The following is a 46300-nucleotide window of genomic DNA, read 5'->3' on the forward strand; positions in this document are numbered from 1 at the left end:
GCGTGTCGGCTCTGGAGTTGGCCTGACGGCCAACTCCGGGCCTGACGGCCCGTTAGGTACTGTCGTCGTGCCTGGCGGCACGACTGTGTATTAGGTACCGGGGTTGGCCCTGGCGGGCCAACTTGGTTGGTTTCTGTGGGAGTTGGCGGGCCTGACGGCCCGCTCAGCAAGAGGGATGCCGTCCTGCCTGACGGCAGGGCGATGGAAAATGCGCCCCTCCCCTGTCGGGGAGGGTGAGATGTCGGCCACCGGCGCCTGGCGGCGCCGGGTGATGTCATAACGGGGTGGTTGCACAGATATTTGAGTTGTCTGCGCTCCCCTGCCGGGGAGCTTGAATGGGTGGTGTCCGGCTGTCGCCGGACTGGTTGGGTGTCAGTCTCCTTGAAAACTATGGGTGTTGTGGTTTCCGGGTGCGGCTGTCTTCCGGTGGAGGATGCGCCTGGCGGCGCGCCAGCACTTGGGGTTGTGGTGCCTGGGGGCTTAAGGCCCTGACTAGTCGGCACGCAGGGACTTTGCTTTGGTGTCCGAGGGGGCACGTGGCTCATGGCCGGGGCTGGCCATGAGCCCACGTGCGGAGACGGGCCTTGCTCAGATCCGGGGGCGTGGTGGACGGCCGAGCAGCACGACCAGTGCCTTGAGCGCCGCCTGCCGGCGGCAGGCCGTCGGAGCGCATACAGCGGTGAGGGCGAGTCCGGCGATGGTGAGGTAGTGCGTGGCCAACAACGTCGTGATGAAGGGGCTGTTGAGCAGGGCGATCAGGTGGTGGAACAAGGGTGGGCCTCCTTGGGTGTGGGATCCGCCGCGCGGCGGAGTCCTTGGTGGCCCTATTGGCGCTCGTCCGGGAGGTTTCCGGCGATGTTCTGGATGGAGGCTGTCAGGCGTCTACGCTGGCCAGGGCCCGTCTGACGGGTTTTCCGGTGCAGGGGTGGGCGGATGGTGCAGGGGGGTGTGGTGGAAGAGGGCGCGGCTGTACGGGTTTTCGCGGCCATGGTGAAGGCTCTGTATGAGAGGGCGGGTTCGCCGACGCTGGCGGCGCTGGTGCGTCAGGGCGGGTTGCGGCAGCCGTCCGTGGTGCTGAGTACGTCTTCGTTGAGTGATTGGCTGGCGGGCCGGTCTGTGCCGTCGCAGCAGTCAGTGGTGCAGTTCCTGATCGTCTGTCTCTCCCAACAGGCTCGTCAGGTGGGTGGTGCGGGTGCTCCTGCAGGGTGGGTGAGGTTGTGGGAGGCGGCGGTTGAGGAGCGGCGGCAGCGGCGCGGCGGACGTCCTGGCCGTTCTGTGGCGGACATGCCTGAGAGCCAGGTGCCTGTCCGTGGCCGGTTCGTCGCCGAGTTGCGGGATGAGGAGGCGTTCGATGAGTGGGAGGTGCACCGGCCCGTCGATGTGACGGCGGCGGTACCGGGGGTGTTGCCGTTGTACGTGCGGCGTGCCCACGATGAGGTTCTGCGTTCGGTGGTGGGCCAGGCCGCTGGTGGCGCGAACCGGATGGTGGTGCTGGTCGGTGAGTCGTCCTCGGGCAAGACGAGGGCGTGCTGGGAGGCGGTGGCAGAGCTGCCGGCCGGGTGGAGGCTGTGGCATCCGCTCGATCCGGCGCCCGCCCAGGCACTGGCGAACGCGTTGCAGGAGGGGATCGCTGCGCGCACCGCGATCTGGCTCAACGAGCTGCAGCAGTACGTCGGCGATCAGGCCGGCGCATTGGCCGGGCAGGTGGCGGCCGGTCTGCGGGCGTTGCTGCAGGACAGCACGACGGGACCGGTGCTCGTCCTGGGGACCGTCTGGCCGGAGTTCTGGAGCAGGCTGACCGCGCCCGCGGTCCCAGGCCGGAGTTCTGGGCACGCGCAGGCGCGGACGTTGCTCGAGGGCAAGGGTGTGTACGTGCCGGCTGCGTTCGAGGCGCAGGAGCTGGAGGATGCGCGGACGGTGGGCGGCCACGATGGGCGGTTGGCCGATGCTCTGGCCCATACCGTGGGCGGGCGGATCGCCCAGTACATGGCGGGGGCTCCGGCGCTGCTCGAGCGTTACCGGACAGCGCCGCCCGCGGCCCGTGCGGTGATCGGCGCGGCCATGGACGCCAGCAGGCTGGGCGGGGCAGCGCTGGTAGGGCGGGAATTTCTGCAGGCGGCCGCCGAGGGCTACCTCAGTGACGACGACTACGACGCGCTCGGCGAGGAGTGGCTTGAGGATGCTCTCGCCTACACGCAGCAGCCCAGCAAGGGAGTACGCGGACTGCTGAGCCGCGTGCGGGCCCGCCCGGGAACGGGTGGCAGGGGCGGGTGGCGGCTGTCCGACTACATGGACCACATCGGCCGCATCGAACGGCGCTATGCCGCTCCCCCAGCCTCGTTCTGGGCTGCGGCGCGCGAGCACCTACCCGAGTCTCACATCGTGCGGGCAGTAGGGCAGGCGGCAGAGGCACGCTGGCGTGATGCCGAGACCGTCGGCCTGTATCAGCGGGCGCTGGACCTGGGGGATGTGAAGGCGGGGCATGAGCTGGCCTGGCTGTGGCAGGAGCGTCAGCGGGCCGAGGAAGCCCATCGTGTGCAGGAGCAGACTGCACTCGCCGGGGACGGCGAGGTCCTGGAGGAACTGCTGGAACAAATGCTGGAGCAGGAGCAGTACCAGCAGGCCGAACAGCTGGTACGAGAGGCCGCCGGCCGCGGCAGTCCCACCGCCCAGCTCCACCTGGCCCGTGCGCTGATGCTGGACGGAAAGTCCGAGGAGGCCACCCGCTGGTATGCGGAGGTCGCCCAGTGCAGCGATCCGGACATCCTGCGCGCCTACGCCGCCGATCTGCGTGAGCAAGGGGACCAGGACGGTGCGCGGGCGGCGTTGCGCTCGGCGGGCGACCGCCACGCGATGGGGGAACTGGCCGCTCTCGCGACGGGGACGGCCGAGATGGAGGCGGCTGCCAGGGAGGCCTTCGCAGCGGGCGAGGCCACCCCGTTGAAGGACCTCGCCGAGCGGGCCGAGGTCGAGGAGCGGGCCGCTGACGCGGAGCGGCTGTACGGGAACGCGATCAGCGTCTTCGAACGCCGGCGTCGGCAGAGGGAGGAGGGCGTTGATCTCATCGACTTCGAAGCGGGCCCTCGGTCCCTGCTCGATTACCTCAATCCTGCCGTGCTGCCCATGCCGCCCGGGGAAACCTGGGCGCTGCGCCAGCTGGTGGCCCTGCTGGACGCCACGCAGGGCCAAGCCGCGGGCGACGATGCGCTCGGGCAGGTCGCCCGGGCCGGGAACTCCTGGGCGCTGGAACGGCTGCTGCGGCGGCTGCGCGAGCGCAGGCAGGACCAGGAGGCACAAGCGCTGCTGGACAGTGAGGTGGAGCGGGGCAACCCATGGGCACTGTGGGTGCAGGCGCACCGTGCTGTGCACGACGAGAACGTCCCCGACGACGTCCGTCGCACACTGCTGGAGCGTGCGGCAGCTGCCCGTGTAGGCCAGGCGGTGAGAATGCTGATGGAACGGGCCGAGCAGGCCGAGCGGCGGGAGGAAGCCGACCAGTGGGCGCTACACGCCGCCGCCCGCGGCTACACCACGCCGCTGTGGAAGCTGGTGCAAGGCCGCGAGAAGGCCGGCCTGTTGGAAGAGGCCGAGCAGCTTGCCTGGAGGGCACCGGCCGGCCAGCGATCGTGGACGCTGCGGCGCCTAGCCCAGGACCGTGCCGGGGAGCAGGCCATGCCCTTGCTGCGGCGCGCCTACGACGAGGCTCTGGCGTGGGCGCCAGGCATGCTCGCCGAACGCCTGGAAAAGGCAGGTGAGTTCGTCGAGGCCGAGCGCCTCGCCCGGCAGGCTGCCGACACGGGTGACCGGCAAGCACTGGAAGAGCTGGCCACGCGGCGCAAGGATGATGATCCCGACCGGCAGTGGCAGGCGCTGCTGGCGAACGGGCTGACGGCCGAGGGCAGTCCTGCCGCCCCATGGTGACCGTGCCCGAAGAGGTGGATGGCGTCTGCGCGGGCTTCGGGACCAGGGCCATATCGCAAGCGGATCTTGATCAGGGCGCAGGCGTAACCGGCGGGGGGGCGAACGGCTGCAGGCTCTGTCTCGCCCCGATCGGGGGTAAATCAGCTGTTCGAGCGCACGGCCGCGCTGGCCGGGGATAACCTCCGGGCTGTGACACGGACAGATCCTTCAGCCGAAACTCTGCTCATAGCCGACTGCCCGGTGTGCCGTAAGAAGGTACTCGCCGCTGTCCGCGGCGAGGTGGTGGAGCCGCCGGACGACGACATCGGCCGAGAGGATCCCTGGCGGGTGCTGCTGGTCGCCTGCACCCTGTGCCAGACGGCCATGGTGTTGGCCAGCGCCTATCTGCACGGGCCAGACGAGTGGGAGAGCCCGGAGAATGTCTGGCCCAACGGTGCGCCGGTGGTAGACGCGCCGTACCCGGTCCAACGCGCGTTCCAGGAGGCCTACCGCTGCTTTCATCAGGCCAATGCCTACTCAGCGACGGCCACGATGGCCCGCAGGACACTGGAACTGGTCTGCAAAGACCAGGGGGCAACCAACGGCACCCTGGCAAAGAAGATCGAGTGGCTGCAACAGAACAACAAGATCGAGGGCCGGCTCCTGGACTGGGCTACCGCCCTGCGATTCGTCGGAAACGACGGCGCCCACGGTGACGCGGTCAAACGTCAGGACGCCGAAGACGCCCTGGTGTTCACCGAGGCACTGCTGGAGCACATCTACGTGCTGACCGTGCAGTACGAGAAATTCTCAGAGCGTCGGCAGAAGACAGAGGCACGGAAGGCAGCACGCAAGGTGGCGGCGAAAAAGTCAGTGCCTGCCCCTGCGAAGCTCAGTGGCCAGGGCATGGCCGAGGCCCAGGACAGGCCCGCAACCCCGGCTGCAGCCTCGGGGTGAGGTACTGGCACGTCACCGTCCTAGTTCGGGGCGGGCCCCAAGGAGTCAGCCGTTGGAGTCGCAACTGGCCTGGTCGCTGGTCAGCGCTCCTTCGCCTTCGCACGACCTCGTGCCGTAGGGGCCTCTGGTTCCAAAGCAGGGCCGGTCGAGGAGGGTGGCGGCCGTTACGGTGCCGAGGAGGCGCACCCGCCCTCGTCATAGCGGTCGGCAACGGTTCACTGGCTCGGCGGTGCTCCTGCCGGGCGGCGTGTTGGCTCGGTGTGGTTGTTCTGGTGCCGCTTGCGCTACACGGCGCGTCGGTCGTCGTTACATCGGGCGAGTGCTTAATTAGCCGTGCGCTGGAAGCTTCACTCTGAGTGAAGAAGATCGATTATGATCACTCGCGATCAAATCATTGCGATTTTCGCAACGCCCGATTAAGGTGGAGTGATGACTGATTCGTTGAATGCGCGGGTGCGCCAAGTGCTCGAAAGCGTCGGCGACAGCCAGGCGGAGTTCGCGCGGCGTATAGGGATGAGCGCAGACAAGCTCAGCAAATCACTCAAAGGTACTCGTCGCTTCACCTCTTTGGAACTTGCGTTGATCGCCGAGCAGGGGCTCACGACCGTCGAGTGGCTGCTGCACGGCACCGAACCGCGCCGGGTCACCGCGATGGCGGCCCGCACCCGTGAGCGCGGCGCGGCAGCACCCGATGACAGCAAGGCGGCAGCGCTCGGTTATGCGGAGTGGATCGATGCGCTGGCAGGTGTGGGGCACCGGCTTTACTTGCCCGAGCTGCCGTCCCTGCCCGACGAGGCCGGTCTCATCGAGCAGGGGTCCCGGTTGGCGGAGGCTGCCTGCACTGTGGTGGGTCAGAGCCCTCGCGGTGTTCCTGCGCGTGGTCTCGCCGAGCAGTGGGAGAAGACTTTCGGCCTTGTGGCTGCGGCCATCGATCTGCCTGACGGTCTCGACGGGCTGTCGTGGGACACCGGTGACTTCCGGCTTGTCCTGGTGGGGCGAACAGACGCGTGGACGCGTCAGCGGTTTACGCTTGCTCACGAACTGGGGCACATCCTGGCAGGTGACGCAACGGAGCATCCGCTGACTGAGCACGTCGTCCCCAGTGTTGATCAGGGCAAGGCGGAGATCAGAGCAAACGCGTTCGCCGCCGAACTGCTCATGCCGCGAGCAGAGGTGCCGGAGAGCGCCGCTGCCGGAACCATGAGCAGGGAAGCTTTGTTGTCCCTGTCCTGGGAGTATCAGGTCTCGCCCAGTGCGATGGCGACGCGTCTTCGCACGCTGGGCGTCATCAGTGATGGTCAGCGACGCTCGTGGTCCGCTGCTACCACCCGAGAAGCAGCCCAGTACGTAGGGGATCCTGACCGGCACATGCAGTACGCCCAACAGTCGGGCGACGGATGGTACTCGGCGAGTCTGGCTAAGCTGGCCATTTCGGCCTACGCTCGCGGCGACATCAGCATCCGGCTGGTCGCTGCAGTGACCGGGCTGGACTCGAACCGTCTGCTAGACCTGTTCCACCCGGATTCCGAAGCACAGAACGAGGCCGCGCAGCCCGCTGCGCCGGCATCCAGCCCAGCAGAACTGGCCTTCTTCCCGTGACCTCTTGGTGGTTCCCCGATAACACGGTGCTGTGCAATTTTGCCTGCGTCAGTGCTTTGAGCCTGCTCGAGCGCATTCTGGACGGACGGGGGCGGTGGGCAGAGGCCGTCGCGTTCGAGGCTGCAAGGTCGGCTCGCGTCCTCCCCTCGCTCGTCCGGCTGGAGGAAGAGGGCTGGCTCGGAGAGCCGCTGGAGATCCAGGAGGACGAGGCCGACTCCGTTGAGCGGGTACGGCGGGCGGCGTTCGGCGGTTCTGCAAGCGCGCCGCTGCAGCACCTGGGAGAGGCCCAGACCCTGCACATTCTCCGACATTGGCCGGGCTACGGGGGGTCCTTGTGGCTGAGCGATGACCGGGCGGCGTGCGATCACGCGCGTCGCCTGGGCATCACCACGCTGGAGACGCAGGATGTGCTGGCCCGCGGGTGCAGCACCCATGAGATCTCCTCCACCGACGCCTACAAACTGATCCGGGAGATGCGGGATGCCGGCCGGTACCTCTCCATACCGGGTGACGCCTCCTGGTTTCTCCGCTAGACCCGCGACAGCCGATCAGAACCAGTTGTTTTTGGTCTTTAGTGTTCAACTGCCAAGCAGGAGAAGCTTTTCGCTTTAGTCTGATTCTTGGTGCCTCCCGGCTCATGACTCCGGGAACGAGCCGGAGGTCGGGCAGGCGTGGGGGAAGATCAATTCGAGGGCTGGGCAGCTCCTGCCCAGGAGCAGGACGAGCGGCGCGACCTTTTCCGCTACGTGACGGCCGATCACGCAACCGAGTACCTCGCAATCATGGACCTGTTCACGCAGTCCCTGTTGACGGACTTGTCTGCTGCCGAGGTGAGTGAAGCCCTCGCGAAGCGGGGCATCGCCCTGGCCCCCGAGAGTGCGGAGGAACGCTGCGGCCGTCTGGTGCGCTGGACGAACCTGATGCCCGCCGCGCGCGACCCCCGCGTCCCCACCGTTGCTGCGCTGCGCCACACGAGGTCGCGTTTCCAGATCACGCGGCTCGGCGGCTCGGTCCACCGGGAGGTCACCAAGGTCCTTCGTATGCGCGACGGCGCACGCGAGGTCGCACGCGAGCTCCTCGGCAGCATGGCGGTGCTGCTGAGGAGAATCCTGCGCCAGGCGCAGGAGCCGCGCAGCGTCGACGCCGAGGCACTGGCAGCGGATGTCACGACCGTCTTCACCAATCAGGCCTACTTCGCCGACAGCATTCGGGATTTCTACGCCTACCTGTCGTCGGTGCTGGTGCGCTACGACCTGGCCGGTGAGGAGTACGCGTCGTTCAAGGGGCTGCTGCTGGAGTATGTCCATCTCATCGACACCGATGTCTCCCGCCACTCTCCCGCGGTCCTGAAATGTCTGGAAGAACTCCAGCCCGTGCTTGGCCGTGTCCTGAGTGCTCTGGACAGTCTTCCGGGCCTGGCCTCCGCGGACGGTGCCCCCGTCGAGAGGCTACCGGGACGCAGGTCCGATGACTGGGCGCAGCTGCTGTCCTGGTACAGCGGCGGGGACGGCAGCATGTCCGGTCCGGCGCAGTTGCGGTCTGCGGCGGAGTCGGCCCTTGGGCAGCTGTTGGCCAACGCGCGGCGCATGCTCGCTCCTGGCGGTACCGGAGGGGCTCGGCGCAGTGAGCTGCTGCATCTAGCCGGTTTGTTCGCCCAGGCGAGTGTGGAGGAGGCTCACCGGGGCTTCTCGGATGCCTTCGGTGCCTACGCCGCGCGGCATTTGAGTTTTGGTCCCGAGGAAGGCGATGTGCGCAGTACGCCCTCGACCTCGTGGTGGGACGCCGCCCCGGTGGACGTCCCGGTCTCGTTGCGGGAACGGGGGGACCGCACGGCGCGGGGGCGGGCCTCGCGTGTTCCCGATCCGGGCATGGACATCGCCCGCCTGCAGGAAGAGGCTGCGCGGGAACTGGCAGCCCGCCGGACGGCGGGAGCCGAACTCGCCGCGGCCGGCGCGCTGGATGCAGTACATCTCACTCCAGCGGCCCGCGACCTGTTGCTTGAGCTGGTGTCCTCAGCGCTGGCCAGGGGGAAGAACCTGCCCGGGTCGGTGCGCGCGGAGGACTTTGATCTCGGTGTGGCCGTGGCCATCGCCCCGTCGGACAGCAACACCGTCGTCAGGTCGGCCGACGGTGACACGACCTTCCTGCGGCTGGCGCTGACAGCCTCCGTCTGCGACGCGGCCCGCAGCAGCGCTTGGGGGGACGGCCAGGATCAGGACGGCTGGCCGGATGGGGACAGCCGGCCGCCGCCGGCTGCGGGAGGCTCCCTGTGAGCGCAGGTTTCGACCGGCCGGGGTCCACGGCACAGCATGAGGCGGCGGAGCGTCGCCAGGCGGCCCGCACGCTGTTGTCTCGCCCCGTGCTGACGTCGCATCGGCAGCCGGACGATCTGGCCTTGGTCCGCCGGCATGCCACTGCGCTGCGGTCGATGTTCGCCAGACTGCTGGGCTATCACCTGATCGTCGAGACATCGTTCGCCCGTCTGGTGAAGACGCCCCCGGGTGCCGGCAGCCCCCTGCGGGCTGTCCGGCGCGGGGACAGCCCGCCCTTCACACCGCACACGTATGCGCTGTTCTCGCTGTCGTGTGCTGCGCTGCTCACGCCTGGCACCGGGGAATGGCTGTTGATCTCTTCGCTGGTGGAACAGGTCAGAGCCGACGCTGTCACCGCCGGCGTCGAGCTGCGGGACACGCCCGCGGACAACCGTCGCCTGGTGCAGGCCGTGGGCTTGCTCATCGACTGGGGTGTGCTGACCGAGACCGACGGATCGCTGTCCGCGTGGAATGAACGGCGTGAGGAAGGGGTGCTGCAGGTCCATCGCCCTCTGCTGCCGCATGTGCTGCCCCGCCCGCTGCGCAACGTGGTCTGTCTGGCCGACCTGGCGGATCCCACGCCTGCCGCAGCGGTTTCCGAGCCCCGGCGCAGCCTGAGGCGGCGTCTGGTGGAGAACCCGCTGGTAAGGCGGGAAGACCTGCCCGAGGACGAGCGTGATGTCCTGTCCCGGGAGCGATCGGAGCTGACGCGGCTGCTGGAGGAGCACTTCGGGCTCTCGCTGGAAGTCAGGGCGGAGGGCGCTTTGGCCTATGACACCGAGGGGACCCTCAGCGACGTGGCCTATCCCGGCCCGGGCACCGTGCGCCAGGCGGCGCTGCTGCTGACCGATGCGCTCACCGACCTGCTCAGGCCGACGGGCGACTCCCCCGGCCTGGTGGCGCCGTGGGAGACGGTGCGCGCCGAGCTGGATGATCTGGCCACCCGCCATGCCAAGGCCTGGGCCGGTGCTTTCGTCGCCGATCCCGAGCGGCTGCAGAAGGAGGTCGTCGCCCTGCTCGAGTCCATGTCGCTGGCGCGGAGCCTGCCCGAGGGCCTGGCGCTGCACCCGGCGGCGGCCCGGTACCGTCCCGAGCCGCACGCCCAGCCGACGCGTGCCGCGCAGCGGCTCGCCGGTCCCCGTGGCAGCGCGGCCGGTGAGGCTCCTTGCGATGTTCTGTTTGCCGAGGAGGCGCTGTGAGTTCCCTCGTTCCCGGCCCGCGCAGGCACGACGGCGCTGTAGGCAACGGGCCGTCTGCCGGCCCGCGCCCCTACCGGTGGCGGTTGAACCGGGCGGGCATCGTCAATGTGTGGTTCTACTTCGATCAGCGTTTCACCCTCTCGGGTGGCCGGTTGGTGCTGCGGGGCTCGAACGGGTCCGGGAAGTCCCGGGCCCTGGAGATGCTGCTGCCGTTCGTCCTTGACGCGGACCGGCGCCGGATGGACGCCACCGGGTCCGGGAAGGTCCGGCTGGAGGATCTGATGCGGGCGGGGGGCGCGGGACAGACCAACCGGCTCGGCTACGTGTGGCTCGAGCTCGCCCGCACTGTGGAGGATCCGGCAGGCGATGGGCGGCACGAGGAGCACCTGACCGTCGGGGCGCTGATCCGTTTCTCGCACAGCACCTCGGAAGCGAAAGCCTGGTACTTCGTTACCCCGTTGCGCGTGGACGAGGAACTGGTGCTCCTGGACGCGAGCCGCGTGCCGCTGTCGAGGGAGGGCCTGGGTGCCGTCATCGGCACCGATCGGCTGACCTCGTCCCCGGACGTTCACCGGGACCGGGTGCGTGCGGCTGTCTTCGGTCTCCATGGTGATCAGGGGCGGGAGCGGTATGCGGGGCTGTTGCAGTTGCTGCACACGTTGCGTTCGCCGGACGTGGGCAACCGCATCGACGAGGGCCGTCTGCCCCAGATTCTTTCCGATGCGCTGCCTCCGCTGTCCGACAAGGCCATCGCCACGGCGGGTGAGGAACTGGACGGGCTGGAAGAGACCCGGGCGGCACTGGAGCGGCTGGAGACTGCTTACGGTCACGTCGCCGACTTCCTGCGGGTCTATACCCGCTACGCGACGGGGGTGTGTCTGGCGGCTGGTGACCGGGCCAGGGATGCAGCAATCCGGGCCCGGGAGAGGGGTTTGAAGGCTGCGCGGCAGGAGGAGGCTCATCTGCGGTTCGTCCGCGATCATGCCGAGGCGGTCGCCCGGGCGCGGGAGCTGGAGGGGTACCGGGAGGAGCTGGAGGCCACGGTCGCCGGGATCCGGTCCTCGAGTGAGTACAAGGCGGCGCGGGAGCTGAACGAGCGTCTCAACACGCTGAAGGCGATGGAGGGGGCCGCCCGCACTGCTGTGGTCACCGCCAAGGGTGCCCGGGCGGAGGAGCAGCGCGCCGCCGACGCGTGCGATGAAGCGGGGCAGGACGCTGCGGGGGCCGTCAGTGAGATGGCCGAGGTCGTGGGGCAGGCCCGTCGGCTGCTGGCCGGGGCGGGGCTGAAGGTTCCTGTGCCAGACGCGGTGCGGGTCGAGGTGGTCGCGCCGGATCCCGTGGTCGAGCCGGTGCGTGTGGCGGTGGATTCTGACCCGGAGCCTGTGTCCCGCCCGACGGCTCGGTGTCTGCTCCCCAGCGCTGAGGAGGCCGGCGCGGGGGCGGAGGCGTTTGTGGCGGCAATTCCGGCTCTGCGTTCGGCCGCGGTCAGTCGCGCGCAGCAGGCAGTGGCGCGTGCCGTAGAGGCGGGGGAACTGGCGTCCTTGGCTGAGAAGGTCCGGCGTGCACAGGACCGGGCGGAGGACGCGGCTGAGGACGCCGTAGCGGTGCAAGGGCGGGCCGAACAGGCGGAGACGGAACGCGACGAGGCGGCGGCGCAGCTGGCCCTGTCATGGCGGCAGTGGGCTGGCGGGCCTTTCTCTCGGCGTCTGTTCGGCTCTGTCGACTGGAGCAGTACGGCTGTGGCCGCGCTCCTGGATGACGTCGAGGCGTTGGCGGGGGATGTGGCCGGTGCCGAGGCCGAGAGGGAGCTTGCGCGTTTGGATGCGCTGGCTCAGCAGGTGGCCGCGCCGGCCAGGGCCCGGCACGCGCAGCAGGTGGCCGCTGTGGCGGCCCAGGCTGAGCAGGACACGGCCCGGCGTGCGGAGCTGCTGGCCGAGGCGGGGGATCTGCGCCGGGAGCGGGACGTGCTGCCCGCAGTGCCGTCTTGGATGGGCAGTCCGCCCGAGGGGGGGCCGGCTCTGTGGGAGCTGCTGGAGTTTCGCCCTGAGGTGGATGCCGGGGCACGGGCGGGCATCGAGGGGGCCCTGATCGCTTCGGGGCTTTTGCACGGCGTTCTCACCCGGGACGGTGATGTCGTCGCCCATGAGGGGCAGTTGCTGCTGAGCGTCGGCCGTCCGGCGGCGCTGCACTCGCTGCGCGCCGTGCTGGCTCCGGCCTGCAGCGATCCCGCCGATGCACGACGGGTCGGTGCCGTCCTGGACCAGATCGCCGTGGAGCCGGGGCATCCCACCTGGGTGTCGTTCGACGGTGCGTGGGGGAACGGGCCGCTGTCCGGCCGTCATCTGCCGTCGGCGGCCCGTTACATCGGAGCTGCTGCTCGTGCGGCCGCCCGTGCGGCGCGTCTGGCCGAGATCGATTTGCTGCTCGAGGAGTTGCAGCAGGCGGCACAGGCCCGCAGTGAGGAGCAGGATGTTCTGGACGCCTGGCTTGGGGAGCTGGAGGAGTACCTGGTGCAGGCCCCACGGTCCGCTGAGCTGGCCACGTCTCGTCTGCGGGCTGCCGCGGTGCGCCGGGACGCGGTCGCCGGACTCAGGCAGGCCGGCATCCTTGCGCAGGAGGCGGAGCGGCTGCAGCGGTCATGGGCAGCCCGTCATCTCGGTCACCGGGAAGTCTGTGCGGCCCTGGGGATGCCCGAGGACGCGGAAGAGCTGCGGGCCGTGCAGAGCTGCGCGGAGCAGGCCCAGGCCGCCTGCCGGGATCTGGAACGGGTTGGTGCGGCGGCAGGGAAGCATTTCGCCCGCCATCAGCGGCTGAGCGGGCAGCTGGACATGATCCGTGACGGGCGCGGCGGGGCCGAGCAGGAGGCCGAGGCGGCCTGCGCGGCCTGGTCGAGGGAGGCCTCGGAACTTGCTGCTCTGCGGGAGAGCCTCGGCTCCAGTCCTCAGAAAGTGCACGAGCAGTTGGACGCGGCCGAGCGCGCACTGAAGCAGACCGGGCAAGCGCTGCAGCGCGCGCACGGTGACGTTCTGACGTTGACCGGCGAGGTGGCCGCGGCGAAGGAGAAGGCCCACGGTACGCGGGAGGCGGCCCACCAGGCGCGGCAGGCGCTGATGTTGCAGGCTGAGGTGCTGCACCGGCGTGTGAGTCATCCCGCTCTGGCGGTGGCCCTGGAGCCGGGCACAGCGTCTCCCCCGGCGCTGGTGTCGACGAGCAGCAGCCCGGACGATGTTCTGGCGGCAGTGGGCGAGGTGCGGGCGGCAGTGCGCCGGCCGGACAGCACGGCTGACGCGACGGCGCTGGTGCGGGCCCAGTCGGTGCTGGAACGCCATACTGTCGGCGCCTACGACGTGACGGTGACGGTCGAGGACGGTCTGCATGTGGTGGAGCTGACGGATGCCAGCGGGCGGCGCCACGTCGCGGACGCCGCAGCTGATCTGCGTGAGCGGCGCGACCGGGGGCGCAGTGCACTGACCGAGCGGGAACGTACGGCTTTCTCGTCCTTCGTCCTGGGCGGGATGGCTGAGGAGCTGCGTGATCGCGTCGTTGAGGCGGAACGGCTGGTGGGGGCGATGAACGAGTCGCTGGGGCCCATCACGACCAGTCACGGTATCGGTGTGCAGGTCCGGTGGCGTCTGGCGGACTCGGCCGGTGAGCACGTCACGCGGATCAAGAAGCTGCTGCAGCGCGATGTGCGGGTGCTTCGTGAGGAGGAGTCCGAGGAACTCATCACCCGGCTCAAGGCGCTGGTGGATGCGGACTACAGCACCGATCCGCAGGCCGGGTATGCCACCCATCTGCGTTCGGCTCTCGACTACCGGGCCTGGCATGTTGTGGAGGCCTACATCACCGGTCCTGGCCCCGGCCAGGAACGCAAGCTCAGCCGGCGGGCCAAGCTGTCACAGGGCGAGACCCGTTTCGTGTCGTATGTGACCCTATTCGCTGCCGCCGACGCCTACCTCAGCGGGCTGCCCGACACCGGGCGCTCGCTGCGGCTGATCCTCCTGGACGACGCCTTCGCCAAGGTCGACCAGCGGACCATCGGCGAGCTGATGGCCCTCCTGGTGCGCATGGATCTCGACTTCGTGATGACCGGTCACGCCCTGTGGGGCTTCTTCGAGGAGGTCCCCGCGCTGGACACGTATGAGGTGCGGCGTGCGGAAGGCACAGCGGCTGTCACCACGCATGTGCACTGGGACGGCCATACCCGGCATCTGCGCGCTGCGTCATGAGCACAGGTTCCGTCCCGCGCCTGCCCGGCCCGATCCGCAGCTACCTCAGCGACCCCAGCCTGACCAGTTTGTGGGAGGCGACCCGTCGGCGGCTGGAACGCACCCGTCTGGCGCCCACCGGAACCGTGCAGGCCCAGCTCGACGCGGAAGGCGCCAGCCGGCTGGGAGGGCTGCTCGGCACCCGGCTCGAGCCCGGCGTGCGCCGCATCCAGCTGGGTGCGCTGGACGCCGCCTTGCGCGCATCGTCCGCCCAGTGCGGACTCGTCAGCGTGGTGGCGGACATGACCGGCCGGCCCCTGCAGGACCGGACATCGGCCAAGGAAGCACAGCAGACGGCATGGACGGCGGTGTGGCAGCGGCTGGATGAAGATCTGACTCGTGCCGGGCTGAGTCACGCCCGGTGGGTCCCGGACTGGCTTGCCGAGCTGCGCAGCACCGGCATCCTCACCCGGGCCGGTGCCGGTGCCGCGGCCACCGCCCTCGCAAGCACCGTTCGTGTCTTCGCCGCCCTCTCGCACACCCCTCTGTACCCGGGGGCGGGCGCTGAGCCGGGCCCGGGAAGGCAGTGGGAGCTGGGCGAGCTCGCCGCTCACACGACGGGGGACGCCCACGGACTCGACGAAGGACGACTCGTCGGCCTCCTCGTCCTCAAGGGCGTGGCGGCCGCTTGCGGCATGCCACAAGCGGACTCCGCGGCAGGGCGTCGTCTCCTGTGGGAACAGGTTTCGGTGAGCCTGGACTCTCTGTCGGGAACCGTTCTCGTGTGGGGGCTCTCGCCGCCGGGAGAGCATCCTTGGGCGCGGATGATGCGCACCCGATGCGACCTCGCCCTGGTGACGCATCTGACGTTGCAGGAACTGCACACTGCCTCCAGGGTGCCGCTGGCCGAGCGGGGACAGACCGTGTACTTCTGCGAGAACCCGCAAGTGCTCCAGGCCGCTGCCCGCTACCGTCTGCCCAACGTCCTGGTGTGCGGCAGTGGCAATCCCTCCGCAGCCGGGTGGGAACTGCTGCAGCGTCTTGTCACCGACGGCGTGGATGTCGCATATCACGGCGACTTCGACTGGCCTGGCGTCTTGATCGCGGGCCGCATCATGCGGGCCGGGGCGCGTCCCTGGCGTATGTACGCCGCGGACTACCTCAGTGCCCTGGCTGAGGCGTCCGCCGACCAGGTCCTCCCTCTGGCCGGACCGGCTGCGGCCACACCCTGGGATCCTGATCTTGCGTCGGCCATGGCGCATCACGCTCTTGCCGTGCACGAGGAGGCCCAGCTGCATCGTCTTCTGTCGGACCTGCGCCACGTGGTATCGGCCTGAGCAGGCCTGTGTGTTTGCAGCACCCAGGTGTGAGGGCTGCAGGATGTTCGTCGGGGTGCTGCTCGTTCGGGCTGGTCTTCAACCGACGCTGTCTCTGAGTGGAGGAATCGGTGCGGCTGCTCGGCCGGGGACGGGCGTCTGACAGTGGTCTGCAGCAAAGGCCAGGCCCGCGGCACGCACCTGCGGCTCAGGCAGGCCGAAATGACCTCTGCCGGCTTCGTGGGCTCAGGAATGGCGACGACGCAGCCGGTCCATTGCTTCCCCGGCAGGCCATTCCAAGAGCTGCAGAGGACCGGTGAGACGTGCTGCTCGGCACTCAGCTGCTTGGTCGGTGAGAGGCGTCAGACGCACGAGCGACCACGTTCCCCCCATCCGGATCGCTACCACCTGGAAGAATGCATCTCCATGGGGCGTGGGTTGTTGCGGGCCGGGGTCACTCTGAGTGTTGCGGTGTGTTTCGCGGGACTGACGTGGACGGGGGTCGTACTCGGGCGCGGCGGGCTGAACGCGGGTGACACAGCTGGGGTGCTCTCCTTCGGTGCCGGCCTTGTCAGCATGTTCGTCGGGGCCGCCTCATTCTGGGCGGCGCTGGCCGCACTGCGCGGTCAACGTGACCCCGAGTCGGTGGCCCGCCGCCTCGCTCTGCACGTCGCTGTCGAGGCCGAGCGGCGTTACACGGCTCTTCTGGGCGGAGACCTCGGAGGACTCGTCGACCTGGACTGGACGGCACGACTGTCGGGCCGGATCAGCTCCGCCGAGCCGCTGAGTGGGCGATTAACCGGACTTGCCGCTTTCCAGTGCGGTCTGTTCCCCGGCCGAGTCGTCGTCACTGGGCACACACTCACCGGCGGACGGTCCGCAGACGCGGGGACGGGCAAGACATTGACGGCGGCCACGTTGCTGCTCGCCCTGTCCCGCAACCGCGCCCCCGGCCATCCGGTGCCAGTACCGCTGTCCGCAGCCGACTGGCCAGGCACGCCGCTTCACGAGTGGATCCGTGACCAGCTGGTGCGGGTCTGGGTTCTGCCACCGGCCGAGGCCGAACTGCTCATGCAGGCGCACATGGTGCTGCCTGTGATCGACGGCATCGACGAAACCGACTCCGACGAGGTGCCGGGCCCTCATTCCCGTTCGGCGCTGCTGGTACAGGCGGTGAACGACTTCCAAGGCGCGGGAACGCGCGGGGCGGCGGTGGTGACCTGCCGCGCCGGGGCGTATAGCGCCCTGGACCGAGCCGGAGCGGCGGCCCGTACGGTGGCCGTCGTGCAACTCCGCCCGGTCACGCCGTCGATGGCGCGGGAGTACCTGGAGAACCGTGTCGCCGACACGACGCCCGATCTGGCCAGGTGGCGACCGGTGCTCGATGCACTCCGCCCGCCGACCGGCTCCGGCGCACCGCCCCAAGCACTTCAGCTGCGGGGGGCGTTAAGCACGCCATGGCTCCTGACGCTCGCGGCCACCGTGTACAGGCGCCCGCGCGGCAACGTCGCGCCCGATCCGCGGCAGTTGTTGCTGCACGCGGGGGCCGGAAGCCTGCGCGAGCATCTACTGAACCGGTACCCGGCCGCCCTTGTGGCCACGGCGCCCGCAGGCAGTCGCGCTGCCCGCCTTGATCCCGTCGCCACGTGGCGCAGGCTCCACGTACTGGCGGCCTATCTCAACGATCCGTCCGCCAATCCTGACGACGACATCAATATGACGGGCTGGCAGTTGTGGCCCATCGGGGGCTACGCCCGAGTGCGGCGAATCGAACTCGCCCTTGTCGCCGTCCTCACCGCCATCATCGTGATCGTGCCAACCGTTCTGCTGGGCAGCGACGCCTTAGCCCTTGCGGGAACGGCCTGGGTCGTGTTGATCGGTCCTGGCGTGCTGGTGCGTCAGCAGCCACCTGGTCCTGCCACCAGCGGACTCGGCCTGCTGCGGACGCCCCCAGGCCGTCGTTCGGGAGTTTTACGGCTGGCGTGTGCCGTCGCCCTGACCTGCGCCGCATGGGGCGTCGTCGGCGCCGCACCGGCTGTCGCTCTGGGCGCGGGGCTGGGTCTGACTCTCCTGCTCGACAGCGCGCTTGCCGAACCTTTCACCAAGCCACGCCAGCCGCTCCGCGACGACCTGGGATGGTGGCTGACTCTGTGGGCCCTGGCCGGCGGCGCGTTCGTCCTCCTCGCCAGCTTCGACCTGGACACGGTTCTTCCGGCCGCGCTTGCCCTGTGCCTGGGCATGCAACTGGCGCTGCTGGGAGATTTCTGGACGGTCATCATACGTGAGGGCGCTGAATTTCTGCTGAACCTCACGGTCGACACCGTCCCGGCCCTGGCGCCCGCCGTGGTGACCACGCTCGCGGCAGGGGTTGCGGTCACCGCTGCTTTCGGGATCGGAACGGCCATCGTCACGGCCGTCGTACTACTGCCCTTCCTCATCATGCTCGGCCGCTGGACACCGGTGACCGACTGGCTGGGGGCCGTTGTCTCCTACCTCATCTCCGGCGTGCTAGTTCTCTGTTTCTCGCTCACCAGCGGATGGGCGGGCGGCGCCTGGCTGCGCTACACGGCGATGCGCTTCGCCATGGCACGACGGCTTCCCTACCGGCTCACCGCCTTCCTGAGCACGTGTGAAGAGGCCGGTCTGCTGCGCCCGGCGGGCCTCGGTCACCAGTTCCGGCACCGTCAATTGCAGGACCACTTGGCGCAGTTCCCCGATCCGCCCTCTGTTCCCTGACAGGGCCCCAAATAGGCACTTGGCGTGCTCTGCCGCTTCCCTTGACGACCGGACCTCAATGCGAGACAGACAGTCAGCGCCGCAGCTTTGGGAGGCAACAGCAGAGACAAAACTGAAGGTTGCGGGTGCTGGCGGCAGGCGCCATCTCCCCTTGCTGCCGCCATGACGAACCGTCACTGTGTTCCTGCTCACACCATTCACAAGCTGACCAAAGCACTCGACGTAGCGTCCTCCCCGCCCCCGCCTTTGAGTTGCCACCGCGAAGAACAAACATGGTCTTCGTCCTCAGTGAACCCTTCTCATCCTGGGGCCTGAGGCTGATGACGAAGGGCTGACGGGAGTTCGTGACGTGGCAGGGCTCCTGGTCGTTCGGTTGGTGATCTCACTCATCAACATCTCGACACAGGAGCCCTATCGGACCCGTATCGTGCCATGCTCGACATCCGGCACGAGGTGGTTGAGCATGTTTCCTGGCTCATTTACACCCGAAGGCGTGAACTGCGTTCGCGTTGGCGGCGGCTGAGCTGCTTCCAGCAGGCTCTCCTTGTGCTGGTGCACCTGCGCAAGAACGAGACCCTGCACCAGGTGGGAGCTGGGTTCGGTGTCTCCACCGCCACTGCCGGCCGGTACGTGACCGAGGCCGTCGACATCCTGGCCGATCAGGCGCCCACCCTGCTGGACGCGCTGCAAGACCATGACCCGAACGAGTTTCTCATCCTTGACGGCACCCTGATCAGGACCGACCGGGTGGCTGCCGACGAGCCGTACTACTCGCAAAAGCACCGCCACGTCGCGGTCCTGGCCCGTCCGGACGGCACCGCACTGTGGTACTCGCGTGCACTGCCCGGCCGCACCCACGACCTCACAGCCGCCCGCGCCCACGGCGTGATCCAAGCGTGCCTGACCAGGCAGATCCTCGTACTCGCCGATCGCGCATACCGCGGAGCCGGCGCCACGGTCCGCACTCCCTACTACGGTCGCGACCTGCCCGAGCAATACGCCCAGTTCAATGGGGACCACGCCCAGCTGAGAGCGCCCGGTGAGCGGGCCTTCGCCCGCCTCAAGCAATGGCGGATCTTCCATAAGGCCCGTTGCAGCCCGAACCGGATCAGCCGTGCCATCGCCGCTGTTCACGCCATCGAGACCGTCTGGCGATCAGGATGAGAAGGGTTCAGTCAGCCCCAGTCACGCGAACTCGAGGGTCCCGACCCACACCATTGTTCCCAGCACACACGCTCCAGGCCACGGCCGCTATCCCCACCGTTTGCTTGTCTTGGAGTCAGCAGGGCGCACCAGGATCAGGGACAGGTGTGGACCTTCATCCGGCGACTGGATCAAGAAGTCCGTACGCCGACACCGCTGTGCTGTCGAGCGGCCGCCCACTCACAGCGGCCAGCGAAGTGAAGCGTATCGGCCCTGGTTGCCGTGTCCGGGGTTCGAGTTGAGCGTTCCGCCCCGGTGTGGGAACGACGCCGTGGATCATGCCGGACGGTCCCACAAGACCACGACGTTCTGGCCACCAGCATCTTTGTAGCGGACTCGGACCGGTTGGTGTCCGCCCGCGGGCGCCGAGTGCCTGCTGTCGGCCAGCCCAAGGGAGCTGTGAAGGCCTGCGAGGCGGTGCGTTACAGGCCGAGCTCCTCCAGTGCTGCTCGCTTTTGCGGGCTCAGGGTGGAGGCGCGGCGACGCAGGTTGCTCAGCCACTGTCCTAGGCGTACCTGCTCGGCGTCGATCTCTTCGATGTGCCGCTGGGGGACGTTGAGGTGGCCTTCTCGTTTGCGGAATGCGCGTGCGGCGGCCAGCCCGCGTTCAAAGGCACGCTCCCGTGCAGGCTGCGGGAGGTGCCTGGCGTGCGGGGTGGATGTGTCCGGCAGGTCGGGTGCCAGGTTCGTCAGGAGCCGGCGCTGCTCGGGGTGGAGATGGTGGGCTCGCCTGTGCTGGGCCATGTGCCACTCCCCCGCTGCTGCTGCTGTGTTCTTCTGTTCTGCTTGTTGGCGGGCGGTGTGGTAGGCGCGTTGCCACGTGATGGACCAGGGCGGGTTCCACCACGGGTCCAGGGCGGTGAGGGCGTTGGTGCGTTCTGTGGTGAGGTTCTGGGCGCGGGTTCGCTGGGTGGCGAGCCAGCGGCCGAGGGGGAAGTCGTCGTGCAGGTGATCGACGGGAACGGCGAGGTGTCCGTGATCGGCGGCGTAGGCGGCGGCGTGGGCGAGTCCTCGTTCGAAGGCCTGTTGGCGGGGGTCCCAGATGATGCCAAGGCGTTCGAGGGCTTGGGCGCGGGCCGGGTCGAGAGCGCCGGTGGTGTGGAGGTGGCGCTGCCAGGTGAGCCAGCGGCCCAGGGGGTGGCCGGTCGGGTCCTGGTAGGTCTGGGGGACGTCGAGATGGTGGTGGGTGCGGTGGTAGCGGCGGGCGGCTCGCAGGCCGCGGCGCCATTCGGCGCTCTTGGGTGCCAGCACGCGCAGTGAGAGGGCGAGTGCGACTTCTTCGGCTCTGGTGGGGTGGTCGAAGTGCAGCCAGGCCTCGGGATCTTCGGGGGGTGTAGTGGGGCGGTGGGTTCGGGGGTCTGCGAGGCGGGCTTCGAGGCGGTTGTCGTGGGCGCGCAGGGCTTGGATGGTGTGCCACAGCGGGGTGTAGGCATCGGCGCCCAGGAGGTCGTCGGGGTCTTCGCCGGGGGTGAGGTAGACGGGGACGACGAGGGTTGCTTTTTTGCCGGCGCCGGGTTGCTGGCGCAGGGCGCGGCCTACGGCTTGGACGGTGTCGACGGGGCTGTTCTTGGGGTCGGCGAAGACGACGGCGTCGATGGCTGGCACGTCGATGCCTTCTCCGAGAACGCGGGCGTTGGACAGGACTGCCGGGTTGTGGGGGTGGGTGTGGGAGGCGAATTCGAGCAGCAGGCGGCGTCGGATCTGGGGGTCGTGGTGACCGCTGATCCAGTCCGCCCACAGGCCTTGGGGTCTGAGGCTGGTGGGGAGGGTGGCTGCGGTGGCGTGCAGGGTGGTGGCAAAGGCGCGGGCATCGGCGACGCGGTGGTGGAAGGTCAAAATGCGGCGCAGTTTGTGGTCGTGGATGGCGCGCAGGGCGGCGACCTGGCGGCCGGCCAGGCGAAGTCCGTCGACGCCGGCGCCGGGGCCGGTGGCGAGCCAGTCGCGCAGATCGGCGTCGGTGACGACGGGGACGAGGATCTGGTAGTCGGCAAGGAGGCCGAGGTCGATGGCGTCGGAGAGGGTGAGTCGGTAGGCGACGGGGCCGAAGAGGGTTTCGTCGTCCATGGAGGCTGCCGTCTCCTCTTGGCCGTCCCGGTCTTCGCCGGCGTCCCAGATGCGAGGGGTGGCGGTGAGGTAGAGACGGCGGACGGCGGGGACCTGGTCGTCGTGGTGGACTGCGGCCCAGGCCTTGCCGAGGCGTCCGGCCGTGCGGTGGGCCTCGTCGATGACCACCAGGTCCCAGGGGGGCAGGTGGTGGTCGCGGTGAGCGGTAACCACTGCGGGCAGGGAGGCGTAGGTGGCGTAGGCGGTGACCGGGCCGGGGCGCGGTGGTGTGGCCAGGGCGGTGAGTTCGCCGGGGTCGGTGGTGAGGGAGGTGTCGGCGCCGAGCGGTTCGTGGTCGAGGGCCTGGCGGGCGGAGCAGACGGCGATGGTGGTGCCTTTGCGTCCTGCGGCGTGCCAGGAGCGGATCGTCTGGGACAGCAGGTCCAGTGTGGGCAGCAGGACCAGGACCCGACCGCGGGGGGCGATGCGGGCGGTGGTGCGGGCGGCGATGAGGGTTTTGCCCGTGCCGCAGGCGGCGATCACGCTCGCGCGGGTGTGGTGGCGCAGCGTGGCGGCAGCGGCGGCGACAGCCTCTTTTTGGTGGGGCCGTAGCTCGATGTCGGGGGCCATGGAGGTGTGGGGCTCCGTGGGGTCGGCTGGGTGTTCAGGAGGGCGGGGCTCCGCTCTCCTGGGGTGCAGGTTATTCGGCTGCTTCGGTCAGGTGGGCAAGGGTGGAGCCGGTGGGGCCTTTTCGGACGTGCAGTCGCTGGGTGATGCGGCGGCGCAGTTCGGGGATGTGGCTGATGACTCCGACGGTGCGGTCGTGGGCGCGCAGGGAGTCCAGGACGTCGAGGACGTTGTGGAGGGTGTCGTCGTCGAGGGTGCCGAAGCCTTCGTCGATGAAGAGGGTGTCCAGGGGGTTGCCGCCGGCTTCGTGGGTGACGACGTCGGCCAGGCCGAGGGCGAGGGAGAGGGAGGCGAAGAAGGATTCGCCGCCGGAGAGGGTGTCGGTCTTGCGGGGGCGGCCGGTCCAGGAGTCGGTGATTTCCAGGCCGAGGCCGGAGCGGGCGCCGTGGGCGGCTTGGTGGTCGGAGTGGCGCAGGGTGTAGCGGCCTTCGGACATCAGGCTCAGGCGGGTGTTGGCTGCGGCGACGACTTGTTCGAGGCGGGCGGCTAGGACGTAGGCCTCCAGTTGCATGCGGACCCGGGTGCCGGAGGCGTTGCCGGTGGCCAGGTCGGCGAGGTGGCGGGCGGTGCTGTGGGCCTGCTCGAGTGCTTCCAGGCGTTCAACGACTTGGGCGAGGGTGGTGGTGAGGTCGGTGAGGTCGGTGGTGCGGGCCTGGGCGGTGCTGGCGGTGGTGACCACCAGCGCGTGCCGGTCGTCTGCGGCCGTGCGCAGGGCTGTCGCAGCTTCGATGTCGGCGGCCGGCTGGGCCGCTGCTTCTTGCAGCACGGGGTCGTTAAAGACGGTCTGGTGGGAGGCGCGGGCCTCGCGCCATTGGTTGATCTCTTCCTCGAGGTCGTGTAGGTCCTTCTCGCTGAGCACGGCTTGTTCGGCGGCAGCAAGGGTGTCGAAGCCTTGGGATGTGGCGGCGTTGGTGGCTTCGCTGGTACGGGTGTGCAGGACCTGGGTGGTGGCGGCGGCTGTGCGGGATGCCTCGGCTGCCTGCTCGAGGTGGTCGGCGGCGCGGGTGAGGTCGTCGATGCGGGCCGCCAGGGTGGGGGCGGTGCCGCGGGCGGCATCGAGTTTCTCGGTGAGCTCTGCTTGCCGCTGGGACAGGGTGTCGTAGCTGGCGTTGCGGGCGGACAGGCCGGCGGTGGCGACGCTGTCCTGCTCGGTCATGCTGATGTGTTCGCGGTCCAGCGCGAGGAGTTCCTCCTCGACGGTTCCGCGGTCGGTGGCACGTTCGAGGGCCTCGGCCAGTTGCGCGGCGAGTGCCTTGTGTTCGGTCTTGAGGCTGGCCAGGGGGGTGTCGCCGGCTTCGCCGGTGGCGCCGGCGGCGTTCTCGCGAAGTTGCTGCAGTTCGGCCGCGATCTTGTCGAGCTGTTGCTGGGCGCGCTGGTCGGCTTCCTCGGCGGCTTGTTCGTCCTCGCGGGTGGGATGCCCGTCGGGAGCTTGGGCAGGAGCCGGGTGGGAGCAGGAGCCGCAGACCGGGCATGGTGCGCCGTCGGTGAGGCCGGCAGCGAGTTCGGCGGCCATGCCCTCGGTGCGTCGGCGGCGGATGCCGATGTGATCCTGGGCTGCCTGTTCGGATTCCTTCTGAGCGGCGGCCAGGCGCTGCTCGGTGGTGGTGATCTGTGCGAGGTGGGCGTCGCGGCGTTCAGCGGCGGCCACGCGGCCGTTGAGGTTCTCCAGCTGGGCCTGGTGGCGGCGGCTTTCTTCCTCGGCCTCGCGGGCGGCTTCCCGGCGGGCCTGCAGGGTGGTGCGCCGGGTGGTCTCTTGCTCAAGCCAGTCGTGGGCGGTGCGCTGCTGGACGGTGAAGTCCTGCCGCTCGGTGTCGATGCGTTTGAGGTCGGTGGTGAGCTGGCTGAGGGTGGCTTCCTCGGGAAGCAGGGTATTCAGCACGGCGATGTCGTCGCGCGTGCGCTGCCCGGCCGTGGCAAGGTCGGCGGCCTGGAGCGTGGCGTGTTCGGGGAGCAGCCGGGTGCGGGCGGCGCTTTCGCTGTCCTGGGCTCGGGTGTGGTCGGTGCGGGCGGCACTGACCGTGTGCAGCAGCGGTGCCAGCTGCTGGGCGCGTCGGGCTTGTTCCCGGCGCCGGCCGAGGGCTTCTTGGTGGGAGGCCTGCTCGTCCAGCCGGTTCAGCTGCGTGCGGGCGGTGGCGTGGGTGGTCTGCCGCCCGTGCAGTTCGCGGGTGGCGGCTTCGAGGTTCTGGTGGGTGAGCTGGTTCTTCTTTGCCTTCTCGGCTTCGGCGTGGGCGGTGGCAGCGTCGGCCTGGCTGGCCTGGATGAGGTCCTGGGCCCAGGCCAGGGCGGGGTCGGTCAGGGCGTGCGCGGCGTCGGGGGTGGGGGCGTCGTACTGCGATTTCAGGTCCGGGCCGGCGGCCTGGTGGATGCGGGCTGCCAGGTGCAGTACCTCGTCGCGGGCGGCGTCGCGGTTCTTCTGGGTGGTGCGGCTGTGGTCGTTCAGCCAGCGTTCGATGAAGGCGTACCGGTCGGTGTGGAAGAGCTTGCCGAGGAGTTCGCGGCGCTTGCCGGCGTCGGCGTAGAGGAACTTGGTGAACTCGTTCTGGGGCAGGAGGACGACCTGGCAGAACTGGGTGCGGCTCATGCCGAGCAGGTCCTTGATCTCCTTGCCGGCCTCTTGGTGGGACTTGCTGGAGGCCTCCCAGTGACCCTGGCCCAGGGCGTCGGTCGTGAACCGGCTGAGCCGGGTCTCGGCCTTCTGGACGGTGTCACCCGTGCCGTTCTTCTTGGGGCGCATCTGCTGGGGGACGCGGTCGATGAGCAGCCGCTGGCCGGCGATGGTGACGTCCAGGGTGACCTGGGTGAGCAGGTCAGCCGGGGCGTGGTGGCTACGCAGCATCAGGTCGCGGTCGACCGGGGGTTCGCCGTACAGGGCGAAGCAGATGGCGGTGAACAGGGTGCTTTTCCCGGCGCCGGTGTCGCCGTGCAGGAGGAACAGGCCGTCGGCTGTCAGGGCGTCGAAGTCGACGGTGTGGGTGGCGGCGAAGGGGCCGAATGCCTGCAGGGTGAGGTGGTGCAGGCGCATCAGACGGTTTCCTTCTGCAGTTCGTTCACGCGGGCGGCGTCGACGGCTTGCTGGAGCAGGGCGTGTTCGTCGGGGGTGGGGGCGGTGCCGCGGAGGTCGGCGATGAAGTCGCAGGCGATGTCGATTTCGCTGCGGCCGCGGAGGCGTTCGGTGTACGTCGGGGTGTCGGTGGCCTGGGCAGGGATGAAAGCCCGCTCGTGCTTGAGGCTGAGTGTGTCGGGGAAGCGGCGGCGCAGCCGGGCCATGGCCTCGAAGGGCAGGGCTGTATCGGTGAGGGTGACCTCGAGCCAGGCGTCCTTCAGGTGTTCGTGGACGGGGCTGGTGAGGAGCTCCTCGAGGATGCCTTCGACGCGTTCCAGGCGGTGAGGGGTCGGACAGGTCAGGCGCCTGACGGCGGGAGCGGTGCCGGAGGAGGTGACGTCGACCAGGGTGAAGGACTTGGTGTGGGTGGCCTCGGAGAAGGAGTAAGGCAGCGGGGAGCCACTGTAGTGGACTCGGTCGGTGACCTTCTGGGGGCCGTGGAGATGGCCGAGGGCGACGTAGTCGATGCCGTCGAAGACGTCCGCGCCGACGTGGGCGACACCGCCGACGCTGAGGTCGCGTTCGCTGTCGGACTCCGTCACCTGCTGGTCTTCGCTCGGGCTGCTGCTGGGGGTAACGAAGGCGTGGGCAATGACCACCGAGCGGGTTCCGGCCGGCTGGTGGTTGGTGAGGTCGCTGTGGATCCTGTCCAGGGCTGCGGTCAGCACCGCGTGGTGGGAGGTCGCTTCTGCCTCCAGTTGGGTGCGGACCATCGACGGCTCAAGGTAGGGGATGCCGTACACGGCGACCGGGCCGTCGGCGTCGTGGAGAACGACCGGCACGTCGCAGGTAGCGGGATCGGTGCGCAGGTGGATCCCTGCGCGGGCGAAAAGGCCGGATCCGACGCCGAGGCGGTGGGCCGAGTCATGGTTGCCGCTGATCATGATGATCGGTACATCGAGGTCAGCGAGCTGGTGCAGGGCGCGGTTGAACAGGCGCACGGCGTCCAGACTGGGGATGGCGCGGTCGTAGAGGTCGCCGGCCACGAGGATGGCATCGACGTTCTCGCTCCGGGCTGTGTCGACCAGATGGTCGAGGAAAGCTTCTTGGGCGGGAATCAGGTCTTTTGTGTGGAACCGGCGGCCCAGGTGCCAGTCCGAAGTGTGCAGAAACCGCATGAGCACAGACGGTAACTACTGTGGGGAGTGCTGTGGGTGGTTTTCCTGATAAACGGTGTTCCAGAGTGGGTGTGCGGTGCGCGTGAGGAACGGTTTCTTCGCGTGCCGTGCCGCGGGCTTGCGGGCTGCTGTGCCACCGGGCGATTGTCAGTGGCAGGCGGCAAGATATGCGGTGGGGGGAAGGAGGATGTGATGTCGTTATCGCGTTCTACCGGTACGGGATCCACCGCTGCGCCAAGCGGGTGCCGCTGGTGTGGGATTGAGGCGCGCGGGCACGGCCGGCAGCACGTCGTGGGGGTGGGCTGGCATACCTGGACAGCGCCGACACTGCAGCTGCGCAAGGAGCGGATGCTGCAGCGGCGCGCCGTGAGGCCGGTCAGGAAGCCAGGCCCCGGAGGTCGCTGAAGGCCTTAGTCAGCTGCGAGGGGACGTCTTCGCCGGTTTTGAGGGTGGTGACCAGGCCGAAGAGCATGTCGTCCTTGCCGTCGGGGCTGGTGTGCTCGGCCTTCTCCTTGATCATGGTCAGGACGTGGGCGCTGAATTTGCCGCCGCGGTGTGCGGTGAAGTCCTCGGCCGTCCACTGGACGCCTTCGGGGCGGGTCCAGTGGGTGTTGGCGGCTGTGGCCCACTGGGCGTCGGTGAAGAGTTCCTCGAGTTCGTTGAACCCCTCTGCCTCGCCGATCCAGGTGACCTGGGTGTCGAGGTCGAGTCCGGCCTTGATCAGTCTTTCCGTCCTGAAGTGCTTGTTGGTGCGGCTGTCGGCGTCGACCATCAGCATGACGGTGCGGCGGTTCTTGACGAGGTACCCGGCCAGGTGGAGGGCGCCTTCGTTGTTGCCGCAGGCCCACAGGGCGATGCCCGCCGCCTGGAGGGGCAGGCCCTGGGAGAGGCGGAACAGCAGGGGCAGGCACTGCTGTTCCGTGGGGCCCTCGACGGCGAGGAAGCACCGTTCGTGCAGCAGGACGGAGTTGCGCAGGCCCACGGCGGAGGCGATCTGTCCGAGGTGGAAGTCGATCCCTTCGTGGGACTGGTCCGTGAGGCGTTCGACGAGGGTGCGGCCGCTCTCGCTGAGGCGCAGGTGGACGACGTCGGCGATGTCGACTCCGTCGATGAGGTTCATCGAGTGGGTGGCGACGACGACGCTGACGTGGGGCAGGGCGCACTGTTTGCGGATGATGTCCATGACGGTGCGCTGGTGGCGGTAGTCCAGGTGGGTGTCGGGTTCGTCGTAGACGACGATGGTCTGGGTCGGCTCCGCATCGCTCCCCTGCTCCGTGGCGAGTTCGCTGTTCTCGAGGAGGTTGCTGGTCCACTCCCACACCGCGAGCGCGATCCGGCGGTTGCTGCCCTGCCCGGAGCGGGTGAGGTCCACCGGCTCGCCGTCGGCCTTGGAGACTTCCAGAGGGGCGCGCTTGAAGCCTCCCTTGAAGGAGACCTCGGGCCTGACCTGCACGCCCACGAACTCCTGGCAGTGCTGGCGGATGTGCTGGCACAGTGAGTCGGCTTCCTTCTCCAGGCGCTGAGTGATCTCCGTTTCGATCTCCCGGACCCGGCCCTGGAGCGTTTCGTCCTCCAGGTAGGTTTCGTAACAGCTGCTCAGCGCGGTCCGCACCGCGTCGTCGGGCCTTTCGTCCTTGCCTCCGAACGGCAGCAGACGCGGCAGACGCTCCTGGAGTTCCTTGGGCAGCGGCTGCCACTGCTCCGCCTGCGGCGCCGTGGCCGCGTAGGCGGTGAGGGCCTGCAGCAGGTCGTCTCTGCGGGGGCCGTCCGGGGAGACGGAGAACTCGGCTGCCAGCTCGGCAAGCTGGCCCTTCAGCAGGCGGCTCATGTCGTGGAGCCGGCTGTCGGCCGGCCGGGAACCGAAGTACTGCCACTGGGGCGGCTGCCCCTCTTCGGAGATACGGCGGATCCGGACCGTCTGCGGCAGGCCGGTGGCGGCCTGTTCCGCGACGTCTAGGCGGAAGTCCCCTTCGGCCGAGGTGCTGGAGCAGCGGCGGCCGCCTGCCGATCCTTCCGCCTGCTCGTAGGTGCGGTCCTCGTCTGTGAGCCGGTGGTCGCCCAGCAGGAAGGCCAGCGCCGTCAGTACGGCGCTCTTCCCGCCGTCGTTGTGGCCGGCCAGGATCGTCGGACTGCTGACCGGGATGTCCTCGATGCGGGCCAGGGAGCGGAAGCCGCGTGCGGAAAAGCGGGTGAGGTACACAGTCGGCGTGCTCCGAATCTCCCCTTCCCCGGCCGGTAAGGGGTGACGTGCGGTGTTGGACGGGAAGGCGAGGCGCTTGAGACACCAGCGCAGAGGGTCATACTAGAGGTATCCCTCACAACAACCGCACGTTTTCCACCACTTGTACCGACTCGCCGCTCGTACGCCGCTGACGCGCAAATCCAGTACCTCGTTCCTGCCGTGCAGGCTTACGCCTCGGCTCCGGACGGACGGATGGCGGAGCCGATCGCTGGAGTCGGGCGGCGGGCGGGACGGCCGCCGCGATCCCTGCAGGCTTGAGCGGAGCCCGGCAAGACAGGATGTGGCCACTTCCCCCTTCCAGTCGTCCGATGAAGGCCCCGGTGCGCTGGTCCCCCTGGTCAGCCGGGCTTCTGCCCCTTACAGCGCGGCGTTCTGGAGTCCGACGACGTCGTACAAGTGCTGGCCGTGGGCCCACTTCTTCAGCTCTGACCGGCCCACGAGGATAAGCCGATGGTGCTGCGCGAAGTCGATGGCAGGCTGGGTGAAGCCGTTGAGCGCAACCATGACGGGGATGTCAGCACCGTGATGCGGCCGGGCTGTTCCGTTGAACTTCTGCACGTGTCCGGAGCCGACCGGGTTCTGGTACTGCTTGCACTGCAGGATCAGGAGACGGCCCTCGCCGTCACGTGCGCTGACGTCGACACCGAGGTCGCCGGCGCCGCCGACCCGCACGGTGCGCAGAAACCCATCACGCTTAAGGAGCTCGGCGCACGCCTGCTCGAAGCCTGTCGCGCTCATCGCCGCGAGCTCCCGCATCCGGAAGGTCAGCCCTTCCGGCTCGCCCACGTCGTCGGACTGCGCGGCGCAAGCTTCGTCGTAGCCCGCATACACGGATGCACCAGACCGGAATGACAAGATCGCGCCGAGCGCGATGAGCGCAGCAAGGCCGCCGGCAACGGCGAGTCCCGTCCACCAGGGGTGGCCGGTGATCAGGCCCCACACATCGTCTGTGATCCACCGGCTGACGTCTTCGGTGAGCCACTCCCAGATCATCTTGCCGACAGCCAGCACAAGGACGGCGGACAGCAGGAACTTCAGTGTGGGGTCCAAGGATCCGTCTTCGTCGAACACCACTCCCCCATTTCTCGCCGCCGTGAACCGAGTCGGATCGGTCATGCGGCCCGTTTGAACCAGCTGCTGCGCGAGCGGGCGGGCAGTTTGAGGAGCTCGTGCAGCGCGGCCCCGCTCTCGGCCCAGCGCTGCAGCGTCTCCCGGTCGACCCAGTGGACGGTGTGCCGGTTTCCCCACGTCATGGCATCGCGGGTAAGGAACCCGTTGGTCACGACCACCGCGTGGTCGGCCCGGTGGGCGGGACCGGCCGTCCCTTTCACTCCGTACATCACCGCGGATCCGACTTTCCCTCCGACGCGGGTGTGCTTGGCCTGCACGACGATCCGCCCCAGGACAGTGTGGTCGCCGATGACATCGGCGGCCTGGTCTCCACCGCCTCCTACCCTTCGGGCCGTCCAGCCGTCTCGGACAAGCAGGTCCCTCAGCACGCCTTCGAAACGCCGGTCGTCCATGCTGTCGAACTCGGCGAGCGTGACCCGCAAGGCAGCCAGGCGCGCGCCATTCCGCCGTCGCCCTCCGACAGACCTCCTGACCCTCCACAGGGCCGCGACTCCCCCCGCCGTGACGAATGCCAGCAGTACCGGCCAGGCATCGAACAGCGCACCGGCCGTCACGGTGACCGTTCGGGCGGCCATCACCAGCACGGCCAGTGCCACGACGGCGGCTGATGCCACTTCGAGCGGACCGCGAGGCCGCCGCAGGCGCCATCCTCGGCTCATCGGCCCGCCGGTGTGCTGACTGCCGGGTTCGGGTCGGCCGGAGCGGGGGCCGCGGTCCCGAAGCCGAATACCTGCCCCCACAGCCAGGCCCCCGCGAACAGGCCGGCGATCATCCATCCGCTCATCCGCCTGGCGCTCTTGGGCTTCGGGTTACGGCGGATGTGCGCGCGCACCTGGTGGAATCCGTCCGCTACCTTTGCCATGCTTCCCCTCCCATCGGCGCGGGACGCCGGGTGCGTCCCGTCCCAGGAATTGGTGTAACAGCGGGCACTGACAGCACCCCGCGCTCGCCTGACCAGGCACGACTCCATCCAGCCACGGCCACCCAAAGGGAGAGGCTGGAAAGCAGCCGACAGCCTTCCGTGTGCTGACCTCGCTGTATGCGAGCTCGGCTCCGTGAGATCGGCATCGGACCGAGCCGAGGTCCCTCTTGCCGCATGTACGTCGCAGAAGCTTTCACCTGCATGAACAGCCCCTTCTGAAGTCAGCCGGTACCCACACCGGAAACGGCGAGATACGGCGGGGCGCCACCCTGGCCCTATTGTGCGCCGGAGCCGCCCCCTGGCCGCGGCAGCACCAGCGTCACCTCTCCATGAGTGCACCAGGGCACCGATACCTCGCTTGATGGGGCCAGCGGGAAGTTCGCTCGAGCTCCCTTGCCTGGGTGGCGGTCCTCAACATGCGCGCCCCTCCTTCGCCTCGGGACCGAAGCTGCGCAGAGGCCATTCTTCCGATACGAGCTAGGCCGGGTTCAGAGCTCAATCGAGATTTCGAAGGAGGCGCTGCGTGCTGGCGTCTTGCCATCAATGGCCGTGAGTTGGTTATTCCTTCGATGACATCCCAAAGGCTGTCCCGTCCGACATCTCATCGGGTGCGATGCGAAGTGAGACTGGGAGACTAGGCGTTGCCGGAAGGCGGCAAAGTTCAGCCGATTCTTGATGCCGGAACATACCTTTCACGTCGAGCAACCAGGTGGGTACCGTTGCCAGGTAGTCTTCGGCGAGCGAAGCCGGGTCCTTCGATCACGACGACCGCCTGAGGCGATTGTGGGGGACGATGGGTTACCTGGTTGCGACGCTGGCGGTCGTGGCGTCAATCCTGGCCGTGGCCATGACCGTGCTTGTACGTCGGGAGCGACGGCGCATACCACTCAGTCCCGAAGCGCATCGGATCGAAGCGGCAGCTACCCGGGGGCTTCGTGATGCGCGCCGCCAGGCCCATGCTTCTCAGCATTTCGCCGATGGCAGCGGCGTCAGCGCTCTGCGGGACCGCGGTTCTCGGTCATAGTGACCGTCAGCCGGCCAGAGCGAGGTTGTGCAGGCGGGCGATCCCGAGCATGGCGTGATGGACGCCGTCGCCTTTCAGCCGGCAGTCGCGGAGGATCTTCCACCCCTTCATGCGGACGAAGACGTGCTCGACGCGGGCACGGACCTTGCGGTGGGAGGCGTTGTGTTCTTCCTTCCATGCCGGGAGATCCCTCTGCCCTTTCTCGCGGCTATGCGGGCTGACCAGGCCGGTGCCGCGGTAGCCGCCGCCATCAGGCGCGTCTGCCCCAAAGGTCCCACACCGGATCGGCTCGCGAAACGCCACTAATCAACTTTTCCGGGACAAAACGCTCTTTTAGACGTCGTTTCTTATGGCGTGATCGTTCATTGAACCGTGCATGACGGATCTGGTTGAGCGTCTGGTGCCGGACGAGTTGTGGGTGGTGTTCCGGCGGGTGGTGCCGCCGACTGAAGTGATACGTCCGCAGGGCGGCGGCCGACGTCGAGCGGGTGATCGGGAGGCGCTCGCCGCGATCATCTTCGTGGCGACGTCGGGTTGCACGTGGCGGCAGCTGCCGCCGGTGTTCGGCCCGGCCTGGCCCACGGTCTATCGCCGGTTCGCCCAGTGGACCCGGGACCGGGTCTGGGCCCGTCTCTACCGCGCGATCCTCGACGAACTCGGAGCACGAGGCGAGCTGGACTGGTCGCGATGCGCGATCGACTCCGTAAGCTTGCGGGCCGCAAAAGGGGGCCGCTGACCGGACCGAATCCGACCGACCGCGGCAAACTGGGATCGAAGATCCACCTGATCTGCGACCGGAAGGGACTGCCGCTGTCCCTGGGCATCTCCGGCGCGAACATGCACGACAGTCAGGGCCTGGAGCCCCTCGTGCGGGGCATCCCACCCATCCGCTCTCGCCGCGGCCCCCGGCGCCGACGGCCGGCCAAGCTACACGCCGACAAGGGCTACGACTACGACCACCTGCGCCGATGGTTGCGCGAGCGGGGCATCCGTCCTCGCATCGCCCGCAAGGGTGTCGAGTCTTCGCAGCGACTGGGCCGGCATCGCTGGGTGGTCGAGAGAACCGTGTCCTGGCTGGCGGGCTGCCGACGCCTCCATCGGCGGTATGAACGCAAGGCCGAACACTTCTTCGCCTTCGTCGGCATAGCCGCAGCCCTCATCAGCTACCGCCGACTGGCGGCTCTCCTCACGGCCTGAGCCGGTTCTGCTGCACGTCGAAACATACCAACCCCATGGACTCCGACACGGCTGCCGCGTAGGCCGACGCCTCCTCGGCCATGCTCCAGCGCATGGGAAAGTAGATCAGCGGACCGCTGGCCTCGCCGATCAATGGCCCGGTTGACCAGGGCGAGGTGTCCTCCTCGTCCTCAGCGAGGTCGCACCACCGCTCAAGCAACGCAGCCACGTAGGCCGCGATGCGCTCAGACGGAGGCTCTTCCACGTCGCTGTCGATGTAGCGGTCGTACAGGTCGTCAAAGACCCGGCCGGCGGTCTTGTCATCCGCTGGTCTCTCGCCTTCCCAGACAGCAAGGTCGTAGCTCATGCCAGGAGGCTCTCATGCCGCTCTGACAGCCATAAGAAACGACGTCTAAGCAGCGAAGCGGTGTCATGTGTGAACCCGCAGTAGCTGCCCAGTAGGGCCTGGTGCACCGCGGCAGCGTCATCGGCAGGCTCATATGCCACAGTATGTGCCGGAGCAGCGGCCAGCTTGGCACCTGCGACGGCCAACGCATAGCGCCGCACTGGGCGGTGGTCCATTGTGTGAGCGCGCCATCTGACCGGCAGATTTTCGCTGCGCCGCTGTTGCCGCCTCTTGGCGCTGACGGTCATGACAGGCCGGTTGAAGCCCTGGGCATTGCGCAGGGTCGGGCGGAGGTACCCGCTACTTCGCATGGCAGTGGTGAGTAGCCGATGCAGCTCCCGCAGGTCCATCTGTTGCGCCGATGTTTCCGGCGGCGTGTGGAGGAGCGTAGCCAGTTGCAGCGTGAAGACGGAGGGGGTGTGACCGTTGGCGGCGAAGGCTAGGGGCGATGCACCGATCGATGACAGGACGGCGATGCCTGATCGGCTGAGCCGGTCGATCTCTCGTCGTAAAAGGTCCTGAGAGACTCCGTCCAGAGTGTGCGGTGCCAGACAAGTGTCAAGAATGAGCAACCGGTCCCGGCTGCGGGATCCAGTCATCATCTCAACAAGGTCGCGGGCAGACAGCCATTCAGTAGTCTCGTGGTCGGGCTGCGTTGCCACGACCAGGTGCAATGATCCGTCCCGTTCTAACCGGCAGTGCCCTGTCCAGTAGACCAGCAGTCCGTCTTCCGACGCCGCGCTCTCCGCGAGCCTGTGCAGGACGTCCGTCCGGGTCTGTGGGAAGAGTGTGTGGCACCTCTTCGGGTCAACGCCCGCGGCCTCCGGGTCGGTGAGCGCATTAGCCAGGAATGAGGCGTTCCTCCGAGTGCCTGCTGGTAGAGACGGGCCGCCTGCTTGCCCGCCTTGGATCAGGACATGCTGCGTCTCGAACGGTGCCATCAGGTTCCCCCCTATCAACCCGACCCTCTCTCCATGTTATACGGAGCGTCGCCCTCGAGCGGCGTTAAGTGGCAAGGCGTTACCGCGAATTCCCGACGGGCCGCTGCTCTGGGCGGGGGCCGTCAGGGTGATCGAAATCCAGGGGTGCCTTTGGGAGATCTCCACACGCGCCATGGACTCAGCGCCCGCGAGTACGCGGTACTGGACGGCCTGAGCCGACAGCACGACGGAGACAACGGCCGTCTGCAGATGAAGCAGGTGGCCAACGCGGCCACCCTCAGCCAGAGTGCCACCACCCGGCTGGTCGTCCGGCTCGAGGACCGCGAACTCTTCTCCCGCTACCTGTGCCTCGCGGGACCTACCCCAATGTCACTGAGGCCGGGCGGCTCCTGCTCGGCCAGACCCCGCCGGCGTAGAAAGGCACCCTGCGCGAGGCGGTCGGTCTGGCGGCACGGGATGCGAGGCTCACCACCCTGGTCACGGCCGTGGCCTCGTTGGAGGCGTCGCCACTCGACGTCTCGCCACTCCGATTCCCGGGGTGTGAGCTCCCCGGCTGATCTCACACCCCGGGGGGCGAGGCCTGCGGCCGGCACCACCGCGCCCGTCTCCCGTTCGTGCAACAGCACGGTCTCACGGAACGGGCGACGACCGGCCGCAGATCGACGTGGTGCCAGACCGCTCACAGCTGGATGGACGCCTCGTGCCAAGGCAGGGCGCGCATGGCCACGGCCTCGGTGGCGCCACTCACCATGACCACGTTGTCAGCCCAACTGCTCAACACCTCAACCGGGTTGGAAAGGGCTCACTGCGACAGAAGTCAGAGTCACCTACTACAAGTCCGTGGACGCAGCGTACGTGTACTTCACCGAACCCCAGGCCCGCGTAAGGTCTGCGCACACGTACCCCTGCGATCCGGTGGACGTCGACGGCATGATCAACCTCGACTTCGAGCACGGCCGCCTCATTGGCGTCGAGGTGTTGGCCGCCAGGTCAAAACTGCCTGATTACCTGCTCAAGTCCGCGGAGCTGCTGGACGCTGACGCCACGTGAAGCAGTCGAGCAAGGCGATCACGCCACCCGCCACGCTCTGCCGCAGGTTGGAAAAAGCTCACTGGGCGGGCTCCTGGCGAGACTTGGACCGGTTCGAGCGGGCCGTGATCGCGACCAGGCTGGCGTCCGCGCCCAGGTCGTTGGCGCTGGCCCCACGACGCTGTCAGCGCGTGAAACGAACCATCACACGTCCAGCCGACCTCAATAGTCGCCCCTTTCGAGTAACAATCTAGAACAGGGAAAACGCTTCCCAAAGCACAGGATAAAGAGGAATCACAATGAAGCCGCAACCCACAATTTTAGCCAGCGTACCGACATCACGACGCCTGCCGGTGTTAAAAAAGTCTGCCGTGCCTCGGAAATTTTTCACGAGCGCCAAACCGAACAGGACAAATGGTATAGCGATTAGGGTCATATATATTAGAGTCACTGCACTCCTGGGCTTCCTTGCGAACCTGATGATGCGCCATGATCAGATTACCTGCGCCTACTGGTCATGAGCAACTGACAGCGGCTGACAAATGCGCCCAGTTGGCGGTGGGTGATGAGACAGCAGGCGAGTCTGAGGAACGCTCGATTGCCGCCAGTCAACAGGGCGGCGAGCCAGTCGCTGATCAGGTGGTGTTTCGAGCGGCAGGCCCCGGTATACCTGCGCGGAGCCTGCGTGTATCCCTCCCCTAAGGAGTCGCCTATGCAGCGGGACCAGCCCAGCCGCGAGGCGGCGTTGAGCTCCGCTAGCAGGACCTTGTACTGCCTCTGCCACACGGCGCCTCGGTCCAGTACTGCAGCCGCCGCCAGCACGTCATGCTTGAGCCGAAGCCGGGATCCAGCGGGAGGTACTCCCACTGGGCCCCGGCTGTACAGCACTTACAAGGTCCCGCACATCGCACTCTGGTCAGAGAGCGGATCGCGTCCGAGATACCAGAACCTGCGTTCACGCTGCGGCAGCAACGGCTCCGAGAATCCCAAAGCTCATCCGACACCGCAACGTTCCCCATTCGAACCGAACGCGCAACTCGAACCCCAGAAACGGTCCTTCGGAATCCTCATCCAGTTCAGTCGCTGTAAGGAATCCAGGACAGACCGCCGCTTGGCGACCAGGTGCCGCCCAACGTGACAGGGCCTTGCAGGGCGTACCCCATACCTCCCGCCCAACCGGCCTGGTAGTAGTTGCCACCCGACTTGCGTCTGCCGACAGCCGCATTTCCTCCAACGAATCCGTCTGCCACCGTTACATTGGCCAGCTGGAATGCCTGGTCATCCGGTGTAGCCGAGTTTATTCCCACGGACATACCCAAGAATCTTCCGGCTGACCCATTGACGATCCCCTTACTTCCACCGAACGTCATTCCTCCAGTGATACCGAAGTTAGTGGTTCCATTTTGGAAGCCGACGTTGGCGCACACCATCAAGCAGCCAGTAAAGGAAACGTATCCATGCTTCCACAGGAATTCTCCACCCTGCTTCAGCGTGTAGGCAGCTATCTTCTGATCGTCGCTCATGTGATCCAGGGCCCATCTCATTATGGATCCTCGGATGCCTTCTTGCTTGCGCCTCGCAGCCTCCGCAGCCTTCTTGCGAGCAGCCGCCTGCGCAGCAGCCTCGGCTCGCGCCGCCTCCCTCATAAGCCTCTTGTAATAACTTGACTTGTAGTAGGTGCTGTAGCTCTTGTTGAGTGAGGCGAGTTTGTTTCTGTATTTCTGGGTTGTGCGGCCGCTGCTGTCGCGATACCCCCATTTTTCGTAGGCGTGCCTCATGGACTTCGTGTTGCCGTAGCCGAGGCCGGTGAAGTCGTCGTAGATCATCTTGCCGTCTGGGTCGGATGCAGTGATGGGACGGCTGTTGGCGTAGGCGTAGGCGTTCATCTGCAGGGGGTCGTCGATGTCGATGAGGGGGTCGACGGAGATGAAGGTGCCAAGGGTCGGGTCGTATTCGCGGGCGCCGAGGTGGGTGAGGCCGGTGGGGTCTTCGGTGCCGCTGACGAAGCCGCGGGTGCCAGGCATGGTTTCGCTCTGTTCCGAGCGGAGCTGGCCGAAGGGGAGTTGGCGGCGGCGGGTGACGGCGAGGGTGGTCATGGCGACCGCGGTCATGGCGGTGCCTTGGTGGTCGTTGATCAGGAAGGAGAAGCCGGTGCTGGTGCGTACGGCGATGGTTTCGTCGCCGTGGGTGTAGTAGCGCACTCCTTCTTTAGTCCCGGCGGGGGTGATCTTGAGTTCGTTGTTGCCGGGGAGGGTGAGGGTCTGGGTGCCGTCGGCGTCGCGGGCGATCATGCGGTTGCCGTCGGCGTCGTAGTGGTAGCTGGTGGTCTTGTCGGCTTCGGTGACGGTGGCGAGGTGGCCTTCGTCGTCCCAGGTGAGGTTCTGGGTGTGGGAGCCGATCGTGCGCGTTTTGGTGTTGCCGGCGTCGTCGTAGGTGAAAGCACTTGTCTGCCCGTTGTCCGGGCCGCCGCTGGTGGTCGTGGTCTGTGGTGCATGGGGGACGCTACTGCCCGGTGTGTTGTGCGTGTAGCTGGTGGTGGCGTCCGTGGTGGTCGTGGGGTTGGTGCTGTGGTCGACCAGTTTGGTGCGGTTGCCGACTGTGTCGTAGGTGAAGGTCTGCCAGTACGGGTCAGGGCCGCCGACGGTGGAGCTGCCGGGCTTGGCCGAGCAGTCGGTAGTGGTGGTCCAGGCTTCGGTCAGGCGCTGGAGGGCGTCGTTGGTGAAGCACTGGCTGTCGGTGGTCTTCTGGGCGTCCTGGCCGCTGGCGGTGGTCAGGCCAGTGACGTTGCCGGCGTCGTCGTAGGTGTAGGTGGTGTCATCGATCCTCTTCGGGGCCAGGTCGCGGTCGGAGGTCTGCCGGGTGAGGCGCCCGGTGAACTCGTCGTAGTCGCGGCTGAGGTAAAGCTTCTTGCCGAGCGTGCCGAATTCGAGACGGTTGACGCGTGAGAAGACGTCGTACTGGGTGGCGTTGACGAGGGAGACCGCTCCCGCGGTGGTCTTCAGGGGCAGATCCTGGTCACCGTAAATCGTGGTCTGGCGTTCACTAGGAAGGTTGCCGACGGCCGGGTGCTTGATCCATTCCTGGGCACCCGTGTAGGCGTTGTAGCCGAAGGTCCACGTGTAGCTGCCCGCGAGGGCACCGGCATCGGTGGGGATGGTGACGGTGCTGGCGGTGGGCTGGTAGGCGTCGTTGTAGGCGGTGGTGGCTGTGGTGTAGGCCTTGCCGTCGATGTATCGGGTGCTGCTGGTCAGCTGGCCCTTGGCGACGGTGTCGTAGGTCCACTCGGCCAGCAGCGTGCTGCCCTTTTTCAGGGTGCGCTGGCGGCCGAGGTCGTCGTAGCCGCTGGTGAGGGTGATGCCGCGGGCGTCGGTGACCGTCGTTGCGCGGCCGAGGGTGTCGTAGGTGGTGTGGGTCTTGCCCTTGTCGGGGTCGTCGGCGTCGGTTTTCTGGCCGCGGGCGTCGAAGGTGTAGGTCCAGGTGTTGCCGGCCGGGTCGGTGACGGTGTCGGGCTCGTCGTACTTGCCGTAGGTGTAGCGCGTGCTCTGGTGCTGGGTGCGGTCGGCGTTGGTGTACTGGAGCAGTTCGGTGGTGCGGCCCTGGACGTCGGTAATGGTGGTGGTGGCGGTGCCGCCGGAGGGCGGGATGACGGTGGTGCGGTCTCCGCCGTAGAGCGTCTTGGTGCGGTAGGCCTCATCGCCGTTGTGGCGGGCGATGGCATCGGTGACGCGACCCTGGCCGTCGTAGAGGTTCTCCACCATGGCCGGTACCGCGCTGTCGATGGCAGTGACGAGGGTGGTGGAGGGGGCGCCGTCGGCGTAGTAGGCGCTGTAGGTCTTGGAGGCCAGGCCGCGGGTGTCGTAGCGGGTCTCGGTGATGAGCCGGTCGGCGGTGCCGACGGCGGGGGCCTGGGTTTCGCGTTCGCGCAGCAGCCCGTCGTAGATCTGGAAGCTGGTGGTGTAGGTACCGTCGTGCTGCAGTGTCTTGGTCGCCACCGCGTTGGGGGCGGTCTGGGAGACGGTGTACGTGTACTCGGTGCTGGGCTGGTCGGCGTGGTCGGCCTTGGCCCATCCGGGCCGCCATACCTTGAGGGTGCGTCCGAGGCCGTCGAGGACAGCGTCGGTGCGCTTGCCGTTGGCGTCGGTGACGGCTGTGACGGCGCTGCGGGTGGGGTCGTAGGTGGTGGTGACCGCGTGCTTGAGGGTGTTGGTCTCCGTCTTGGAGGTGGGGGCCTCGAGGGTGGCCGGGCTGTAGGCGGTGGTGCTGGTGAGGTTGGCGGCGTTGGTGTCGGTCAGTTCCCGGCCGTGCTGGTCGTAGGTGTGCCGGGCGGTGGTGAGGCTGCCGGTGCCCTTGGCATCCTGCTCGTCCAGGCGGGTGACGTCGCCCTTGGTGGCGGCGGTGTCGAGGCTGGTGGCGCCGTCGTAGTAGTAGCGGGCGTCGGAGATCAGGTCCTTGGGCAGGGTGGGGGTCTTGTCACAGGCGACGGTGACGTTCTTGACCTGCTTGGGCAGGTCAAGGATGCCGGTGGAGGAGGCGGCATAGGTGGTGGTGGTGCATTCCTCGTCGCCGCTCTTGGCGAGGTCGCCGAGGTCGGACTCGGTGAGGACCTGGCCGTAGCGGTCGAAGGTCCGCACGGTCTGGGAGGCGCGCCAGCCGGTTCCTACGGCAGTGCGGGACTTGTCCTGGGCGGTGCCGGTGGCGTAGGCCTGCAGCGCGCTCAGCCCGGTACGGGCCTGTGTGGCCGTGGCCGTCGAGCGCCAGGGGGTGTAGCTGGTGGTCTGCTGCAGGGTGCCGCCGTCGCCGCTGAAGACTGCGTCTTCGCGTGGCATGCCGGCGAAGGCCGGGTGGTCGGTGACGTCGGTGCCTTCATGGTCGGCGACCTTGGCTCCGCTGATGCCGCGGAAGTAGCGGTGCTCTTCCAAGGATTGCTTGCCCTGGGCGGGGGCTCCGGTGCGGACCTGGACGCGGCCGTATCCTTTGCGGTCGCCGTAGGTGCGGTGGGCGGACTTGGTGAACTCGTCCTCGTCCTTGCCCCAGGCCATGCCGTCCAGGTAGCTGTAGTCGGTCTCCTTGGCCGGGGCGCCGCCGGTGTTGTCGCTCTCCAGGATCTGGGTGACGACGTAGGTGTGGAACCAGTCCAGGTAGGGCTCGTAGTCGGCGGCCGGGGCGTCCGGCGGGGACCAGATGACCGGGTAGCAGCGGCGCTTGTTGCTGGCGGGTGAGGGGACGTCGCCGGCCTTGCAGTCGGCCGGTGAGTAGGTGGCGCCGATGGTGGAGCCGGTCTCGGTGTTGATGGCGTAGACGCGGTAGCGGGTCATCGGCGGGACCGGGTCGGGGGCGCCGCCGGTGGTGGCTCCTTCCACGCGGTTGGGCAGCTGCTGGCCCTTGAAGGTCACGGTCGGCATCTGGATGTCGCCGGTACCGGTGTGCCCGGTGCGGGTGAGGGAGGCCAGCCACAGGGCGCGGTCGGTGCCGTCGCCGGTGGCGGGGAACTGGTGGGTGAGCTTCCAGGTGTCGACCGGCTTGTAGGCGCCGCCGGTCAGGATGCTGGTGTCGACCTGCGTGAGACGCTGGCGGGTCCAGAAGGACGGCGAGTAGCGGTCCTTGCACTCCTTGCCCGAGGCGCAGTAGCGGTCGAAGGGGACGTCGGGCCAGTTCTTGGCGTGTGCGGAATCGAAGGTGCCGCAGTCGCTCAGGCAGCGCTCGTCGACGGTGAAGTCGACCTTGCCCGCCGCTTTCTGGGTGTAGAGGGTGTTGTTATCGCGCAGGCCGTAATCGATGTGGTCGAGGTAGCCCCCGCGGTCGTAGGCGGTGGCGGTGGAGGCGCCGGTGCTGGGGTTGACGTTGAGGCCGTAGTAGTTTTCCTCGGCCTTCCAGTAGTAGGCGCTGGCGTCGCCGTGCGGGGTGACGACGTAGTCCAGATTCCATCGCCAGGCCTGCTGGCACCAGGAGTCCTTGTAGGCGCTGGCGTGGCAGGGCTCGCCGCTCTGGTTGCCGAAGACAGGGACAGTCCAGGTCGAGTTGGTTTCGGTCTTGCCGGAGGACCAGCCGGGCAGGCGGTTGTAGCCGAAGTAGTACTGGGTGCCGTCCGGAAGGGTCACTCGCCAGTATTCGCCGTCGTTGTCACCGTTGGCGCGGGCAGTGTCGGTGAGTTTCTCGACCTTGGTGCCGTCATCGTCCTCGAGGTGCCATTTTCCGGTGTCGTCGTCCTTGATGAGGACGTTGGACTGCCCGCCCAGGGTAAGGACAGCGTTGTCCTTCTTCCAGCACTGGTCGCCGCTCTTGTCGGTGCCGTTGCTGTTGGTGGTGTCCTCGGAGCAGGAGACGTAGCGGCGCTCGATGGATCCGACGTCGAGGGACCATCCGTCACCGACCCAGTTGGCCTGGTTGTTGGTAGCGGCGGTACGTCCGTCGATGGCCTGAGAGCTGTAGGCAAGGCTCAGGCCCGGCCCCTGGCCCGCGGCTACCGCTGGGGTATCGAGGTCGTAGCTCCAGGTGAAGCCGCCACTGGAGCCGCCGGCCGTCCACGCGGCGGAGGGCGAGAGGGGGGTCGCCTTGAAGTCGCCGGAGGCGCCCGACGCTGCAGCCGCCACGGCCAGCAGGACCGTTCCCTCAGAAGCTGTGAGGCCGCTGCCCGAACGGGCGGAGGGAGCCTTCGACACGGGATTGGAGCCGGCAGTCTTCCCGGCCGCCGCGGGCAGGTTCACCGCAGCGGCCACAGTGGCCTTATTGGTGTCGTTGCGGGTGGGCAGGCTAGTGCTCTTGGTGCACGCGGCCTTGTCCGGCGTACTCAAGGCACAGGCCGGCAGCTGCCTGAGGGTCAGCCGGGAGGCCCAGTCCCCGCCGTAGGCGTGACGGAAGCCGGAGTAGTCCACCTGCACATCGACCGGGCCGGCCGACCCGTCTGCGGAACGGACGGCGAGCACAACGCCGTCCACACCGACGGCTTTGGCCGCATCCTGGTCGAGTACCTGCACCTGCGCTTGCGCGAGCGTGGCGGCCTTGCCGGTCTGGCTGGTGCGTGCGCTCTTGCCCACCCGCACCGACGGGTCGCCGGTCTTGGCCAGGCCCGCGCCGGGGAGGGAAACCGTGGAGCTGCCCGGCTTCGGCCACGTGACCTTGGGTGCGCCCTTCCAGGCGTTCTGCGCCGTCTGGTCCGGGCGGTTGAGCTTGTGTGCCTCGACCGGGGCCGTGGGCACGGGGTCGGGCTTGCTCAGCTCGCGCAGCGCGAGGTCCGCGGCGGCTGCCACCGGCTCGGTGAGCATGCTGATCGCCAGATAGCCGACCACGGTCACCGCGACACCGCGCAGCAGACGTCTGCGGTGTCTCAACGCGCGCGGCTTTTGGGCAGAGTTCGCCCGCACACCAGACAAGGTTCCCCCCCTGGGAAGTCGTCAGGAACAAGATCCGAACGTAGATCCGAAGGAACTTAACACTCCATGACCGGGCGACGGCAGAGGACCATGGGCAATTCGCTGCACCTCATCTGAGAACTCCCGGAAAGAAAAGAGAGCTTCTTTACCGGCCGCGAGGGCAACCTTTCGGCAGTTCATGCGTCTACCCACCGTTTTGACGAATGCCACTAATGGGATTGTGCGGTCATTCAGCGCATGACTATTGCGACATACGGGATGTATGTAGTGAAGGCTTGTTTTGCGAAAGCCCTGCTCTCTACGGTGCGTAGTTGCATTGCCACTAGGGAGGGGAAACCGCACCATGACATGGGCTCACCGCGCCAAGAGACGGATGCTCCGGGCCGGACCCGCGGCCATCGCGCTCGCCGCGATGGCACTGACACAAGTCGAGCTGGCGCCACAAGCCGCCAGCGCCGCCACCACCGCAAAGCCACAGACGCAAAAGCCCGCACCCCCGCTCGATGCGCAGAGCCGTCAGGCGCTCGCCGAGGCCAGGGAAGCGGGAGAGCCGGTCGAGATTCTGGGGCAGCGTTCAGAGAATTCGCAGGTCTTCGCCAACCCGTCGGGCACCTTCACCGAGGAGCGCTATGCGCTGCCCCAGTGGGTCCGCAAAGGGAACGACCTCGTCGATGTCGACCCCACGCTGCATGCCACGGCGCAGGGATACGCCACCAAAGCCACCGAGACCGGCGTCACCTTCTCCGGCGGCGGTACCGGGCCCCTGGCGACGGTCGTCCGCGACGGACGGAGCCTCGCCTTCTCCTGGCCAGGCACCCTCCCTCCCCCACAGATCGCCGGCGAGACCGCCACCTACCCCGAAGTCCTTCCCGGCGTCGACCTCAAACTCCACGCCACACCAACCGGCTTCGGCCAGGCCCTGATCGTCAAGAACGCGGAAGCCGCCGCCAACCCCGAACTCCAGCAGCTCAACTTCGGAGTCACCAGCGACGGCGTCCAGCTCGAAAAGGACGCCCACGACAACCTCACAGCACTCAACCCAGCAGGCCAGGAAGTATTCACCGGACCCGCGCCCCGCATGTGGGACAGCACCACCAACGACACCCCTCAGAGAGCCGCGAAGCAGCAGAACCCTGCAGGCACCTCCCAGGTCGCAGATGAGGAGCCGACCGACGACGCCTTCGCCCCGCCCACCGGCAGCCAGCAGTCCCCCGTCCAGCTTGACACCGACGGGGAGACCATCAGCCTCACCCCCGACCGAGACCTGCTGACCGGCGACAACACCCAGTACCCCGTCTACATCGACCCCTCAATCAGCGGCTCCAGGTACTCCTGGACCATTGTGAACAAGAAGCACCCGAACAACTCCTTCTACAACGGTGCGGGCTGGATCAACTCCGACGGCAGCAAGGGGACCACCACCGCCCGCGCCGGATACGAGAACGAGACCAACGGTGTCACCCGGTCGTACTTCCGGATGAGCACGACAAACCTCTGGAATACCAACAAGGTCATCACCAAGTCCACGTTCCGCATCAAGAACACCTGGTCTTGGTCCTGCACCAAACGTAAAGTGGACCTCTACCGCACTGGGGTATTCAGCTCCTCAACCACCTGGAACAACCAGCCCGGCAAGGACGAGCACCTCTCGTCCGTGACCGACGCGAAGGGCTGGGGATCAGGCTGCCCCGCGGGCAACCTCGCCTTCGATACCACGGCAGCGGCCAAGGACGCGGCCGCCAGCCACTGGCACACCCTGGCGCTGCTCCTCCAGGCAGCCAGTGAAAGCGACGTGTTCGGCTGGAAGAAGTTCGACGCCAAGTCCGCTGTCTTGTCGACTGAATACAACACCGTGCCCAACGTCCCCACCGGCCTCTACACCTCGCCAGGCACCGGCTCCAAGTGCGGCACCACCGCCCCGTACACCGTGGTCGGCAACACAGACATCACCCTTGGCGGCACGTTCCGCGACGCCGACGGCGGCACCGTCAGGGCGCGCTTCGTGCTGTGGCCCACCGGCCATGGGGGGGCGGCCAACGAAGTCAACACCACCGTGTCCGCCGCATCCGGAACCGTCGGGAGACTCATCGTCTCGAAAACCAAACTGGCCACACTGCTCAACGACGCCGGCGTCACCGGAGTCGGCACCTTCACCTGGTGGGCCAGAGCCGAAGACGGCACCGGCAACAGCGCCTTCACCGCGCAATGCCACTTTCACTTCGACGGCACTCGGCCCAGCAAACCACCATCCGTCTCCTCCACCCAGTTCCCCGACGGCTCCGACGGCTGGCCGGAGAACACCAGCCCCGTCCGAACAGAAGGCACTTTCACCCTCGGAAACGGCGGCATCACCGACGTCGCCAAATACGAGTACTGGACGGACTGGGATCCCACCGTGCGCACAGGGACTCCCGCAGCCGTCGGCGGGTCGAAGGACGTGAACATGGAACCACCGTCAGCAGGCTCGCACGTCCTGTACGCCCGCAGCATCGACCGGGGCGGTAACGCTTCCGACCGCGCCGCCTACCTCTTCTACGCCACTGGCCCCGCCGAGGCAGACAAGCCCGGTGACATCAACGGTGACGGCAACCCGGACATGTATGGAATCGCAGGTGACGGCACTCTCAACCGCTTCTTCGGGGCGGGCGACGGGACCCTAACCAAGACATCCACTCTGGCCTCTGACACCTCCTGGAGTGGCGCCAAGATCACTCACCGGGGCGACTGGACCGGTGACGGCTACGAGGATCTCGTCTCCCTCAAACACGACAGCACCAGCAACACAGACCGCCTTTGGATGCACCCCAATACCGGCTACGGGTCAAATTGCACCGATTGCACCGACGCCAACTACGATCAGCGTGAACTCACTGTCTACGATCCGTCCAACAACCACTGGCAAGGAGCCGATGAGATCCTCGCCATCGGCGACGTCGACGGCCCCCTCGACGTCGACAGCGACGGCACCGACGACATCCCCGGCTACCCCGACCTGCTGGTCCGGCAGGGGGACCTGCTCTGGCTGTACTTCGGCACTCTCGACTACCGCCTCGACTCCACCCGCGAACCCATCCTGATCGGCCCCGATGGCTGGTCCTCGTACACTCTCGCCGCTCCGGGAGACATCTCGGGCGACGAACGAGTCGACCTCCTCGCCCGCAACACCGAAACAGGCGATCTCTACATCCATACCGGCACCGGAGACGACGGTGACGGACTGGCCGACCAAGTCACGAAGATCAAGACAGGCTGGGGATTCACCACCGCCAACGCCCCCCTGGTCACATCCCCCGGAGACGCGGACCACGACGGCTACCCCGACTTGTGGATCACACGCGAGACCGGACACCTGTGGTTCGTCCCCCGCGTCAACAAGGGTGACCGACCCCTTGTGGACCTCAGCGGCGACTGGGGCAACTACCAAATGATCAGCTGACCGGATTTCACCCCGGCCTCCCCGCCCCCGCAGGCCGGGGGGGCCGGCTCTTCACACCCGCCACGCGCACTGCACGTAGCACACCATGGACACCCTGCCCCGGTGCGCTCTCGGCGATACATCGGACTCACGCAGTGGGGGTTCCGCTCCCCCATTACCTTCTTGGTAGCCCCGCAATGGGGCGCCCGGCCTTCGGAGTTGGCATGACTTTCTCCCCCTGTCGATCGCATGTCTTGGGGGGTG

Annotated in this window: 21 protein-coding genes and 5 pseudogenes; 14 read left to right on the forward strand and 12 right to left on the reverse strand. The window is 67.8% G+C overall.

Annotation, left to right across the window (positions count from 1 at the left end; translation table 11 throughout):
* Positions 1–588: 588 nt before the first annotated feature.
* Complete coding sequence (locus ACFC1X_RS38880) at positions 589–771, reverse strand: hypothetical protein (RefSeq protein ID WP_376363864.1); 183 nt, start codon at positions 769–771, stop codon at positions 589–591.
* 513 nt (positions 772–1284) lie between these two features.
* On the opposite strand from ACFC1X_RS38880, the gene ACFC1X_RS38885 reads away from it, so the two are divergent.
* The 10 genes and pseudogenes from ACFC1X_RS38885 to ACFC1X_RS38930 all read left to right on the forward strand — a co-directional run bounded on the left by ACFC1X_RS38885 (position 1285) and on the right by ACFC1X_RS38930 (position 19391).
* Positions 1285–3921, forward strand: a complete 2637-nt coding sequence (locus tag ACFC1X_RS38885; protein WP_376363867.1) for a hypothetical protein — start codon at positions 1285–1287, stop codon at positions 3919–3921.
* Between the two features lie 189 nt (positions 3922–4110).
* Entirely contained in the window at positions 4111–4857 is a 747-nt protein-coding gene (locus ACFC1X_RS38890; protein WP_376363870.1) for a DUF4145 domain-containing protein, read from the forward strand.
* Positions 4858–5286: 429 nt separating this feature from the next.
* Positions 5287–6456, forward strand: a complete 1170-nt coding sequence (locus ACFC1X_RS38895; protein WP_376363873.1) for a helix-turn-helix domain-containing protein — start codon at positions 5287–5289, stop codon at positions 6454–6456.
* Positions 6453–6989, forward strand: coding sequence for a hypothetical protein (locus ACFC1X_RS38900; RefSeq protein WP_376363876.1), 537 nt, complete (start codon positions 6453–6455; stop codon positions 6987–6989). The genes ACFC1X_RS38895 and ACFC1X_RS38900 overlap by 4 nt, the downstream gene beginning before the upstream one ends.
* 138 nt (positions 6990–7127) lie before the next feature.
* Positions 7128–8729 carry a DUF2397 domain-containing protein gene (locus ACFC1X_RS38905; RefSeq protein ID WP_376363879.1) on the forward strand — a complete coding sequence of 534 codons (1602 nt, stop codon included), beginning with the start codon at positions 7128–7130 and terminating at the stop codon, positions 8727–8729.
* Positions 8726–9967 (forward strand): TIGR02678 family protein, encoded by a 1242-nt coding sequence (locus ACFC1X_RS38910; RefSeq protein WP_376363882.1) that lies wholly within the window; start codon positions 8726–8728, stop codon positions 9965–9967. Before ACFC1X_RS38905 ends, ACFC1X_RS38910 begins: the two co-directional genes overlap by 4 nt.
* Positions 9964–14196, forward strand: coding sequence for a TIGR02680 family protein (locus tag ACFC1X_RS38915; RefSeq protein WP_376363885.1), 4233 nt, complete (start codon positions 9964–9966; stop codon positions 14194–14196). Before ACFC1X_RS38910 ends, ACFC1X_RS38915 begins: the two co-directional genes overlap by 4 nt.
* Positions 14193–15512, forward strand: coding sequence for a TIGR02679 family protein (locus ACFC1X_RS38920; protein WP_376363887.1), 1320 nt, complete (start codon positions 14193–14195; stop codon positions 15510–15512). Before ACFC1X_RS38915 ends, ACFC1X_RS38920 begins: the two co-directional genes overlap by 4 nt.
* A 525-nt stretch (positions 15513–16037) precedes the next feature.
* Positions 16038–18227, forward strand: a complete 2190-nt coding sequence (locus tag ACFC1X_RS38925) for an NACHT domain-containing protein (RefSeq protein WP_376363890.1) — start codon at positions 16038–16040, stop codon at positions 18225–18227.
* 373 nt (positions 18228–18600) lie between these two features.
* Positions 18601–19391, forward strand: a pseudogene (locus ACFC1X_RS38930) (transposase family protein).
* Positions 19392–19852: 461 nt separating this feature from the next.
* Here ACFC1X_RS38930 and ACFC1X_RS38935 read toward each other — a convergent pair.
* From ACFC1X_RS38935 to ACFC1X_RS38970, 8 genes and pseudogenes are all read right to left on the reverse strand, one after another.
* A complete protein-coding gene (locus tag ACFC1X_RS38935) occupies positions 19853–22102 on the reverse strand; it encodes a Helicase associated domain protein (protein WP_376363893.1) in 2250 nt (749 codons plus the stop codon).
* Positions 22103–22172: 70 nt separating this feature from the next.
* Complete coding sequence (locus ACFC1X_RS38940) at positions 22173–25181, reverse strand: AAA family ATPase (RefSeq protein WP_376363896.1); 3009 nt, start codon at positions 25179–25181, stop codon at positions 22173–22175.
* A complete protein-coding gene (locus ACFC1X_RS38945; protein ID WP_376363899.1) occupies positions 25181–26380 on the reverse strand; it encodes an exonuclease SbcCD subunit D in 1200 nt (399 codons plus the stop codon). Before ACFC1X_RS38945 ends, ACFC1X_RS38940 begins: the two co-directional genes overlap by 1 nt.
* A gap of 376 nt (positions 26381–26756) precedes the next feature.
* Positions 26757–28580 (reverse strand): ATP-dependent endonuclease, encoded by a 1824-nt coding sequence (locus ACFC1X_RS38950; protein WP_376363900.1) that lies wholly within the window; start codon positions 28578–28580, stop codon positions 26757–26759.
* Positions 28581–28979: 399 nt separating this feature from the next.
* Positions 28980–29738 (reverse strand): restriction endonuclease, encoded by a 759-nt coding sequence (locus tag ACFC1X_RS38955; RefSeq protein ID WP_376363903.1) that lies wholly within the window; start codon positions 29736–29738, stop codon positions 28980–28982.
* Positions 29735–30412: a restriction endonuclease gene (locus ACFC1X_RS38960; protein WP_376363906.1), complete on the reverse strand. Its 678-nt coding sequence runs from the start codon at positions 30410–30412 to the stop codon at positions 29735–29737. The genes ACFC1X_RS38955 and ACFC1X_RS38960 overlap by 4 nt, the downstream gene beginning before the upstream one ends.
* On the reverse strand, positions 30409–30615 hold the full coding sequence (locus ACFC1X_RS38965) for a hypothetical protein (protein WP_376363909.1): 207 nt from the start codon (positions 30613–30615) through the stop codon (positions 30409–30411). The genes ACFC1X_RS38960 and ACFC1X_RS38965 overlap by 4 nt, the downstream gene beginning before the upstream one ends.
* A 1090-nt stretch (positions 30616–31705) precedes the next feature.
* Positions 31706–31945: pseudogene (locus tag ACFC1X_RS38970) on the reverse strand (transposase); the annotation flags it as partial.
* Positions 31946–32075: 130 nt separating this feature from the next.
* Here ACFC1X_RS38970 and ACFC1X_RS38975 point away from each other — a divergent pair.
* Positions 32076–32896, forward strand: a protein-coding gene (locus ACFC1X_RS38975; RefSeq protein WP_376363912.1) for an IS5 family transposase whose coding sequence is annotated in 2 segments (ribosomal slippage) — positions 32076–32433 and positions 32433–32896 — 822 coding nt in all. Because the reading frame shifts where the segments join, the coding sequence is not laid out codon by codon here.
* On the opposite strand, the gene ACFC1X_RS38980 is transcribed toward ACFC1X_RS38975, so the two are convergent.
* On the reverse strand, positions 32886–33242 hold the full coding sequence (locus ACFC1X_RS38980) for a hypothetical protein (RefSeq protein ID WP_376363914.1): 357 nt from the start codon (positions 33240–33242) through the stop codon (positions 32886–32888). The genes ACFC1X_RS38975 and ACFC1X_RS38980 overlap by 11 nt on opposite strands.
* Positions 33243–34381: 1139 nt before the next feature.
* Here ACFC1X_RS38980 and ACFC1X_RS38985 point away from each other — a divergent pair.
* Positions 34382–34779, forward strand: a pseudogene (locus ACFC1X_RS38985) (MarR family transcriptional regulator); the annotation flags it as partial.
* 274 nt (positions 34780–35053) lie between these two features.
* Positions 35054–35272: pseudogene (locus ACFC1X_RS38990) on the forward strand (DUF2283 domain-containing protein); the annotation flags it as partial.
* A 61-nt stretch (positions 35273–35333) separates the two neighbouring features.
* Here the strand turns inward: ACFC1X_RS38990 and ACFC1X_RS38995 are convergent.
* Together ACFC1X_RS38995 and ACFC1X_RS39000 are read right to left on the reverse strand one after the other, a co-directional pair.
* Positions 35334–35435 (reverse strand): annotated as a pseudogene (locus tag ACFC1X_RS38995) (HNH endonuclease); the annotation flags it as partial.
* An 892-nt stretch (positions 35436–36327) separates the two neighbouring features.
* Complete coding sequence (locus ACFC1X_RS39000) at positions 36328–42579, reverse strand: RHS repeat domain-containing protein (RefSeq protein WP_376363916.1); 6252 nt, start codon at positions 42577–42579, stop codon at positions 36328–36330.
* Between the two features lie 385 nt (positions 42580–42964).
* Between ACFC1X_RS39000 and ACFC1X_RS39005 the strand changes: the two genes are divergently transcribed.
* Entirely contained in the window at positions 42965–46057 is a 3093-nt protein-coding gene (locus ACFC1X_RS39005; RefSeq protein WP_376363919.1) for an FG-GAP-like repeat-containing protein, read from the forward strand.
* Positions 46058–46300 lie beyond the last annotated feature (243 nt).

The sequence above is a fragment of the Streptomyces sp. NPDC056128 genome (genome assembly GCF_042263835.1).
GTDB lineage: Bacteria > Actinomycetota > Actinomycetes > Streptomycetales > Streptomycetaceae > Streptomyces.

Coding starts and splice junctions, on each gene's coding strand:
- ACFC1X_RS38885 (WP_376363867.1), top strand. CDS start 1,285: ATGCCTGAGAGCCAGGTGCCTGTCCGTGGCCGGTTCGTCGCCGAGTTG.
- ACFC1X_RS38895 (WP_376363873.1), top strand. CDS start 5,287: ATGACTGATTCGTTGAATGCGCGGGTGCGCCAAGTGCTCGAAAGCGTC.
- ACFC1X_RS38920 (WP_376363887.1), top strand. CDS start 14,193: ATGAGCACAGGTTCCGTCCCGCGCCTGCCCGGCCCGATCCGCAGCTAC.
- ACFC1X_RS38935 (WP_376363893.1), bottom strand. CDS start 22,102: ATGGCCCCCGACATCGAGCTACGGCCCCACCAAAAAGAGGCTGTCGCC.
- ACFC1X_RS38940 (WP_376363896.1), bottom strand. CDS start 25,181: ATGCGCCTGCACCACCTCACCCTGCAGGCATTCGGCCCCTTCGCCGCC.
- ACFC1X_RS38945 (WP_376363899.1), bottom strand. CDS start 26,380: ATGCGGTTTCTGCACACTTCGGACTGGCACCTGGGCCGCCGGTTCCAC.
- ACFC1X_RS38955 (WP_376363903.1), bottom strand. CDS start 29,738: ATGACCGATCCGACTCGGTTCACGGCGGCGAGAAATGGGGGAGTGGTG.
- ACFC1X_RS38960 (WP_376363906.1), bottom strand. CDS start 30,412: ATGAGCCGAGGATGGCGCCTGCGGCGGCCTCGCGGTCCGCTCGAAGTG.
- ACFC1X_RS38965 (WP_376363909.1), bottom strand. CDS start 30,615: ATGGCAAAGGTAGCGGACGGATTCCACCAGGTGCGCGCGCACATCCGC.
- ACFC1X_RS38980 (WP_376363914.1), bottom strand. CDS start 33,242: ATGAGCTACGACCTTGCTGTCTGGGAAGGCGAGAGACCAGCGGATGAC.
- ACFC1X_RS39005 (WP_376363919.1), top strand. CDS start 42,965: ATGACATGGGCTCACCGCGCCAAGAGACGGATGCTCCGGGCCGGACCC.